General features: G+C 71.3%; 50 protein-coding genes (1 of these 50 running past the window's edge). 11 read left to right on the top strand and 39 right to left on the bottom strand.

All coding sequences use genetic code 11. The features are described from left to right. The 9 genes from lepB (AB0E94_RS09140) to proS form a co-directional block, all read right to left on the bottom strand. Positions 1–36, bottom strand: partial view of a signal peptidase I gene (gene lepB / locus AB0E94_RS09140; RefSeq protein WP_360324241.1) — the beginning only. 624 nt of this gene lie to the left of the window's left edge; 36 of the gene's 660 nt are visible here — the first part of the coding sequence; the start codon lies at positions 34–36; its stop codon lies off the left edge, out of view. Then, the gene (gene lepB, locus AB0E94_RS09135) at positions 33–923 is read right to left on the bottom strand and encodes a signal peptidase I (protein WP_360324239.1); all 891 of its coding nucleotides are present in this window, start codon (positions 921–923) and stop codon (positions 33–35) included. The genes lepB (AB0E94_RS09140) and lepB (AB0E94_RS09135) overlap by 4 nt, the downstream gene beginning before the upstream one ends. Positions 924–1088: 165 nt before the next feature. Further along, on the bottom strand, positions 1089–1445 hold the full coding sequence (rplS, locus tag AB0E94_RS09130; RefSeq protein ID WP_317790532.1) for a 50S ribosomal protein L19: 357 nt from the start codon (positions 1443–1445) through the stop codon (positions 1089–1091). A 119-nt stretch (positions 1446–1564) separates the two neighbouring features. Next, positions 1565–2329, bottom strand: a complete 765-nt coding sequence (gene trmD / locus AB0E94_RS09125) for a tRNA (guanosine(37)-N1)-methyltransferase TrmD (RefSeq protein WP_360324236.1) — start codon at positions 2327–2329, stop codon at positions 1565–1567. Between the two features lie 10 nt (positions 2330–2339). Beyond that, a complete protein-coding gene (gene rimM / locus AB0E94_RS09120; RefSeq protein WP_360324552.1) occupies positions 2340–2906 on the bottom strand; it encodes a ribosome maturation factor RimM in 567 nt (188 codons plus the stop codon). A gap of 6 nt (positions 2907–2912) precedes the next feature. Beyond that, complete coding sequence (locus tag AB0E94_RS09115; RefSeq protein WP_023561857.1) at positions 2913–3170, bottom strand: RNA-binding protein; 258 nt, start codon at positions 3168–3170, stop codon at positions 2913–2915. Beyond that, positions 3148–3609 (bottom strand): 30S ribosomal protein S16, encoded by a 462-nt coding sequence (gene rpsP / locus AB0E94_RS09110; RefSeq protein WP_360324234.1) that lies wholly within the window; start codon positions 3607–3609, stop codon positions 3148–3150. The genes AB0E94_RS09115 and rpsP overlap by 23 nt, the downstream gene beginning before the upstream one ends. A gap of 133 nt (positions 3610–3742) precedes the next feature. Beyond that, a complete protein-coding gene (locus AB0E94_RS09105; protein ID WP_360324232.1) occupies positions 3743–4423 on the bottom strand; it encodes a DUF402 domain-containing protein in 681 nt (226 codons plus the stop codon). 2 nt (positions 4424–4425) lie between these two features. Continuing rightward, complete coding sequence (gene proS, locus AB0E94_RS09100) at positions 4426–5832, bottom strand: proline--tRNA ligase (protein WP_360324230.1); 1407 nt, start codon at positions 5830–5832, stop codon at positions 4426–4428. 83 nt (positions 5833–5915) lie between these two features. Between proS and AB0E94_RS09095 the strand changes: the two genes are divergently transcribed. Then, the gene (locus AB0E94_RS09095; RefSeq protein WP_360324228.1) at positions 5916–6416 is read left to right on the top strand and encodes a sigma-70 family RNA polymerase sigma factor; all 501 of its coding nucleotides are present in this window, start codon (positions 5916–5918) and stop codon (positions 6414–6416) included. Beyond that, on the top strand, positions 6406–7905 hold the full coding sequence (locus tag AB0E94_RS09090; protein ID WP_360324226.1) for a PQQ-binding-like beta-propeller repeat protein: 1500 nt from the start codon (positions 6406–6408) through the stop codon (positions 7903–7905). Before AB0E94_RS09095 ends, AB0E94_RS09090 begins: the two co-directional genes overlap by 11 nt. Before the next feature lie 18 nt (positions 7906–7923). Here AB0E94_RS09090 and AB0E94_RS09085 read toward each other — a convergent pair whose 3' ends face one another. The 4 genes from AB0E94_RS09085 to AB0E94_RS09070 form a co-directional block, all read right to left on the bottom strand. Continuing rightward, positions 7924–9000 carry an amidohydrolase family protein gene (locus tag AB0E94_RS09085; protein ID WP_360324224.1) on the bottom strand — a complete coding sequence of 359 codons (1077 nt, stop codon included), beginning with the start codon at positions 8998–9000 and terminating at the stop codon, positions 7924–7926. 18 nt (positions 9001–9018) lie between these two features. Next, a complete protein-coding gene (locus tag AB0E94_RS09080; RefSeq protein ID WP_360324222.1) occupies positions 9019–9603 on the bottom strand; it encodes a Uma2 family endonuclease in 585 nt (194 codons plus the stop codon). An 86-nt stretch (positions 9604–9689) separates the two neighbouring features. Further along, entirely contained in the window at positions 9690–11246 is a 1557-nt protein-coding gene (ffh, locus tag AB0E94_RS09075; protein ID WP_360324220.1) for a signal recognition particle protein, read from the bottom strand. 64 nt (positions 11247–11310) lie between these two features. After that, positions 11311–11529, bottom strand: coding sequence for a hypothetical protein (locus AB0E94_RS09070; protein ID WP_093619993.1), 219 nt, complete (start codon positions 11527–11529; stop codon positions 11311–11313). Positions 11530–11779: 250 nt separating this feature from the next. On the opposite strand from AB0E94_RS09070, the gene AB0E94_RS09065 reads away from it, so the two are divergent. Together AB0E94_RS09065 and AB0E94_RS09060 are read left to right on the top strand one after the other, a co-directional pair. Beyond that, positions 11780–13537 carry a stealth family protein gene (locus AB0E94_RS09065; RefSeq protein ID WP_360324218.1) on the top strand — a complete coding sequence of 586 codons (1758 nt, stop codon included), beginning with the start codon at positions 11780–11782 and terminating at the stop codon, positions 13535–13537. A gap of 23 nt (positions 13538–13560) precedes the next feature. Further along, positions 13561–14823: a nucleotide sugar dehydrogenase gene (locus AB0E94_RS09060; RefSeq protein ID WP_360324216.1), complete on the top strand. Its 1263-nt coding sequence runs from the start codon at positions 13561–13563 to the stop codon at positions 14821–14823. A gap of 1130 nt (positions 14824–15953) precedes the next feature. Here AB0E94_RS09060 and AB0E94_RS09055 read toward each other — a convergent pair. The 5 genes from AB0E94_RS09055 to AB0E94_RS09035 are packed head-to-tail and all read right to left on the bottom strand — an operon-like array spanning position 15954 to position 21614. Next, a complete protein-coding gene (locus AB0E94_RS09055) occupies positions 15954–16337 on the bottom strand; it encodes a GtrA family protein (RefSeq protein WP_360324214.1) in 384 nt (127 codons plus the stop codon). After that, a complete protein-coding gene (locus AB0E94_RS09050; RefSeq protein ID WP_360324212.1) occupies positions 16324–17280 on the bottom strand; it encodes a glycosyltransferase family 2 protein in 957 nt (318 codons plus the stop codon). The genes AB0E94_RS09055 and AB0E94_RS09050 overlap by 14 nt, the downstream gene beginning before the upstream one ends. Further along, a complete protein-coding gene (locus AB0E94_RS09045; protein WP_360324211.1) occupies positions 17277–18848 on the bottom strand; it encodes a hypothetical protein in 1572 nt (523 codons plus the stop codon). Before AB0E94_RS09045 ends, AB0E94_RS09050 begins: the two co-directional genes overlap by 4 nt. Next, positions 18845–19465: a hypothetical protein gene (locus AB0E94_RS09040; protein WP_360324209.1), complete on the bottom strand. Its 621-nt coding sequence runs from the start codon at positions 19463–19465 to the stop codon at positions 18845–18847. The genes AB0E94_RS09045 and AB0E94_RS09040 overlap by 4 nt, the downstream gene beginning before the upstream one ends. A gap of 10 nt (positions 19466–19475) precedes the next feature. Next, positions 19476–21614, bottom strand: a complete 2139-nt coding sequence (locus AB0E94_RS09035) for a glycosyltransferase (RefSeq protein ID WP_360324208.1) — start codon at positions 21612–21614, stop codon at positions 19476–19478. A 103-nt stretch (positions 21615–21717) separates the two neighbouring features. On the opposite strand from AB0E94_RS09035, the gene AB0E94_RS09030 reads away from it, so the two are divergent. Together AB0E94_RS09030 and AB0E94_RS09025 are read left to right on the top strand one after the other, a co-directional pair. Then, entirely contained in the window at positions 21718–24177 is a 2460-nt protein-coding gene (locus AB0E94_RS09030) for a glycosyltransferase family A protein (protein ID WP_360324207.1), read from the top strand. A gap of 529 nt (positions 24178–24706) precedes the next feature. Beyond that, positions 24707–25171 carry a CAP domain-containing protein gene (locus AB0E94_RS09025; RefSeq protein ID WP_360324205.1) on the top strand — a complete coding sequence of 155 codons (465 nt, stop codon included), beginning with the start codon at positions 24707–24709 and terminating at the stop codon, positions 25169–25171. Between the two features lie 214 nt (positions 25172–25385). On the opposite strand, the gene AB0E94_RS09020 is transcribed toward AB0E94_RS09025, so the two are convergent. The 8 genes from AB0E94_RS09020 to ftsY all read right to left on the bottom strand — a co-directional run bounded on the left by AB0E94_RS09020 (position 25386) and on the right by ftsY (position 37178). Beyond that, positions 25386–27362: an acyltransferase family protein gene (locus tag AB0E94_RS09020; protein WP_360324203.1), complete on the bottom strand. Its 1977-nt coding sequence runs from the start codon at positions 27360–27362 to the stop codon at positions 25386–25388. Beyond that, positions 27362–28396, bottom strand: a complete 1035-nt coding sequence (locus AB0E94_RS09015) for a class I SAM-dependent methyltransferase (protein WP_360324201.1) — start codon at positions 28394–28396, stop codon at positions 27362–27364. Before AB0E94_RS09015 ends, AB0E94_RS09020 begins: the two co-directional genes overlap by 1 nt. Before the next feature lie 56 nt (positions 28397–28452). Further along, positions 28453–30837: a glycosyltransferase gene (locus AB0E94_RS09010; protein WP_360324199.1), complete on the bottom strand. Its 2385-nt coding sequence runs from the start codon at positions 30835–30837 to the stop codon at positions 28453–28455. A 65-nt stretch (positions 30838–30902) separates the two neighbouring features. Beyond that, positions 30903–33173: a [protein-PII] uridylyltransferase gene (locus AB0E94_RS09005; protein WP_360324197.1), complete on the bottom strand. Its 2271-nt coding sequence runs from the start codon at positions 33171–33173 to the stop codon at positions 30903–30905. A 4-nt stretch (positions 33174–33177) separates the two neighbouring features. Further along, the gene (locus tag AB0E94_RS09000; RefSeq protein ID WP_170153773.1) at positions 33178–33516 is read right to left on the bottom strand and encodes a P-II family nitrogen regulator; all 339 of its coding nucleotides are present in this window, start codon (positions 33514–33516) and stop codon (positions 33178–33180) included. Between the two features lie 33 nt (positions 33517–33549). Beyond that, positions 33550–34935 carry an ammonium transporter gene (locus AB0E94_RS08995; protein ID WP_360324195.1) on the bottom strand — a complete coding sequence of 462 codons (1386 nt, stop codon included), beginning with the start codon at positions 34933–34935 and terminating at the stop codon, positions 33550–33552. A 238-nt stretch (positions 34936–35173) separates the two neighbouring features. Further along, positions 35174–35971, bottom strand: a complete 798-nt coding sequence (locus AB0E94_RS08990; protein ID WP_317790508.1) for an aminoglycoside phosphotransferase family protein — start codon at positions 35969–35971, stop codon at positions 35174–35176. 37 nt (positions 35972–36008) lie between these two features. Further along, positions 36009–37178 carry a signal recognition particle-docking protein FtsY gene (gene ftsY, locus AB0E94_RS08985; protein ID WP_360324193.1) on the bottom strand — a complete coding sequence of 390 codons (1170 nt, stop codon included), beginning with the start codon at positions 37176–37178 and terminating at the stop codon, positions 36009–36011. Positions 37179–37297: 119 nt separating this feature from the next. Here ftsY and AB0E94_RS08980 point away from each other — a divergent pair, with 119 nt between their 5' ends. Next, the gene (locus AB0E94_RS08980; RefSeq protein WP_360324191.1) at positions 37298–38977 is read left to right on the top strand and encodes an alkaline phosphatase D family protein; all 1680 of its coding nucleotides are present in this window, start codon (positions 37298–37300) and stop codon (positions 38975–38977) included. A gap of 50 nt (positions 38978–39027) precedes the next feature. On the opposite strand, the gene AB0E94_RS08975 is transcribed toward AB0E94_RS08980, so the two are convergent. The 4 genes from AB0E94_RS08975 to AB0E94_RS08960 all read right to left on the bottom strand — a co-directional run bounded on the left by AB0E94_RS08975 (position 39028) and on the right by AB0E94_RS08960 (position 44380). Continuing rightward, the gene (locus AB0E94_RS08975; protein ID WP_360324189.1) at positions 39028–39684 is read right to left on the bottom strand and encodes a hypothetical protein; all 657 of its coding nucleotides are present in this window, start codon (positions 39682–39684) and stop codon (positions 39028–39030) included. Between the two features lie 95 nt (positions 39685–39779). Beyond that, on the bottom strand, positions 39780–40394 hold the full coding sequence (locus AB0E94_RS08970) for an HAD-IA family hydrolase (protein WP_360324187.1): 615 nt from the start codon (positions 40392–40394) through the stop codon (positions 39780–39782). Between the two features lie 8 nt (positions 40395–40402). Next, positions 40403–43984, bottom strand: coding sequence for a chromosome segregation protein SMC (gene smc / locus AB0E94_RS08965; RefSeq protein ID WP_360324185.1), 3582 nt, complete (start codon positions 43982–43984; stop codon positions 40403–40405). A 201-nt stretch (positions 43985–44185) separates the two neighbouring features. Further along, positions 44186–44380 (bottom strand): hypothetical protein, encoded by a 195-nt coding sequence (locus AB0E94_RS08960; RefSeq protein WP_043532705.1) that lies wholly within the window; start codon positions 44378–44380, stop codon positions 44186–44188. Positions 44381–45117: 737 nt separating this feature from the next. Here AB0E94_RS08960 and AB0E94_RS08955 point away from each other — a divergent pair. Genes AB0E94_RS08955 through AB0E94_RS08945 form a run of 3 tightly spaced genes read left to right on the top strand, consistent with a single transcriptional unit; the run spans position 45118 to position 49894 of the window. After that, complete coding sequence (locus tag AB0E94_RS08955) at positions 45118–46641, top strand: DUF3492 domain-containing protein (RefSeq protein ID WP_360324183.1); 1524 nt, start codon at positions 45118–45120, stop codon at positions 46639–46641. Further along, positions 46638–49343, top strand: coding sequence for a hypothetical protein (locus AB0E94_RS08950; RefSeq protein ID WP_360324181.1), 2706 nt, complete (start codon positions 46638–46640; stop codon positions 49341–49343). The genes AB0E94_RS08955 and AB0E94_RS08950 overlap by 4 nt, the downstream gene beginning before the upstream one ends. Beyond that, positions 49340–49894 (top strand): spherulation-specific family 4 protein, encoded by a 555-nt coding sequence (locus AB0E94_RS08945; RefSeq protein WP_360324179.1) that lies wholly within the window; start codon positions 49340–49342, stop codon positions 49892–49894. Before AB0E94_RS08950 ends, AB0E94_RS08945 begins: the two co-directional genes overlap by 4 nt. A 232-nt stretch (positions 49895–50126) precedes the next feature. Here AB0E94_RS08945 and mutM read toward each other — a convergent pair whose 3' ends face one another. The 9 genes from mutM to rsmD form a co-directional block, all read right to left on the bottom strand. After that, positions 50127–50975: a bifunctional DNA-formamidopyrimidine glycosylase/DNA-(apurinic or apyrimidinic site) lyase gene (gene mutM, locus AB0E94_RS08940; RefSeq protein WP_360324177.1), complete on the bottom strand. Its 849-nt coding sequence runs from the start codon at positions 50973–50975 to the stop codon at positions 50127–50129. A gap of 11 nt (positions 50976–50986) precedes the next feature. Beyond that, positions 50987–52150 carry a mannosyltransferase family protein gene (locus tag AB0E94_RS08935; RefSeq protein ID WP_360324175.1) on the bottom strand — a complete coding sequence of 388 codons (1164 nt, stop codon included), beginning with the start codon at positions 52148–52150 and terminating at the stop codon, positions 50987–50989. Further along, on the bottom strand, positions 52147–52872 hold the full coding sequence (rnc, locus tag AB0E94_RS08930) for a ribonuclease III (protein WP_360324173.1): 726 nt from the start codon (positions 52870–52872) through the stop codon (positions 52147–52149). Before rnc ends, AB0E94_RS08935 begins: the two co-directional genes overlap by 4 nt. After that, entirely contained in the window at positions 52869–53831 is a 963-nt protein-coding gene (locus tag AB0E94_RS08925; RefSeq protein ID WP_360324550.1) for a phosphate acyltransferase PlsX, read from the bottom strand. The genes rnc and AB0E94_RS08925 overlap by 4 nt, the downstream gene beginning before the upstream one ends. 36 nt (positions 53832–53867) lie before the next feature. Then, positions 53868–54041, bottom strand: a complete 174-nt coding sequence (rpmF, locus tag AB0E94_RS08920; protein ID WP_106316358.1) for a 50S ribosomal protein L32 — start codon at positions 54039–54041, stop codon at positions 53868–53870. Positions 54042–54046: 5 nt separating this feature from the next. Beyond that, complete coding sequence (locus tag AB0E94_RS08915) at positions 54047–54610, bottom strand: DUF177 domain-containing protein (protein ID WP_360324171.1); 564 nt, start codon at positions 54608–54610, stop codon at positions 54047–54049. A gap of 75 nt (positions 54611–54685) precedes the next feature. After that, positions 54686–55183: a hypothetical protein gene (locus AB0E94_RS08910; protein ID WP_093622215.1), complete on the bottom strand. Its 498-nt coding sequence runs from the start codon at positions 55181–55183 to the stop codon at positions 54686–54688. Between the two features lie 65 nt (positions 55184–55248). Further along, positions 55249–55728 (bottom strand): pantetheine-phosphate adenylyltransferase, encoded by a 480-nt coding sequence (gene coaD, locus AB0E94_RS08905; protein ID WP_317790494.1) that lies wholly within the window; start codon positions 55726–55728, stop codon positions 55249–55251. Next, entirely contained in the window at positions 55725–56288 is a 564-nt protein-coding gene (gene rsmD / locus AB0E94_RS08900) for a 16S rRNA (guanine(966)-N(2))-methyltransferase RsmD (RefSeq protein ID WP_360324168.1), read from the bottom strand. Before rsmD ends, coaD begins: the two co-directional genes overlap by 4 nt. 310 nt (positions 56289–56598) lie before the next feature. Between rsmD and AB0E94_RS08895 the strand changes: the two genes are divergently transcribed. After that, positions 56599–57564 (top strand): LPXTG cell wall anchor domain-containing protein, encoded by a 966-nt coding sequence (locus AB0E94_RS08895; protein ID WP_360324166.1) that lies wholly within the window; start codon positions 56599–56601, stop codon positions 57562–57564. Positions 57565–57671 lie beyond the last annotated feature (107 nt).

The raw sequence follows: 57671 nt of genomic DNA, 5'->3' as shown, positions 1-57671 counted from the left end.
GGAGCCCTGGCGCTTTTCGGTCTGCTCGTCAATCACGCTCGGAGCCTACGTCGTCTGGTCCATAACGACATGCCGGAACGCGCGGATAAAACCACACCGAACAGAAGGGGGAGCACGTTTGTGGCGACAACCGGCCGCTCCTCCCGCACCGGGATCGGATGCGCCGCGGCCGCCGACGGGTACTGCTCGGCGAACTGCCGCCAGACGTCCGGCACGTCGAGGCTGGTGAACCGCTCACTGGGCCAGACGACCACGAAGGCCCGGCCGATCACGTTCTCGATGGGCACCGGCCCCTGGCAACGGGCGTCCTGGGAGACCGAGCGATGGTCACCCATCACGAACATCTGCCCCTCGGGAACCGTCACCTCGTTGAACCGCCGGCTGGTGCACTGGCCCGCGATCGGCGGCTGGCTCAGATCGGAGTTGAAACCCTCGGCGATGTACGCCTCGTCGATGCCCACCCCGTTGACGGTGATCCGCCCGCCGGAGTCACAGCAGGCGACCTTGTCACCCGGAAGCCCGATCACCCGTTTGATGAAGTCACGCTCACCGGGGCGGCTGACCCCGACCAGGTCGCCGACGGTCCGGCCTAGCTTGGCGAGGAAGGTGTTGCTGACCTCCTCGGTCACCTCGGGCGCCCAGTCGTCGGTCCCGCGGAACACCACGACCTCGCCGCGCAGCGGGTCACGCATGTCGTAGACGACCTTGTTGACCAGCACCCGGTCCTTGATCAACAGGGTGTTCTCCATCGACCCCGAGGGGATGTAGAACGCCTGGACCAGGAAGGTCCGGATCAGCACCGCCAGACAGAACGCCACGACCAGTAGCAACGGAAGTTCCTGCCAGAGAGGCATCTCCTTCCGTACCACGCCGCGCCGGCGTCGTGCCGGCCGATAGCCTTCCATCGGATCCACGCTTCGCATCTCCCGCCGCCTACCGGCCGAACCGCCCCCGGATACAGCACTACCGCCCGAGTTTCCCGGCTAGGGAAGGTTACGGGCGGTAGGACTGGAATGGTTCACCTACAGCGCGTCCGGCACGGGCGCAAGCTTAATCCGCCGCGACCCGTCCCGGAAACACCGCGGAGATCAGACGGTCTGCTTCTCCCGCAGCTCCTTGATCTTCGCCTTCTTACCGCGCAGCTCACGCAGGTAGTAGAGCTTGGCGCGACGGACGTCACCACGGGTGATGACCTCGATCCGGTCGATCGCCGGGCTGTTGAACGGGTAGGTCCGCTCGACACCGACGCCGAAGCTGATCTTGCGGATCTTGAAGGTCTCCCGCAGGCCGGAGCCGTGGCGGGCGATCACGACGCCCTGGAAGACCTGGACACGGGACCGGTTACCTTCGACGACCCGGGCGTGCACCTTGAGCGTGTCACCGGCACGGAAGTCCGGAATGTCGGTGCGCCGCGACTGGGCGTCAAGAGCGTCCAGCGTGTTCATCGCTGCATCCTCGTACTAGAGCGCACCGGAAGTCGGCACGCGAATGGGCATTCTGATCCCCCACCACTCCAAGGGATCCTCGTGCTCAGCTCACGGTGTGGGTGAGCACGGCAACCTCATTACTTTGCCACACCCGGACCCGGGAGCTGTAATCCGGCCTCGGCGATGGCCTTCCGGTCCTTCTTATCGAGGGACTCCGGCGGATACGCGGCGTACATGTCGGGGCGGCGGTCGGCGGTGCGCAGCAGGCTCTGCTCACGCCGCCAGCGGGCGATCCGGCCGTGGTCACCGGAACGCAGCACGTCCGGCACCTCACGATCGCGCCACGACTGCGGCTTGGTGTAGACCGGCGCCTCCAGCAGGCCCGCCGCGTGCGACTCCTCGGTCAGCGAATCGGCGTTGCCGAGCACACCGGGCAGCAACCGGGTGATCGCCTCCATGATCACGATGACCGCGACCTCGCCGCCGAAGAGCACGTAGTCGCCGAGCGACACCTCGTACACCGGCATCCGGTCCGCCGCGTCGTCGATCACCCGCTGGTCGATGCCCTCATAACGGCCACAGGCGAAGACCAGGTGGTCCAGCCCGGCGAGCCGGTGGGCGTCGGCCTGAGTGAAGGGTTTCCCGACCGGCGACGGTACGACCAGAGCCGCCCCCGGCGACGCGACGGCGTCCAGTGCCTCACCCCAGGGTTCGGGGCGCATCACCATGCCAGGACCGCCGCCGTACGGGCTGTCGTCCACCGTCCGGTGCACGTCGTAGGTCCACTTACGCAGATCGTGCACGGTGAGGTCGAGGGTCCCGGTGGTCCGCGCCTTCCCGATCAGTGACAGATCGAGAGGCGCGAAGTAATCCGGGAAGATCGAGACGATGTCGACCTTCACAGGAGAGCCTTCACAGATCCAGGAGGCCTTCCGGGAGATCGACGACGATCCGGCCACCGCGCACGTCCACGGTCGGGACGATCGCCGTGACGAACGGGATCAGAGCCGTCCCGCCGCCCTTCTTGGCGAGCACGATCAGATCCGAGGAGGGCGCGTGCTCGATCCGCTGCACGGTGCCGTGCTCGGTGCCGTCCGCGGACTCCACGCGCAACCCGACCAGCTGGTGGTCGTGGAACTCCTCCGGATCCTCCGGCGGCGCCACATCGGCGCTGTCCACCTGGAGGAAGACGCCTTTCAGCGCCTCGGCCACGTTGCGGTCGTGGATGCCCTCGAAGACGGCGATGCCGCGGCCCTGATGCCAGCGGATCGACTCGAGGACCAGCTCTTTGGGAACTTCGAAACGAGCACCGGACGCGGGAACGGCCGCCGGGCCGGCGCTCACCCGGCGGTCCCTGGGGACCTCCGTGATGAACACCGACCCGGCGGTGAAGCGTTCCTCGGGCTCGTCGGTCCGCACGACCACCGAGACCTCGCCCCGGATGCCGTGCGGTTTACCGATCTGGCCGACGACGAGCAGCATCGATCAGTACGCGTCGACGATGTCGACCCGGATGCCACGACCGCCGATCGAGCCGATCACCTGACGCAGGGCCTTGGCCGTACGCCCGCCGCGCCCGATGACCGTTCCCAGGTCCTCCGGGTGCACACGAACCTCGAGCCGCTTGCCACGACGCGAGTCGACCAGACGAACCCGGACGTCGTCCGGGTTGTCGACGATGCCCTTGACGAGGTGCTCCAGCGCGGGCCGGAGCGCCCCGTCAGTTCGCGTCGGCGCCGGCACCGGCCGGGTCCTCAGCCGTCTCGGCGACAGGCTCGGCGGCGGCCTCGGCGGGCTTCGACGCCTTCTTCGGGGTGGTGGCCGGCTTGGTGTCGGTCAGACCCGCGGCAGCCTTGGCCTCGGCCTCGTAGACCTCGGACTTGCTCTGCTTGCTCGGCGCGACCAGCAGCGGAGCCGGGGCGGGCAGACCCTTGAACTTCTGCCAGTCGCCGGTCTTCTCCAGGATGCGCTGCACCGGCTCGGACGGCTGGGCGCCGACGGACAGCCAGTACTGAACGCGCTCGGACTTCACCTCGATGACCGAGGGGTGTTCCTTCGGCTGGTAGATGCCGATGTACTCGATGGCGCGACCGTCACGCTTGGTGCGCGAGTCGGCGACGACGATGCGGTACTGCGGGTTGCGGATCTTGCCCATCCGCAGGAGCCGGATCTTAACGGCCACGGTTTATTCGCTCCTGATGACTGCGTGGTTGAGCCGAACGGAACCCACGTGGGGATTGCGGGACCGATGTCTCATGGACTGGCATCGCGATCAGGGGTTAGAGGGCGCCTGTCGCATGCCGGATACCAACAACTCATTCTGCCAGACGAGCAGGCGACTCTCCCAACCGGGCCACCACCGGCCGGTCCCAGCCCGGCGGCAGCTCGGCCGGGGTGGGCCAGGACGGATCGGGACGGAAATCGGTCCACGTGCCGTCGAAGGGGAACTCCCCCGCCTCGATGCGCGCGATCACCCGCCGGCCCTCGGCCCAGACCGCCGCCTCGTCCGGCACCCAGTACAGCTCCGGGAAGGCCAGCCGCTCGGCGAAGTCGTCCTCGTCCTTCCACTGCCACACCCGGTCCGGGCCGGCGACGATGTCCAGGTCCTGGTCGATCACGTCGATCCCGGCGACCGGGCCGTCGTCCCAGCGGGCCGCGGTCTCCTCCAGGTTCACGTAATACCTGGTGAAAGTGCCCTCGTCGTCTCGGAAGAACCACACCGAGTGATTGACCCCGGGTGGGAAGAACCGCAGCACACCAGGGCCACGCCACTGCGTGATCCGGCACTCCCGCGGGGCCGCCATCCAGTCCGGGAACGCCAGCTCCCTGGGGAAACGGCCGTCGAGAGTCGTCTCGACGGCGATCGTCGAGCCGCGGGCCACCCAGATGAGCAGCCCGCGGTCGTCGTCGGAGATCACCCGGCCCGGATGCACGAAGGCGATCCGGCCGTGATGGGTGTCGCGATGGAGGATCAGCCGACCCGGTTCGAAGCGCACGCTCAGTACGAACGACCCAGGTAGGCGATCAGGTCCGGCTCCTCGTCCGACTCCGGCATCGAACCGTCCTCACGGGTGAGGCAGCGAACCGTGATCGCCTTGCCGTTCGCCTCCTTCTCACCCGCCTCGCCGACCGCCGACCACGGCACCCGGGCGAACCCGGTCTGCGACGCCTCGATCGCCTCGGCCAGCGTCTTCACCTCGACCGTGCGCTCCTCACGGAACGCCAGAGCGTCGTCGTAGAGGCGCTGCTGGTCGGCCTTGAGCGCGGCCACCACCGCGTTCGCCACCTCGGCCAGCGCGATCGGCGACTTGGTGCCGTCGATCCGGCGGGCCACCACGGCGTTGCCGTTCGCCAGGTCACGCGGGCCGACCTCGATCCGGATCGGGATGCCCTGCAGCTCCGCGTCCACCGCGCGACGGCCGAAGGGGATGTCCGCGCGGTCGTCGAGCTTCACCCGTACACCCGCGGCTTTGAGGTCTTTGACCAGCTGTGCCGCCGCCTCGGCGACGCCCTCGCCCGCCTTGACCACCATGACCTGGACCTGGACCGGCGCGAGGCGCGGCGGAAGCCGCAGGCCGTTGTCGTCGCCGTGCACCATGATCAGGCCGCCGAGCATCCGGGTCGACGTGCCCCACGACGTGGTCCAGGCGTGCTCGACGGTCCGCTCGGCCGACGAGTAGGTGATGTCGAACGCCTTCGCGAAGTTCTGCCCGAGCTCGTGCGAGGTGCCCATCTGGAGCGCCTTGCCGTCGCCCATCATGGCCTCGACGGTCATCGTGTTGGTGGCGCCGGCGAACCGCTCGCCCTTGGTCTTGCGGCCCGGGATGACCGGGATGGCCAGCATCTCCGTCATGAACGCCTCATAGACGTTCTTGTGGATGTCACGCGCGTGCTCGCGGGCGTCGGCCTCGGTGGCGTGCGCGGTGTGGCCCTCCTGCCAGAGGAACTCGGTGGTGCGCAGGAAGGTGCGCGGGCGCAGCTCCCACCGGACCACGTTGGCCCACTGGTTGAGCAGGAGAGGCAGATCACGGTACGAGTCGACCCACTTGGCCATGAACTCGCCGATCACGGTCTCGCTGGTGGGGCGCACGACCAGCGGCTCGGCCAGCTCCTTGCCACCGGCGTGGGTGACCACGGCCAGCTCCGGCGAGAAGCCCTCGACGTGGTCGGCCTCGCGGCGCAGATAGTTCTCCGGGATGAAGAGCGGGAAATACGCGTTCTGAACGCCCTGCTCCTTGATGCGGGCGTCCATGTCGCCCTGCATCCGCTCCCAGATCGCGTAACCGACCGGCCGGATCACCATCGTGCCGCGCACCGGGCCGTTGTCGGCGAGCTGCGCCTTGGCGATGAGGTCCTGGTACCAGCGGGGGAAGTCCTCCGCACGGGGAGTGAGCACGCGAGCCATGAGGAAACATCGTAGTCGCGTCCCCACTGCAACCAGGCGGGTGGGCATCCCGTGTCCCTCATCGGAGAAAGACGGGGTGACGGATGGACTTCGATGACTTCTACCGGGACACCGCCCGGCGGCTGGCCCGGTACGCCTACGGGCTCACCGGCGACCCGGTGGAGGCGCAGGACCTGGTCCAGGAGGCGTATGCGCGCGCCTGGCAACGATGGCGGCGCCTGTCCGGGTACGACGACCCGGAAGCCTGGCTGCGGCTGGTGGTGAACCGGCTGTCCGCGGACCGGTGGCGGCGGCTCGGCATCCGCCGGGCACGGGCCGCCGCCGAGCCGCCGCCACCCACCGTCAGCCCGCCGTCCGAAGATCTGGTGCTGCTGGTCCGGGCGATGCGCGACCTGCCGGAGAAGGTACGGCGGGCGCTCGCCCTGCACTACCTGCTGGACCGGTCGATCGCCGACATCGCCACCGAGACCGGCGCCACCCCGAACACCGTCAAGTCCTGGCTGTTCCGCGGGCGCACCCTGCTCGCGGCGGCCCTCGAGGACACCGCCACCCGGCCGAAGGAAGGAGCCCGCCGTGCCCGCTGACCTGGACGAACTGTTCACCGCGCTGAGCCGGCAGGCCGACGCGATCCCACTCGCCGGTGTCGAGCAGGCCCGGCAGCGTGGGCGGCAGCGCCGTACCCGGGGCCGGGCCGTCCTGGCCGCCGCCGCGGTGGTGCTGGTCATCGCGGGGACCGGGCTGGCCGTCAACCGGCCACACCCGGAACCCGAACCGCTGCTGCCGGCCACCAACCCGGCCCGGCTCCGCGGGATGGCGCCGGTCGGGGAGCCGCTGCGGATCGCCGACGGCCGGATCTGGAACAACACCCGGATCGCCGGGGACCGGGTGATCGGTTTCTCCGCCGACGGCAACGGCGGGCACGAGACCGTCGCCCTCGACGCTCGGACCGGGGCGGTTCTCTGGCGGATCACCGGCACGGACAGCTACTACCGGGGTGTCGCCACCACACCCGAGGCGGTGATGCTGCTGCGGGAACTGCCGGAGGACCCCGAAGGGGACATCAAGGCCCCGGCCGGCCGGATCCTCGAAATCCACGACCCGGCCACCGGGGCGAAGAAGTGGGAGCTGCCGCACGCCAGCTTCGACCAGTTCGTCCTGCATGTCGACGTGCTGGTCCGGCTGGTCGAGGAGACCACCGCAATCGAGGGCTACGACCTGGTCAGCGGCCGGAAACTGTGGACCGTGCCGGCGGGCGTCGTTCCGCCCGCCGGCGATGCGGTCATCGCTCCGCCGCCGCGGCTGATCAGCGGCATGCGGGTCGAGGCCGACGGCGGTAGCGGCGCCGACGGGCACACCTTCGCCCTCGCCGCGCCGGACGTGGCCGATGCCGTTCCGTTCACCGACGACCGGCTGGTCGACATGAACCGGGCGGGGCGGATCACGATCCGCGACATCCGGACCGGCAAGGTGCAATCGACAGCCCAGGGGCACCCGAACGCCGAACAACTGACCGCTTACGAGGGGACGATCTACACCGAGACACGGGTCGGCAACGCGTTCGCCATCACCGCACCGGCGACCGTCATCTACCAGAGCCGGGAACCGTGGAGCTACGACAGGTACTTTCCCTGCGGTCCCGGCCGTGTCTGCGTCCCGGAGAGCCGGGCGATCACAGAGGAGCGGCAGGAGGCCCGGATCCTCATGATCGACGCGAAGACCGGAACCGTGCTCCGGACTACCGGGGCGGTGCCGCGGTACGGCGACAACTCGGTCCGGCTCGGGCACATCCTGACCAGCGGCACCGGCGAGAAGGCGACCACTCTCTACGACGAGAACGGCCAGGCCCGCTACTCCGATTTCGGGGTCGGCGGGTTCGTCGACGACGGCAACGCGCTGAGCATGACCCAGAACGCCGGGGACCGGAGCTACAAGGTCCGCGGCGTCTCCAACATCGACTTCCAGAAGGTCGAACTCGGCGAGATCCCGGAGATCTCCGGGCGCTGCGACTGGGACGAGAAGATCCTCACCTGCCCCACCGGCCAAGAGCTGTGGATCTGGCGCTTCAACCGTTGATCATTTGAGGACGGCTGATCATTTGATGACGGCGCCCCGCAGCACGATGCGGCTGGGCGCCCGCACCACCCGCAGGTCGGCACGTGGGTCGGCCTCGTAGACCACCAGGTCGGCGAGGCCGCCCTCGACCAGGCCGGGGAAACCCAGCCAGTCGCGGGCCCGCCACGACGCGGCGGCCAGCACGTCGGCCGCCGGGATGCCCGCCTCGTGCAGGTAGAGCATCTCCTCGGCGGCCAGGCCGTGCCGGATGCCGCCGCCCGCGTCGGTGCCGATGTAGATCGGGACACCCGCCTCGTGGGCGGCGAGCACCACCGACGGGAACCGATCGCGCAGCGCGACCATGTGATCGGCGTAACCGTCGAACTTGCCGCGCGCGGAGTCGGCGATCTTCCCGAACGTCCGAATGTTGATCATCGTGGGCACCAGCGCCGTCCCGCGGCGGGCCATCTCGTCGATCAGATCGAGGGTGAGCCCGGTGCCGTGCTCCACCGAGTCGACGCCGGCCCTCACCATGATCTCCACGCCCTCCTCGGAGAACGTGTGCACCGCGGCCCGGGCGCCCGACGCGTGGGCGGCCTCGACTGCGGCGGCCATGGTCGCGGCGTCCCAGCTCGGGGCCAGGTCACCGACGCTGCGGTCGATCCAGTCGCCGACCAGCTTCACCCAGCCGGTGCCGGCTTTCGCCTGCGCGGTGACCGCCGCGGCGACCTCATCGGCGGCCACTTCGACACCGATGTCCCGCAGATAGCGGCGAGGGGCGGCGACGTGACGCCCGGCGCGGGCCAGGCGGGGCACACCCGGTTCGTCATCCAATTCGGGGTACGGAAAAGGCGAACCCGCATCACGCAGCGCCAGAACACCCGCGTCACGGTCGATGACGGCCAGCTCACGGGCCTGGTCGAGACTCTCGATCGGCTTCGCCCCGAAGGCGATGCCGAGGTGGCAGTGCGCGTCGACGAGCCCCGGAACGACGAACCCGCCGTCACTGATCGTCTCGGCCCCGGCCACCGGCTCGTAGGTGACCCTGTCCCCCACCAGCCACAGATCCCGAACCTCATCGTCCGGCAGAACCGTCCCGCGCACATGAAACGCCATGCCGTAAGTCCTACCGGATCAAGCCTCATCCCGTGCAGCGAGGTATTTGTCACGCAGCGCGGTCAGCGCCGGCAGATCGATCGTGATGGGATATGGCACCTCGGTGGTGAAAATCTTGTCAGTGCTGGTGACACGCTCATATGGGCCGTCTTCGGAACGCTGGAGGATGCTCATCACTACATCGCCGTCAAACGTCGGATCGACAATCCAGTAGTTCTCAACGCCAGCGGCGGCGTAGATCTCGGTCTTCGCATGCATGTCCCGGAAATGCGACGTCGGCGAGATGATCTCGATGACGAGCATCGCGCCGTCGACAGGCACAGGTGATCGCATCGCATATCGCATGTGCGTCACGACCACATCGGGACGCGGCTCATTGCGACGATCAATCTCGAGCGACAGATCGGGCACAGGTTCATAGCCGGGTGGACAGTTGGGCCGCAGCATGAGGACCAGCTCAACGCCAAGGATCTGATGGAAATAGGTGGGGGACGGCAAGATCAGCCTTCCGTCGATCAACTCATATTTGAGATCCGACGGAAGGCTGGCCAGGTCATCGACGGTCCAGTCCTGCTTGTCAGGCAACTGAAGGGCAGCGGTCACGAGCTCCTCCTCGCTAGGATCGCCACCCACGCTACTAGCCTCCTGACAGTTAGCGCAATACAACTTGAACAGTGACTAGTCCAAGATCAGCGGTTGTCGTCCTTCGGCTTGCTCAGCTTGTTGAAGTCGAGCTTCGGCAACTTGAATCCCGGCGGCACACCCTGGCCCCCACCGAGTGCCCCCGGGTCGAGCCCCGGCGGCAGCTGCGGCATGCCACCCGGGAACCCGGCCGGCATCCCACCGGGACGCCCGCCGACCCGCGGCCGGCCGCCACCCTTGCCCGGCTTGCGCTTGTTCTTCGAGCTCTTGGTCGCGCTGCGCCGCGAGCCCGGCAGACCCATCATGCCGGTCATCTGCTTCATCATCTTCTGCGCGTCGGTGAAGCGGTTGAGCAGCTGGTTGACGTCCATGACAGTGACGCCGGAGCCGTTGGCGATACGCAGCCGCCGCGAGCCGTTGATGATCTTCGGGTTGGTGCGCTCACCCGGGGTCATCGAGCGGATGATCGCGGTGACCCGGTCGAAGTGGCTGTCGTCGAGCTCGTCGAGCTGCCCCTTGAGCTGGCCCATGCCGGGCATCATGCCGATGATGTTGGCGATCGGGCCCATCCGCCGGACCGCGATCAGCTGGTCCAGGAAGTCCTCCAGCGTGAACTGCTCGCCACCGAGCAGCTTGCTGGCCATCTTCTCCTTCTGGTCCTCGTCGAAGGCCTGCTCGGCCTGCTCGATGAGGGTCAGGAGGTCGCCCATGTCGAGGATCCGGCCGGCCATCCGGTCGGGGTGGAAGACGTCGAAGTCCTCCAGTTTCTCGCCCGTCGACGCGAAGAGGATGGGCTGGCCGGTGACGTGCCGGACGGAGAGCGCGGCGCCACCGCGGGCGTCACCGTCGAGCTTGGAGAGCACCACACCGGTGATGCCCACCCCGTCGCGGAACGCCTCGGCGGTGCGCACCGCGTCCTGGCCGACCATGGCGTCGATGACGAAGATGACCTCGTCCGGGTCGACCGCGGCCCGGATGTCGGCGGCCTGCTGCATCATCTCCGCGTCGATGCCGAGACGGCCGGCGGTGTCGACGATGACGATGTCCTTCGCCGTCCGCTTCGCGTGCTCGATCGAGTCGCGCGCGACCTGGACCGGGTCACCGACGCCGTTGCCCGGCTGTGGGGCGTAGACGTCCACCCCGGCCCGCTGGGCGAGCACCTGGAGCTGGTTGACGGCGTTGGGGCGCTGGAGGTCACAGGCGACCAGCAGCGGCTGGTGCCCCTGGTTCTTCAGCCAGCGGGACAGCTTGCCGGCCAGCGTCGTCTTACCGGAGCCCTGGAGACCGGCCAGCATGATCACGGTCGGCGGCTGCTTGGCGAACTGCAGCCGCCGGCCCTCGCCACCGAGGATCTGGATGAGCTCCTCGTTGACGATCTTGATGATCTGCTGGGCCGGGTTGAGCGCCTGCGAGACCTCGGCGCCCCGGGCCCGCTCACGCAGGCTGGCGATGAACGCCTTGACCACGGGCAGCGCGACATCCGCCTCCAGCAGCGCGAGACGGATCTCGCGTGCGGTGGCGTCGATGTCGGCATCAGTGAGCTTGCCCTTGCCGCGGAGCTTGCCGAAGATCCCGGAGAGGCGGTCACTCAAAGTGTCAAACACGGTGCGACTTCCCGTTGGTCTGAATGGTCACGTCGACCGCAAGCCTAGCCGTATCGCCGGTCCCTCACCGGTTCCGCATGCGGTAGGTCCGCGCGGCCGCCTCGATACGCCGCTGAGTGCGGGTGCCGGGGGCGAGCGAGCGCTTCGCCGCCGCGTAGAGGACGGCGCCGCCGCCGATCACCAGAGCGCCGAGGAACAGATACCAGAGCAGCGGCCCGAGCAGCCAGCTGGCCACCCAGCCCACCGCGACGAGCCCCACCACGAACGCGATCGCCTTACCCATCGCCGGCCTCCCGCCGTCGTCTGACATCACCTCTTCCACCATGCCTTTCCGGCGCAACGGCCCGCATCGGCCGAGACCCCCATCCGTTCCCCCTAGGGGTGATGTCGGCACGATGCGCCGCGCCTGTCGCACCAAAGCCGTATAACGCACTTAAAGGGAATATAGACCGCAACTTCGCTCTGATCCTGAACGTTGAACCCTCGCGAACCACTCGCACACCTCGACGGATGAGCGGCGAAAGGACGACGGCGTGGCCCTGCGACAGGTCCTGCGGCTGGCCCCCTGGCCGGTCCGCCGGCGGATCTTCGAGACGGTCGAGGCACGAGTCCTGCCCCGGGTCGCACCGGAACGGCGGCTGCGGGTGGCCCGCACCTTCATGCCGCTGGCGACCGCCCGGGTCCGTGGCGCCGGTGGGGCCACGCTGCGCGTACGCACGAAGGCCGGGGTCCTGACCGCCCGCGCCGACCCGGCCGCCGCCCCCGCCGAGGTCCGCCGGAGCAACCTGGACCGGGTCGGCAAGGCGCTCGACGAAGCCGGCGTCGACTGGTTCCGGGTGCCGGTCCGGGCAGCCGGCCGTACCGCAGTGGCGGTCCGCGCCGCCGACCGGGCGGAGGCCCTCGCCGCGCTCCGCCGGCACGTCGCCGACGACCGTGGATCACTGCGGGTGACCCGGCCCGGCCGCCGGCGGAAGTCCCCCCAGGTGGTGTCGGTGTGCTGGCCGGTCACCGACCCGGGCGGCAGCCTGCTGCTCGGGCACGACGTGGCCTGCGAGGTCGAGTTCTGGACCGCACGGGACGGCCGGCTGGTGTCGCCGCGGCGCAACCCGGTGGCCGACTCGATCCCGGCCGGCGAACCGGTCACGGTCGCCCCGGAAGCGGTGTTCGGGTCGTTCAGCGCGCCCGGTGACACGACCGGCTACCGCACCCGCCGGATCTTCACCTCGGTCGACCCGGACCGGGTCGACTTCCCGATCGACGTGGTCTACACCTGGGTCGACGGCGACGACCCGGAGTGGCAGCGGCGCAAGACCCGGGCGCTGGCCGACAACCCGTGGGTGGGCGAGGTCAGCACGCAGGCCGCCAACGACTCACGGTTCGCCAGCCGGGACGAGCTGCGCTACTCCCTGCGCGCCCTGCACTGCTTCGCGCCCTGGGTGCGCCGGGTCTTCCTGGTCACCGACGACCAGGCGCCGGCCTGGCTGGACCGGTCCCACCCGCGGCTCACCGTGGTGTCGCACCGGGAGATCTTCGGCGATACCGGGCGGCTGCCGACGTTCAACTCGCAGGCCATCGAGTCGCGGCTGCACCGGATCCCGGGCCTCGCCGAGCACTTCCTCTACCTCAACGACGACGTGATCCTGGGCCGGCCGGTCACCCCCGAGATGTTCTTCACCCCGGGCGGGCTGACCAAGTTCTTCGCCTCGGCGGCCCGGGTCGACACGGCGCCCCGCGGGCCCGCCGACCGGCCCGCCGACTCGGCCGCCAAGAACAACAGGCGGCTCATCCAGGAGACGTTCGGCCGGATGCTGACCCGCAAGATGATGCACACCCCGCACCCGTCGCGGCGCAGCGTCATCGCCGAGATCGAGGCGCGGTTCGGCGAGCAGGTGACGGCCACCGCCGGGCACCAGTTCCGGCACCCCGACGACATCTCGCTGCTGTCGTCGCTCCAGCAGTACTACGCGTACCTCACCGGGAAGGCCGCGCCGGGCCGGATCCGCTACCTCTACACCGATCTGTCCGAGCCGGTGACGCCGTTCCGGCTGGCGCGGCTGCTGCGCAACCGGGACGTCGACGCGTTCTGCCTCAACGACGTGGACGTGCACAGCGCCGCCGTCGCCGATCAGGAGGCCCTGGTCGCCGAGTTCCTGCCGGCCTATCTGCCGTTCACGTCCCCGTTCGAACTACAGCACCGGAACGTCCGCACCATCGCGGCGCCCCGGCAGCCGAGCCCCGGCCGGGACGACCGGCCGGTCCCCCCGGGTGTGGCGCTTCCGCCCGTCGCCTGACCGTTTGTGAGAAGGAGACTCCCTTGAGCTACGACGTCGTCATCCTCGGCCTCGGGTATGTCGGGCTGCCACTGGCGCAGCAGGCGATCCGGGCCGGCATGTCGGTCCTCGGCTTCGACATCGACCAGACCGTGGTGCGGGCGCTCGCCGACGGCCGCTCGCACGTGGACGACCTGAGCGACACCGATGTGGAGAAGATGCTGGCCGGCGGTTTCCTGCCGACCTCCGACGAGAGCCTGATCGGGCAGGCCCGGACCGCGGTCATCTGCGTGCCCACGCCGCTCTCCGAGGGCGACGGGCCGGACCTGCGGGCCGTCCTCGGCGCCACCTCCGCGATCGGCCGCAACCTGCGGCCCGGCATGCTGGTCGTACTGGAGTCGACGACCTACCCGGGCACCACCGACGAGGAGGTCCGGCCCCGGCTCGAACAGCTCTCCGGGCTCACCGCCGGCATCGACTTCCACCTGGCGTTCTCACCCGAGCGGATCGACCCGGGCAACGCGGTGTACGGCGCGCACAACACCCCGAAGGTGGTCGGCGGCTACACCCCGGCGTGCACCGACCGGGCCGAGGCGTTCTACGGCCGGTTCGTCGAGACGGTGGTGCGGACCCGCTCGACCCGGGAGGCGGAGACCGCGAAACTGCTCGAGAACACCTACCGTCACGTCAACATCGCGCTGGTCAACGAGATGGCCCGGTTCTGCCACGAGCTCGACATCGACCTGTGGGACGTGATCCACGCGGCGTCCACGAAGCCGTTCGGTTTCCAGGCGTTCTACCCCGGCCCGGGCGTCGGCGGGCACTGCATCCCGATCGACCCGAACTACCTGTCGCACAACGTCCGCAGCAAGCTCGGCTACCCGTTCCGGTTCGTCGAGCTGGCCCAGGAGATCAACACGACGATGCCGGCCTACGTGGCTCGCCGCGCCCAGAACCTGCTCAACGCCGACGGCCACGCGGTCCGTGGCGCGACCGTCCTGCTGCTCGGCATCACCTACAAGGCCAACATCGCCGACCAGCGCGAGTCCCCGGCCGCCCCGCTGGCCCGCCAGCTGGCCGCCCTCGGCGCCACCGTCGCCTACCACGACCCGCACGTCACCACCTGGGAACTCGACGGCGTCCCGGTCTCCCGCACCGACGATCTGGAGGGCGCGGCCGCCTCCGCCGACCTGGTGATCCTGGTCCAGAACCACCGCGAATACGACCCGGACCAGCTGGCCCGGATCGCGAAGCGCTTCTTCGACACCCGGGGCGTCACCACGACCCGCGAGGCCCACCGCCTCTGACCCGGATTCCGTCACGGCCAGGGCGTCCCTCACCGCCCAGCCACCCCCTTTTCCGGTACGGCCACTCAGGAACCGTGGCTACCACGCAAGCACTCCCCAGTTCCCGACCGAACCGCGCCCGCCGGGCTGAATGCGACGGTCACCACCCCACTCCTCCCACACCCACCTCCGCCCCACCCCGCCCCCGTCACAGCCCCACCCCGCCTCGTCGCAGCCCCACCCCGCTCGTCACAGCTCCGCGCCGCCTCGTCGCAGCCCCACCCCACCTCGTCGCAACTCCGCCCCGCCCCGCGCGGATCTTGCACGAATGTGCACCTCGGCGCCGGTCACGCAGGCGAATAAGACACCGACCCGAGGCCAGGAATGTCGCATACGCGAAGAATTCGCTCTCGGCCAGCCTCGCCGATCTTGCACGGTTATCCCCGCTGGCGGCGATCTTGCACGTTTATTCACGTCTGGGCATGGTTTGTCATGCAAGGTCTACTGCGCGTGGGAGACCTTGCAGCTTTCTTCTCGCCGGGACCCGGAAAGACCTGCAAGATCGGCGCGAGCATGAAAACTCGTGCAAGATCCGCGGCCGACGAGGCGTTGCAGGCAAAGGCCTTGCCGACGAAGGCGTTGCCGACGAGGAGATGTCTCATCCGCTTGAGGGCTGCCCTTCTCAAGCTGAGGTGGCTGCGCAGAAGACTCCCCGGCATGGGGAAGCGTGCAAGATCGCCAGCACAGTCTGGTTCGTGCGCGGAAATACACGCCCCGACCGGGAGAACCGTGCAAGATCGCGGAGAATCAAGGGAACCAGGAGAGCCGGAGAGCCGGAGAGCCGGAGAGCCGGGAGCCGGGAGCCGGGAGCCGGGAGCCGGGAGCCGGGAGCCGGGAGCCGGGAGCCGGGAGCCGGGAGCCGGGAGCCGGGAGCCGGGAGCCGGGAGAATTGTGCAAGATCTACGCGCGGTGGCGGGTCTCTCGGGGAACGGGGGCGCCGGGAGGCTTCACGCGCCGATCTCCTGGACTTGGCAGGTCAGGAGAGCGTCCCGCTGTACCACCGCATTCAGCCCGGCGGGCGCGCTGGAGGCCGGGAGTGGGCAGCCACCTCGCGGGGACAGCCACGGTTGCTCTTCGTGGCCGTACCAAATTCAAATGAACGTCCACCGTGAGTTGAGCAGGTAGTTCAGCCCCGGGATGAGCATGATCGCAACCGCCTGGACCAGCGGATACGAGGCGCCGGCCAGCGACGTCCCCACCCAGAGGATCGCCGTGTTGAGGCCGAAGGCCGCAGCCGTGACGGTGAGGAACCGCGGCCCGGTGACGGTGTGTGCGGCGCCGGAGCGGAAGACCCACGCCCGCTGCAACAGGTAGGAGACGGCGATGCTGGCGGCGAAGCCGGCGGTCGAGGCCGGCACCGGCGGAAGCCCGAGCAGCACCGAGGCGGCCAGACCGACGGTGAAATGGGTGAGTGCGCTGAGGACGCCACTCACCCCGTAACGGGCGATCCGCACGGCGGTGTCAGCGTTCGGCACGCTGTTCGACCACCCAGCGTTCCGGGACGGTGGATTCGGCGCGTTCCTGGAGCAGGTAGCGGGGACGGCCGCGGACCTCCTCGTGGATGCGTGCCAGGTATTCGCCGATGACGCCCAGGCCGATGAGGACGAACGTCCCGGTCACCAGCAGCAACAGGATGACCGTGGTGAAGCCGGCCACCGAGCCGCCGCTCATCCAACGGACCAGCGTCTGGATGCCGAGGACGACGGCGAACGCGGCGAACCCGAAGCCGGCGAGCGTCACCATGTGCAACGGCGCCGAGGTGAACGACGTCAGGCCGTTGACCGCGAGGCGGCACAGGCCGCGCACGGTCCAGCGGGACGCGCCGCCCTCCCGATGGTCGATGTCGATCTCGACGGTGGCCCGGGTGAAGCCGATCCAGCTGCTGGTGCCGCGGAAGAACGACGAGTGTTCGGGCATCCGCCGCAGCGCGTCGACGGCGGGGCGGCCGAGCAGCCGGAAGTCGGTGGCGTCGACCAGGTCGACGCCGGTGAACCTGGTGAACGTGCGGTTGAACAGCCGGGAGCCGAGCCGGTTGCCGAGCCGCTGGCCGGTCCGGTTGCGTTTGACCGCCTCGACCACCTGGGCGCCCTCCTGCCAGCGCCGGACCATCGCCGGGATGGCCGACGGTGGATGCTGGAGGTCCGAGTCGATGATCACGACGGCGTCGCCGGCGGCGTGGTCCAGGCCGGCCAGCAGGGCGGCCTCCTTGCCGAAGTTGCGGGACAGCCGCAGGCCGCGGACCCGTGGGTCGACCAGGGCCTGCCTGGCGATCCGGCTCCACGAGTCGTCGGCCGAGCCGTCGTCGACGAGGATCAGCTCGTAGTCGAGGGAGGCGGCTTCGAGGACCTCACCGAGCCGTTCCACGAACCTGTCGACGCCCGGTCCCTCGTTGTAGATCGGCGCGATCACCGAGATCATCCGATCACCGCCCGGTCGCAGAACGGCACGCCGGCCAGGGTGCGGGCGGCCAGGTCCAGCGAGTCGGTGTAGCGCTCCTGGAGGAACGGTTTGTGCCGGTTGGTGAGAAGTGCCTCGTCGAGCAGCGCGCAGCGGCGGACGTTGCCGGCTTTCGACCGTTCGAAGCCGCCCATCGCGGCGGCGATCCGGTTGTCCAGCTGGGCGGTCTTCAGGGTGGCGGTGGCGCCGGCGTAGGCCCGGTTGGCGGTCGCCGAGACCGTGCCGCACAGCACCAGCGCCACCAGCGCACCGACAGCGGCCCGGCGTCCGGCGAGCAGCAGCAGCGACACGGCGAGCAGCATCCCGCCGGGAACGGTCAGCGCCGAGTCGCGCCAGCCCTGCTCCCACAGTTGCGCGCCGCTCATCGCGGCGCGGACGGCCACGCTGAGCGTGGCCAGCAGGGCGCCGCAGGCGATGATCACGACGGCGAGGGCGGCGAGGCCGGTCAGAGCCCGGCGGTCCGGGCGTGCGGCTTCTTTCAAGATCACGTGGGTACGGACCGCGAGCGCCGCCAGCAGCACGACCGCCACGACCGGAACCACACCACGCCACCAGTCCCCGGATGCGGCGTCGGTCGCGGCCCGCCACTGCAACGGCGGCAGCCAGGCGGTCATCCGGACCGGCAGCAGCAGGATCGTGCGGGCGTCGACGATCAGGTCCGACCCCTGGTAGCAGCCGCCGTCGGCGCAGAACCCGCGGATGATCCACCGGACCGTGGCGAAGACCGGCAGGAACCCGGCCCAGAGCAGCCCGGCGAACCGCGCCCCGGGTGAGCCGATCAGCTGCCGGGGGCTCATCCCGAGCACGAACCGGCCCCGGAGCAGCACCGCGGCGGTGGCCAGCGGGACGGCGAAGTAGGCGGGCTCGTTGAAGATCGCCAGAGCGGCCCCGGCGGTCACCGCGAGCACCCCGTTCCACCAGCGGAGCCGGTCGAGCCGGCAGGCCGCGGCGGCGATCAGCAGGACCACGGCGGCGGTGCTGAAGTAGAGGCCGCCGAAGAGGATGACGGTGCTGTCCTGGCCGGCCGCGACGAAGCCGGCGCCCACCGCGTACGGCAGCAGCAACGACACCACCGACGGGGTGCCGCCGAGCAGCCGGCCGCGGTTCAGCACGCTCTCGGCGAGGACCACGACGGCCAGGGTGAGCGCGATCGCGGCGAGGATCGAGACGGCCCGCAGCATCACCGTGGCCGGCAGGCCGAGCTGCTGCATGCCGGTGAAGGCGGCCAGGTCGAGGCTCTTCTCCAGCATCCGCCCGAGCGGCCGGAAGTTGCCGAGCCGCAGGTAGGCGTCGCCGCTGGCGATGGTGTGCGAGACGATCGCGGCCGGGTCGTCGCGGAACAGCCCGCCGTGCCAGTAGACGTTGAACCGGTGGTCGCGGGACGGCGCGACGGCGAGCAGCGGGGTCAGCACGATCGCCGGGACGAGCACACAGCGCCGGGCGACGTGGCCCCACAGCCGCGGGTTCTCCGGCCGCTCCGGCGTCTCGGGTGACCGAGCCGCCGGGATCGTCACCGTTTGAGCGGTCATGACTGCTGCAACGACGTGCGGCCCGGCGGGGTTGTGTCCAGCATCTCCGGCAGTGTCGGCGGCCGGTCCGGGTCGACGAACACCACACCTGTCGCGTCGTGCTCGGCGAACAGCCGGGACAGCCGTTCGGAGAGCAGCACGTCCCACGGGTGGTCCGGGCGGTGCCGCTCCCAGGTGGCCCGGTCCGGCAGGTACTCCAGGATCAGCCCGGACCGGCGCAGCAGCGAGAACTCCGGGTCGTCGGTGAGGATCACGGCCCGGTGGTCCGGTTCGACCAGCACCCGGCGGCGGACCGTCTGGGTGAACTCGCGGAGCCGGTCCAGGTCCAGGCCGATCGCCACGTACAGACGGGCCTGGAGCGGGCGCTTGACCGTCTTGCGGCGCTGCGTCGCCGGGACCCGGCGCATCCGGCGCATCAGCCGCAGCGGGTCCCGGGCCAGGGTCACCAGGCCACGGCCCAGCCGGTACGACCCACTGCCGCGCAACCGCCGGGCCGTCTCCCGCTCCTCGTCGCGTTCCCCGGTCAGCCCGTCGCAGCGGGTCCGCCAGGCATCCCGCTCCTGCTCGATCGTGCGCAGCCGTACGACCAGGGACTGCATGTCGCCTTCGTCGGACATCACGTCCTCCTCACGTGAGCGCGGTCAGCCAGTCCGCCGCGTCGGCGGCGCCGTTGCCGGGGGCCACCTCGGCGCAGCGGCGGCGCAGCGCGTCGCGGACGTCGGCCCGCACCGCCCGGGCCAGGACCCGGTCCAGGTCGTCACCGTCCGGGTCCTCGACGATCAGCGCCGCGCCGGCGGCCGCGGCGAACCTGGCCCGGCTGATCTGGTCGTCCAGGGCGGTCTCCCGGTTCGGCACGAACACCGAGGGGATCCCGAAGGCGATCAGCTCATGGAACGAGTTGTAACCCGACGCGCTCACCACCAGGTCGAATCCGCGCAGGTATCGACTGATCGGGTAGACCCGGACCACGTGCGCGCCGGCCACCGGCGGCATCGGATCGGTGGCGATCGCCGACTCGGCCAGCACCACCTGGAACCCGGCCCCTCGCAGGTGGCGGGCGATCCGGGCGGCCGGTGACGAGATGTCGTTGATGTTGCCGGCGCCCAGTTGCAGCAGGGCGGCCGGACGGCCCGGCACGAGGTCCAGGGCGGCGCGGGCCTCCTCGGCCGTGACCAGTTCGGCAGCGTCCAGATAGGTGATCGGCCGGACCGGGAACACCCCGTCCCGGTCACCGACGGTCGGGCCCTCGTCAGCGGCCGCGGCGAACTCGCCGGGCTCCAGGACGTGCTGGAACGCCGATCGGCGCTCGATCCACTCGGCGCCGGTGTCGCGCCGCCACATCGGCCGGCGTACCCACACCCAGGTGACCCCGGGCCGCGACCGGGTGGCCGCGACGATGCCGTCGTGCGGGACGCTGTCCACCGCCACCACGGCCGGGCGGTGCAGGTCGATCAGGTGCTCCAGGCGGCTGCGCAGCAGCTCGGTCCAGGAGCTCCGGGGCAGGCCGAGCACGCTGCGGGACGGGATGTACTCGGTGAGGAAACCCTCCCGGTGGGCGACCATCGCGCCGTGCGACTGGGTGGCCAGCACGGTGCGGGTGCCCTCAGGCAGCCGGCGGCCGATCGCCATCAGCCGGGACAGATGCCCCAGACCGACGCCGTTGTCGCTGACCAGCAGCACACCCTTCGGCGGTACCGGCCGGGGCGCCGGCAGGGCCGGGGGCGGCGGGGCGTCCGGGCGGATCCCGCGGGCGGCCAGCCGGGCCAGGTGAGACGGGTAGCCGTACCTGGTCTCGATGAACTCCCGGCCGTGCAGGGACACCGCCCGATATCTGTCGCGGTCCGCGTGCAGCTCGCGGACCAACGGCAACACGCCGGCCGGAGTGGTGTAGAGCGCCGCGTCGGCGAAGATCGGCCGGAAGTGCTCGCCGACGATCACCGGCACCCCGGCCGCCATCGCCTCCATGATCGTGCGGCCGAACGCCTCGATCAGATCCGGATCGTGGAAGTAGACGAAAAAGTCCAGCCCGTGCAGGAAGTCGGCCGGCTCGACCGTGCCGAACTCGATGACCTCCCAGTTCGGTGGCGTCCGGCCGAGCCGTTCGACGGCCAGCTCACCGCCGCCGAGCACCCGCACCCGCACGTCCGGGGCGTCCGGGTACGCCTGGAGCAGCTCCTCCCGGGTCCGTGGCCACTTCACCGGGTCGGGCCGGCCGTGCCGCCCGATCACCGGCGGACCGCTGCGGGCCGGGCGCTCCCGCCACCACTCGGAACCGTCGATGATCTCGTGCCAGTCGATCGCGGTCAGGGTCGCGCCCGGCTCGGCGCGGAGCACCTCGGCGCGTACCTGCGGGCTGATCGGCGCCCACTCGATGCCGGCCCCGAACAAGTTCTCCACCCGCTGCCGGACCGCCGCGAAGTCGTAGTAGCGGGCCGGATCGCCGGCGTCGCCGGGCGCCTGGTTCAGGACCATCACGGCCCGCCCGGCCCGCACCGCCGGCCGGGCCGCCGGGTCCTCGGTGAAGATCCGCGGCTGCCGGACCACCAGCAGCTTCGCGGCGACCTGCTCGCCCTCGGCGGCCAGGTACGCCGAACCGTCCCGGATCAGAGCGGTGATCAGCGGATGGAACGGGCGGTCCCGCTTCAGATGCGGCGAGCGCACGTGCACGAGCACCGTGGTCAGGCCGGCCCGGGCCTGGGCACGGACCTCCGCGGCGATGCTGGCCGACGTGCCGCCCGGATAGCGGAAGTCCGAGAGGATCGCCACGTCGTGAACGGTCGCCGTCATGGTCAGGTCAACGAACCGTGCACACCCGGCGTCACGCACCCCGGCCCCGGCGCGTTGATCCTCGCGACAGTCGAGGGGGGCCATGCGCAGGCAGCACACCACACCGGACGCGTACGGGACGGACCTGCTGGAACACCATTGGCGGAACCTGACCGCGGTCGCGCCGTCCGGTCCCGCCACGGCCGCCCTGCACACCCGGTCGGCCGGGGCCCGTACCCTGCTGGCCTGGGCCGCGGCCCGCCGTCCGGCCGACGAGCTGATCGCCGGCGCCCGGGAGGGCCGGCTGTTCCCGGACGCCGACGCGTGGGCGCTCGGTGAGCTCGCCCGCGTCGTCACCCTGCAGAACCTGCACCCCGGCGACCGGGCCGACGGGCTGGCCCTGTTCGACTCGCTGCTGCGCACCTTCGGCCCGGCCGGGGTCGCGCCCGTGCACCAGGGGCTGCACGCGCAGATCGCGTTCGCCGCGGGTGACCCGGTCCGGGTCGCAAAACTGCTCGCCGACTACCCGTCGGTGCCGGAGCCGATCCGCGCCGCCCTGGCCGTGGACATGGCCACCAAGGACGAGTGGCCGGCCCGGTTCGCCGAACTCTTCCCCGCCCCCGGCCTGACCCTGGTGCCCGCCGACGTGACCGGGTTCGACCGGATCCGGTCCGCCCCGGCGCCCCGGCACGGCTCGCCGCACCGGATCACCACGATCGTCACCACCTACCAGCCCGGACCGGGGCTCGTCACCGCGGTCCGCTCGCTCGTCGCGCAGAGCTGGACCAACCACGAGATCCTGGTCGTCGACGACGGCTCCGGCCCCGGCTACGAATCCGCCCTGGAACAGGCGGCCGCACTCGATCCCCGGGTACGGGTCGTCCGGATCCCGGCCAACGGCGGCACCTACCGGGCCCGCAACGCCGGCCTCGACATCGCCAGCGGCGACCTCGTCACGTTCCAGGACTCCGACGACTGGTCGCACCCGCTCCGGCTGGAACGGCAGGCCGCCCCGCTGATCGCCGACCCCGCGATCGTCGCCACCACGTCGGTGGCCGTCCGGGTCACCGAGGACCTGGTGGTCACCCGGCCCGGGTTCAGCGAGTTCCGGTCGTACAACCTGTCGTCGCTGATGATCCGCCGGGAGACCGCCCTCGACCGGCTCGGCTACCTCGACCCGGTCCGCAAGGGCGCCGACGCCGAATATGTGGAACGGGCCCGGGCGGTCTTCGGGCGGCCCGCGGTCCGGCACCTCGGCGGCGAGCCACTCGCCCTGATCCGGCTCACCGCCGGGTCACTGTCCGGCTCGGACATCGGGCCCGGCTGGATGCATCCGGCGCGGCACGCGTACCTCTCGGCGTTCCAGGCCTGGCACACCCGGGTCGCGGCCGGCAACGATCCGGCGGTACGCCCACGCACGCCCCGGGACCGGCCGTTCGCCGCGCCGCGCGGCCTGGCCGGTGACGCCGGACTGCGCCGCGCCTCGTACGACGTGATCCTCGCCGGCGACTGGAACAGCCACGGCGACATCGCCTGGCCGGTCGCCGAACGCCTCCGCGCCCTCACCGGAGCCGGCCGTGCCGTCGCCGTCCTGCACCTGAACACGCTCGCCAGCGTCGCCGGCAAACCGGCCCGGCTCGACCCCGCCCTCCAGCAGATGATCAACACGGGGGTGATCGACCAGGTGGTCCTCACCGACGACGTGCACGCCCGCCTGGTCCTCGTGCACGATCCGGAACTGCTCGGCTTCGCCCCCGGCGTCACCTCGGGCATCCGCGCCGCCCGGGTCGTCGTCGCCGCCGACCCGGCCTGGATCCCCGCCGCCGCACACTGCGCCGCCGAGTCCCGTCGCCTGTTCGGCGTCGAACCGCGCTGGGCGCCCGCCGACGCCGTCGCCCGCGACGATCTCGCCGGCGGCCCGCTCGGCGGCCGGCTCACCACAGCCGACCTGCCCGGAACCGTCAACCCACGGCGCTGGCGCCTGCATCGCGCCGGGCCACGCGCGGACCGTCCGGTGATCGGCCGCATCTGCGCCGGCGGCCCGGCCGAATGGCAGCGCCTGCGGGCGGCCACTTCAACGGCTCTGGACGTACGCGTCCTGGACCGCAACGAGCCCGCGGCGGCCGTTCCGCACGGCTGGCTCGTCTACCGCCCGTCCGACCTGGACACCCGCGGTTTCCTGCACCAGCTCGACTTCTACCTGCACCTGCCGGTCGGCGAACGGCTCCCGGCCACCTGCCCCGAGGTCCTGATCGCGATGGCGGCCGGCTGCATCCCGGTCCTCCCACCCCGGCACGCGGCGGTGTTCGGCACGGCAGCCGTCTACGCCGAACCGGACGAGGTCACGGCAGTCGTCACCGAACTGCACAGCGACCCGGCGGCGCTGCACGCCCAGAGTTCACGCGGCCTGGCCTTCGTCCACGAGAACCACGCGCACACCCGATACGCCGCCGCGGTCGACGACTTCCTGACCCCACCGGCGCCGACCGGCGAGGCCATCACCGGCGAGATCATCGCCGCGTCCGGCCACGTGCTCCCCCCACTACCCGCCGCCGGCTACTGACCGCCCCGCCCGGCCAGCCGTCGCTCAGCCCTCCCAAACCACCCGCAATACCGTCCTGAGTGACGGCCGAGACCGTCAGCCGTCGCTGACACGCCTCAAACGTGCCGCGAGACCTGGCTGAGCGACGGCTGACGGTCCGGATCTCCGCAAGGCTGCGGCAATCCGGCACGCGACAGGCGTACGGGCAAGGTCCCGCCCACCAGCCGTCGCCCACCACGGACATCCGGCGCGCCTTCCCGCGCTGCGCGACGGCCGAGCCCACCAGCCGTCGCTGGCCGCGGAAAAGCCGCACGCAATCCCGCGGTCAGCGACGGCCGAGCCCGCCGGCCGTCGCGCAGCGCGGGAATGCGGTGCGGATTCCCGCGGCCAGCGACGGCTGGCGGTCTGTGGCGGCGGGACCGGCAGCAACCCGATGGCGACGGGAGGGCACCCGTTCCGCATTCGAGTGGGCTGCGGGCGGGCCGAAGAGAACGGTGAGCCCGGCGGTGCAGCCGGGCGCCGTACTCCGGAAGGGTCTCTCTTGCGCTCGATGTTCCGCCGCCTCGCCCTGGCCGCCATCGCTCCCGCCGCCGCCGTGATGTTCTTCGCGTCGCCGGCCCAGGCAGCGACGCCGGTGACGACGATGCAGGCCGACATCGCCAAGCTGACGAACGCGCAGCGCACGTCGCACGGCTGCGGCGCCGTCACGGTCGACTCGAAGATCACCAAGGCGGCCCGCGCCCACAGTGTCTGGATGGCGAAGACCGGCACGTTCAGCCACTCCGGGTCGGGCGGGTCGAACTTCTCGGCGCGGCTCAAGGCGGCCGGCTACAAGAAGCCGGGCGGCGAGAACATCGCGTGGGGCTACCGGTCGGCGAACGAGGTGGTCCAGGCCTGGATGAAGAGCCCGGGACACCGCGCCAACATCCTGAACTGCAAGTTCAAGACGGTCGGAGTGGGCGCCGCCTACTCGGCGAACGGGACCACCTACTTCACGCAGGACTTCGGCTTCTGAACGTAGACGACTCCGGTCCCCTCGGAAATTGAGGGGAGACCGGCAGGCACGGGCCGGAACCCCCTCCCGGCCCTGCGCGGTGCCCCCGCACCGCGCAATGCGCGCCCCCGCCGTCACCCCACGGCGGGGGCGCGCTCTTTTCCCCGATCCGGTTGCTTTGCGACACGACCTGTCCCGCCGAACTCAACAAGATCGGCAAGGGAAGGGGGAAGCGCTACGTGAGGTGGGGTTCGAGCAGGGGGGCCAGCAGGCGGGCGTACGCCTCCGTCAGGTGGTTGCTGTCCCGGTAGATGAGGGTGTCGCCGACGATCAGGGGGCACCGGGTCGTGCACAGCCAGGGGACCGGGTCGATCACCGGCACACCGGAGGCCACCGAGATGGCTCGCTGCTGGGAGCGCCATCGGGGTTCGGGCAGGACGTCGGCCCGGGGGACGGCGCAGCGGGAGACGGCTGTCGGGTTGGTGCTCAGGCAGTCGGCCGGGGCGACCGTGAGGAACGGCGTGTCGGCGATCATCCGGACCTGCCCGGCGAAACGCTTCAGGGTGCTCAGGGTGCGGACCCAGCCGGTCTGCCAGACGGCGTCCGGATCGGCCGGCCGCCCGTTGAGCACCTGCCGGTAGTTGACGCTTGACGACACCACCAGCAGCGCCGGGCGCAGTCTGCTGATCCGGCCCACCACCTGGGTACGCCAAGCGTCGCATTCGAGGTAACGAGCCTGTGCCCGGCGTTCGTCGAGGGCGATCTGGGCGGGACTGCACGAGCTGCGGGTGAAGCTGTAGAGCCGCCACCCGTTCTTGCGGGCCAGCGTCTCCATGGTGGGGAACCACTGGAGGGCGTGCGAGTCACCGAAGAGGACCACGGTCCGCCGGCCGGTGGTGTAGGAGCAGTCGGTCTTCGGACGGAACGGCCCGGTGAGCCCGACGTGGCAGCCGTCGAGCTGGGGTGCGAGCCGCTGCCGGGCCGCGCCGTCGAAGGTCGGCCGGAGGTTGCGGGGCAGGTCGGTGGCGGTGACTCCGGCGGTGAGCAGCCGGGTGAGGGCGACAGCCGGGTCGGGGGCGGTGGTGATGGCCTTCCCGGCGTCCGGCGCGACGCCGCGCGCGGGGATCTCCGGCGGGTGGAGGATGCCGAAACCGGCCAGAGCGGCGGCGGTGACGGAGAGGCCGAGGCCGAGGAGCAGACCTCGCCCGGGACGTACGGTCCACACGCGATGATGCCGCACCGGATTCTCCAGCAGGTGATGGCTGACGACGGCGAGCCCCAGCGCGGCAATGGCGACCGTGATCCGGGCGGCCGGGCCGGCCGGGGCGAGGAGCAGGAGCGGCCAGTGCCAGAGGTACCAGCCGTACGACATGCGGCCCAGCCAGCGCATCGGCCCGGCATGCAGGAGCCGGTTGCCACCGGCCGCGATGACCGCGACGGCACCGAGGACCGGCAGCAGGGCCGCGGTACCGGGGAACCGGGTCGTCTCGTCGAAGAGGGCCGCCGCCGTGCCGATCGCGGCCAGCCCGGCCCAGCCGAGCCAGGGCCGGCGCCTGGTCACGACCAGGGCGAGCAGCGCTCCGGCGCCGAGTTCCCAGGCCCGGCCGGCGGTGCCGAAGTAGGAGGTGGTGTGCAGGCTCCAGGCGAACGACCCGAGCGTGACCGCCACCATCAGCACCGGCCCGAACCGGCCGCGGGCCACCAGCAGTGGCCACAGCAGATAGAACTGCTCCTCCACGGCGAGCGACCAGAAATGCTGGAACGGCGACGGCGACGGGTCACCGAAGTAGTCGGTCCCGGCGGTGTCCAGGCGCACGTTCATCGTGTAGGTGGCCGCGGCCACGGCGTCCCCGGCCCAGGTGGCGAACCGCACGGGTGGCGCCAGGTACCAGGCGCCGGCCAGGGTCGCCAGGATCACCAGGGTGGCGAGCGGCAGCAGCCGGACCGCCCGCCGCGCGTAGAACCGGGCCAGCCGGATCCGCCCGGTCTTCGCGTGCTCGCGGCGGAGCAGCCCGGTGATCAGGAAGCCGGAGATCACGAAGAAGACGTCGACCCCGATGAACCCGCCGGCCAGTCCCGGCACCCCGGCGTGGGCCAGAACGACGAGCAGCACCGCGACGGCCCGCAGCCCCTCGATGTCGGCCCGGTGGGCGGGCGGCGCCGTGCCTCTGCGAAGCCGAGGCGGAGCGACCGCCAGCGGGGTGGCGGTCATCAGACGCGGGCGGCAGCCATCGCCGGCGGCCTGGTGAACGCCAGCACCGCGTGCCGGCCGAGCAGTTCGCCCTCCCGGGTCAGCCCGGTGAACCGTTCGGTCCAGGCGGTCATGGCGGCCTGCTCGTCGGCGCGCCCGGCGTCGTCGAACACGATGGTGGCGCGATCCGCGAGCCGCTTCTCGATCATGTGCATGGCCGGGTAGCGGGCGTCCGCCCCGGTGGCCGCGGGCGGTCCGTCGATCAGGACGAAGTCGATGTCGTGCAGGTCGGCGAGCGCTTCCGGGTCGTACCACGGGTAGTCGCGCCCGTCGATGGCGGCCGGCGTGAGCGGCGCGTCCCGTACCACCGCGATGCCGGAAAGGCCGTGGGCCGCGAGCGCGGCGCGGGTCCGCGCCGCGTAACCACCGTCATGGTCGAGGGAGACCAGGCGGCCGCCGGCCTTCTCCAGGGCGTAGGCGATCCACACCGACGACGTGCCGCTGCCGAGTTCCAGGACCAGACGGGGCTGGCGGGTACGGATCAGGTGCAGCAGTTCGAGCAGGTCGGTCGGGTTGAGCGCGAAGTCGCCCGAGGACGGCATCGGGGCCCGCGGCGTGAAGCCCTGGAACAACTGCACGGTGGCCTCGAACTCGCGAGGCAGGCCGAGCACCTGGGCGGAGCCGGCTTTGCGGTCGGTGACCAGCTTGACCCGGGCGATGGCCTCGGCCAGTTCGAGGTGCCGGTCACCGGCGGTGAGGCGTTCCCGCTCGACCGCGGCGACCAGGCGGCGCTGCATCTCCTCGACGGTGGTCCGCAGGTCGCGCTGGGCGGCGAGGCCGGCTTTCTGCACCCGGGCGAGCCGCCGGAACAGCAGCATCAGCCCGGCCAGGATGATGGCGCCGAGCAGGGCCAGCAGGGCGGTGGCGATCCCGGTCCGGCCGGTGAGCGCGGTGGCCGCGGCGCCGGCGCAGACGACTCCGGCGGCCGCCGTCACCACGACCTGCGGGCCGGTGAGACGCGGCAGCCGTCGACGGATGCGGCTCAGTTTGCTCATGCGGAAGCTCCTCGTGATGCAGTTCCGACGGGTCAACGGGACCGGGACCGGCCCCGTTACGGCAGGCGCTGGACAGGGGCGGGCTGGCCCACCGGGGCCGCGGGGAGGAGCGCGGCGATCCGGCTGGTGAACGTCGAGGGGCGATATCCGCGTTCGACCGCGGCCCGGGCCAGTGCGCTCTGTGCCGCGTACCGGGCCGGGTCGTCGCGGAACCGGCGGACCAGCGACGGCGCCTCGTCGGGCGTACACGGCACGGCGGCGTCCCCGAACGCGGCGGCGAGCCGCTCCGGAACGAGGACGACGCAGCCCGTCGCGGCCGCCTCCAGGGCCGGCCGGGAGATCAGCTCGGCCGTCTGCTCCGGGGGGAAGTGCAGGTAGAAGTCGAGCTGCGCGGTGAAGGTCCGCGGGTCCAGGTCGGACGGCTCGTAGACCAGCCAGTGCGCGGGCAGGCCGGGCGGCCGGCGCGGGGTCTCCGGCAGCCGGATGCGCACGTCGGCGTCGGTGCAGCGGCGGGGCACGTCGAGGGCGGCGGCCAGGTCGCCGGGCCACTCGCCGGCGTCGCAGAGGTCCACGCCGACGACGGCCGGGCCGCGGGGCAACGGCCGGGCGACGTCCAGCGGTTCGGCGACGGTGGGCAGATCAGCGTCTGCGGGCAACCAGGTCGGCGGCGCCCCGAACAGGCGCGCCGCCGCATCGGACACCGCCGCCACGGTGTAACGCCGGTCACTGCCGTCCAGGCGGGCCGGGGCCCGGTCCGCGATGATCAGCACCCGCCCGGCACGAAGTGAACAACCGTCCTCGGGAGCGAACTGGAGCACCTCGGGCTGCCGGACCAGCAGCACCCCTGCGGTGACCTGATCGGTCTCCAAAACCTGCTCGAGCTGTCCCGAATTGATCAGCTGCTGGACCCCCGCGCTGAGCGACCGCCGCTGCCGGTGCACCGACCGCAGCGACTCCAGGTGCAGGATCGCCACCGAATGCCCGGCCTCGCGCAGCGCCCGGATCTCGGCGAGCGCCGACCGCTGGGTGCCGGTGAGGAACCGCCAGTCGGCGGCCACCACCACGTCGAACCGGCGCGCCGGAGCGGCGCCGCTGAGGTGGGCGGGCGCCACGAACGGACGATCGGCCGGGCCGCGGTGCAGTGGCCGGGTGGTGGCGTGCCAGCAGCGGTACGCCGACATGTACGCGGTCCGCGCCGGGTGCATCCAGTAGGCACGGATCTCCGACCGGGACAGGGAGCCCTCGGAGAGCCTGATCAGTGCCAGTGGTTTCGCGACCCGGCGTACCGAATCGGAGCCGAAGGCGGTCTGGATCCGCTCCAGGAACTCGGAGTCGGCCGCCTTGCGCACCGGATCGAACCAGCCGATCCGCCCGACCACGGCTTCCCGCCGGAAGAGCAGCGACGACACGTTGACCCGGCCGCGCCGGATGCCGGGCCGGGTCATCACCAGCTGGTCGGTGACGCTGATCCCCTCCGACGTGCTGGCCACCACGGCCGGGTCGGTGAGCAGCGGCCGGACCTGCAGCTCGACGCGACGCGGATGCGACCAGTCGTCGGAGTCCTGGAACGTCACGAAGTCGCCGCGGGCCGCCTCCAGCCCGGCGTTGCGGGCCGCGTAGGTGCCGCCGTTGCCGGGCATCCGGATCAGCCGGACCCGCGGGTCGAGGTCCTCGGCGGCGGCCAGGACCGCGTCGTGCTCCGGCGGCGACGCGTCGTCCACCACGATGATCTCCAGGTCCGGCCAGGACTGGGCGGCGATCGAGCGGACCGCGGTGAGCAGCCCCTCCCCCGGCCGGTACGCGGTGACGACCACCGAGACACGTTCGCCCGCGGTCTGGACGGGATGCCCGGCGGAACCGGTGAGCCTGTCGAACGGCGTCTTCTCCGGGGCGGCGGCCAGCAGTGGCCCCGGCGCCGGGAAGAGCGCCCCGAACCGGGCCAGCCAGGCCTCCACCTCGGCGGATCCACCGGCGTACGGGTTGGCCAGATCGATCTCCAGCGACTCACGGGCCGCCGCCGGAACCCGCCGGTACGCCCCGAGCAGCTGCCGCGCGTTGGCCGGCCCCTGCCACGCGTAGACGAGCTGGACGTGCAGCGCCTGATGGGCCGCCGGCAGGGCGCGGGCGCCGCGGGCGGTACGGATCAGCGCGTACAGGGCGAGCGCGTCGTCCCGGTCGCCCGGCAGCTCGTCCTGGAGGGCGATGGTCTGGGCCAGCCCGGCCAGCAGCGCCGGGTCGACCGGCCGCCGGATCCGGCGGGTGTCGCCCTTACGGGCCGCCTCCAGCACCTCGTCCAGGCCGATCCCGGCGGCTCGGGCCAGCACCCTGCGGGCGGCCACCGAGCGGTTGCGCATCGCCGTGTTGGGCAGCGACACCTCCGCCCCGGCGCCGGCGAGGGCGACGTGATCGTCCAGCAACGCGACCGGCTGCGCCTCAGCCATCTACTCTCCGTCCGTACCCGATTTGTGTCCTTTCGGATCAACGCGGGCGCGGCGGCGGAGTGACGCTAGACGGCGGCCAGGACGGCCGCCTCGACCTGCTTCCGCTCGTCGGCCGAAGCCCAGGCTCCGACCAGGTAGAACGCATCGACGACGTCGCTGCCGAGGGTGGAGATGCGGGCCGCGCGGATCTCCGCGCCGGCTTCGTCGAGGGCGTGTGTCACGCGGTAGAGCAGGCCCGGCGAGTCGGCGGCACGCAACTCCAGCACCACCGCGTCGGTGGCCACGTCACGCTGCCACACCACCCGCGGCGAGGCGGTCCCGCCGCGCGCGCTCATCGCGCGGGCGCGGACCCGCTGGGTCACCGAGACATCGCCGGCGCCGACTCTGCGCAGGTCGGCGGCGAGAGCGACGGGATCGTACGGCGACCCGTACCGCGGCGAGGTGGAGAACTCGACGATGGCCCGCCCGTCCACGGTGATCGTGTCGGCGGCGACCACGTCGAGCCGGTGCATGGCCAGGCACGCGGCCACCCCGGCGAGCAGCCCGCGCCGATCGGCGGCGGCCACCGCCACCCGGTCGCCGTCCAGGTGCACCACCGGCAGGGCGCCGTCGAGGAGCTCCGGGTCGGGTTCGGGCGGCTCGGGCAGGGCGCCGGTGTCGAGCGCGGTGTCCACCTTGTCGACCAGGTCGGCCATCAGCCGGCCCTTCCAGTCCGACCAGGCGGCCGGGCCGGTGGCCAGCGAGTCGGCGCGAGCCAGCGCGTGCAGCAGGTGCAGCGTATGGGTGTCGCCGACCTTCTCGGCCACGGTGGAGATCGTCTTCGGGTCGCTCAGGTCACGGCGGGTCGCCACGTCCGGCAGCAGCAGGTGCAGCAGGACCATCTTCTCGACGGTGGCGACGTCGGCCGGGCGCAGGCCGATCCGGGTGGCGATGTCGGCCGCGATCGGGGCGCCGACGATGCTGTGGTCGCCGGGCAGCCCCTTGCCGACGTCGTGCAGGAAGGCGCCGATCAGCAGCAGGTCGGGGCGGTCCACCTCGCGGGCGAAGGCGGTGGCCTCATAGGCGGCCTGCACCAGGTGCCGGTCGAGGGTGTACCGGTGGATCGGGTGGTGCTGCGGGAGGCTGCGCATCCGGGCCCACTCGGGCAGCCACGCGTCGATCAGGCCGTACCTGTCGCAGGTCTCCCAGGTGGGCAGCAGGCCGGGGCCGGAGCCGAGAAGCGAGACCAGCGCGGCCCGGGCAGCGGCCGGCCAGGGCGACGGCAGCGGCGGGCAGAAGGCGGCGAGCCATTCGCAGGTGGCGCGGGCGATCGGCAGCTGGGTGATGGCGGCCGCGGCCGCGACCCGCAGCGACAGGCTGGGGTCCGGGACCGGGCCGATCGCGGTGCGGGCCAGCACCAGCTCGCCGTCCTGTTCGACGACGTCGCGGGCGACCGGGCGGCGGCTCGACGGGGTGGACGGCCCGCCGCGACGGCGTCCGCCGCGCAGGCGGTCGATGGCCCGCCAGGCGTCGTCGACGGCATGGGCGACGGTACGGGCGTCGCCCGCCACCCGTCGCAGCAGATTGTCCGGGTCGTCGATGTCGAGCAGGTCGGCGACCGCCTTGCGCTCCTGGGCCACGAGCCGGTCGACGCGGCGGCCGACGGCGAGGTGCAGGGCGTCGCGGGTGTCGAGCAGGCGCAGCGTGGCGGCCCGGACGGCGGGGCGCATGGTGTCGGCGATCCCGGCGCGACCGATGCCGCGCAGCAGGGTCACGTCACGCAGCCCGCCGGAGGCCTCCTTGAGGTCGCCCTCAAGCAGGAAGGCCAGCTCACCGTGCTGGGTCCACCGACTGGTGGTGAGCTCGCGCAGCTGCGGCATCATCCGGACCGCGGTGCGCCGCCACTGGTCGGAGACGGCGGCGATCACCTCGGCGGAGAGGCCGGCGTCGCCGGCCAGATGCCTGGCGTCGAGCAGGCCGAGGGCCACTTTCACGTCGTCGTGGGCGACGGACAGAGCTTCCGGGAGGGTACGCACGGAGTGGTCCAGCCCGAGGCGGGCGTCCCAGATCGGGTACCAGAGCGAGGAGGCGATCCGGTCGATCCCGGCGGTGCCGTTGTGCACCAGCACCAGGTCGAGGTCGCTGTAGGGGGCGCAGTCGCGCCGGCCGAGCCCGCCGACCGCGATCAGGCTGACGCCCGGCAGGTGGGACGGGAAGAGCTGTTTGAGCCAAAGGTCGAGCGCCGCCGCCCGCTCGTCACGGGCGGCGGCGCCGATGTGGTCCTTCAGTTCGTCGAGTGAGCCGCCCGCTGCCGGACGTGCGGGCGGGGCCGGCGGCTCACTCAACGGGTTCGTCATCGGATCAGAGGGCGTCGAGGCCGCGCTCGCCGGTGCGGACCCGGACGACCTCGTCGATCGAGGTCACCCAGACCTTCCCATCGCCGATCTTGCCGGTCCGCGAGGCGGTGACGATGGCGTCGACGATCTTCTCGACGTCGATCTCGTCGGTCAGCACCTCGACCTTGATCTTCGGCAGGAACTCCACCGTGTACTCGGCGCCCCGGTACACCTCGGTGTGGCCCTTCTGCCGGCCGTAGCCCTGCACCTCGCTGACGGTGAGCCCGGCGACGCCCAGAGCGTGCAGAGCCTCCTTCACCGCGTCGAGCTGGTACGGCTTGATGACCGCGGTCACCAGCTTCATGCTCAGTCCTTCCATTGCAGCCATCGGGGGAATCTAGCTGGTGACCTTCTGGCTGACGGAAGCCTTGCCGTCAGCGTCCACGGTTTCCTTGGTGCCGATACCGGCCAGGGCGAACGCGCCGCCCCCGCCCGCCCCGGAGGCCGGGGTGAAGTCGTAGCCGGTCTCGCCGTGCGCCGAGATGTCGATGCCGCCGACCTCGGCCTCGTCGCTGACCCGGCCCAGCTTGATCGCCTTGAGGATGAAGGCCAGGATCGCCGCGACGATGAAGGAGTAGACCGTGACGAGGGCGCTCGCCTCGAACTGGCGGAGCAGCTGGGTGGCGCCGCCGCCGTAGAAGAGGCCGTTGCTGGCGTTGAGGATCTTCTCGTCGGTGATGCCGGCGTTGACCGAGTCGGTGGCGAAGAAGCCGATCGCCAGAGAGCCGATCCAGCCGCCGACGAAGTGGACGCCCACCACGTCGAGCGAGTCGTCGTAGCCCAGCTTGTACTTCAGGCCGACGGCCAGGGCGCAGAGCACACCGGCGACCAGGCCGATGATGACGGCCGGGACCGGCTCGACGAAACCACAGGCCGGGGTGATGGCGACCAGACCGGCGACCGCGCCGGAGGAGGCGCCGACCAGGGTCGGCTTGCGGTCCCGGATCCACTCGACGGCGACCCAGCCGACGAGCGCGGCGCCGGTGGCAACCTGGGTGTTGATGAAGGCGATGACGGTGGTGCCGTCGACGGTCAGCTCGGAGCCGGCGTTGAAGCCGAACCAGCCGAACCACAGCAGGCCGGCGCCGAGAGCGACGAACGGCACGTTGTGCGGCCGCATGTTGTCCTTCGGCCAGCCGATCCGCTTGCCGAGGACCAGGACCAGCGCGAGCGCCGCGGCGCCGGCGTTGATGTGGACCGCGGTACCACCGGCGAAGTCGAGCGCCCGGATCGTGGTGCCGATGAAGCCGCCACCCCAGACCATGTGCGCGACCGGGATGTAGACCAGGGTGAACCAGCCGACCGCGAAGAGGACCCAGCCGCCGAACTTCAGGCGGTCCGAGATCGCGCCGCTGATCAGCGCGACCGTGATGATCGCGAACATCATCTGGAAGACGAGGAAGGCGTACGTCGGGATGCCGGTGTTGGCCCCGAAGAACAGCCACTCCTCGGTGATCTTGGCAGCGTCGGCGCCGAGGTAGTCGAAGTTACCGATGATGTTCTGCAGGCCGGAGCTCTCGTTGACCCCGAAGGCGAGGCTGAAGCCGTAGAGGATCCACAGAACGCTGATGAGCCCCAGGCAGGAGAAACTCATCATCATCATGTTCAGAACGCCCTTGGACCGGTTGAGGCCACCGTAGAACAGCGCCAGACCCGGTGTCATGAGCAAAACGAGCGCAGACGACAGGAGCAACCAGGCGGTATTGCCGGTGTTGATCTCCACGCTGCCTCCTCTCGGAATGAAGGTGTCCTCTCACACCGGACCTGGGGCAACGCCGCCTGTCGGCCGGTTCGGCGCGAAGCTTTCCGGCCTGCTGTTTCGAGCACGGTCTTCGCGCGATTTCCGAGACGTCACGCGTTGTTTCCGACGTGTGAAGAAAACCTCACAGTCCGCAGGGATACTGGCCCTGAGCTGCCACGATATCGCCGTTTTCGCCCCGATCGCAGCGCTTTGAGCTAGGTCAGCGCAGCGCGTACTCGAGGGTGTGGCGCTCGTAGTCCAGCAGGCGCAGATCGCGCATCGGCCGGCGCAGATGGCCCTTGTGCACGATCCGGACGAACGCCGGATCGCCCGCCGCCGCCATCCGCCGGATGCCCTCGACATGGTCGACGATCCGCTTGCGGATGGTCCGCACCAGCCGGTGCCGGTCCCGCGGGATCAACCCGTACGCATCCGCGAACAGGCGCAGACGACGAGGCCGGTTCGGCCGCTTCCATCCGAGGGTGTAGGAATCCCGGTCACTGAACAACGGAACCCAGGTCCATGCCGCGTAGGCCACGTCGTAAAGCCGTGAGCCGGGTGACGCCAGATCGAAATCGATCAGCGCCAGGGTGCCGTCCGGCCGCCAGACCACGTTGTGCGGGGCGGCGTCGTGATGACAGATCACCTCGGTGTCCGGCGGGGGCGGGCCGAACGAACGCCAGACCGCGCCCGGCGGCGGGACGAAACCATACTGCGCGTCGTGGAACATCCGCAGCATCGTCCCGACGGTGACCAGGGCCTCCTCGGTCACCCAGTGCGGGGCCAGCGGATACTCGCCGCACTCCCCGTCCAGATAGGAGAGGACCTCACGGCCCTTCTCGTCCATCCCGAGGGCGTGTGGCGAGCCGGTGAACCCGACCCGCTCCAGGTGCAGCAGGAGAGCGTGCACGGCGGGCGTCCACGGCCCCGCGTTGCGCCGGACCGTGTCGCCGATCCGGGAGACCGTAGAGACGTTGCCACCGTGCAGCGGTATCTCGCGCAGCGGCTCCTGCGTCACTCAGGGCCTCCCGGGTATGTACGGCACACCCGCGAGCCTACGCGTCCCCGTCGACAAGAGCCTCGACGAAGGCCTTCGGCTCGAACGGGGCCAGGTCGTCCGGGCCCTCGCCGAGGCCGACCAGCTTGACCGGGATCCCGAGTTTGCGCTGCACCGCGATGACGATGCCGCCCTTGGCCGTGCCGTCCAGCTTGGTCAGCACCACTCCCGTGACGTCCACCACCTCGGTGAACACCCGGGCCTGCTCCAGACCGTTCTGCCCGGTCGTCGCGTCGAGCACGAGCAGGGTCTCGTCGACCGGGCCGTGTTTCTCCACCACCCGCTTGACCTTGCCCAGCTCGTCCATCAGGCCGACCTTGTTCTGCAGGCGGCCGGCGGTGTCGATCAGCACGGTGTCCACGGACGTGTCGATACCCCGTTTCACCGCGTCGAACGCCACGCTGGCCGGGTCTCCCCCTTCCGGGCCACGGACCGTCTCGGCGCCGACCCGCTCACCCCAGGTCTGGATCTGGTCGGCCGCGGCGGCCCGGAACGTGTCGGCTGCCCCGAAGAGCACGCTGCCGCCGTCACCGATCAGCACCCGGCCGATCTTGCCGCAGGTGGTGGTCTTGCCGGCGCCGTTGACGCCGACGACCAGGACCACGGCCGGCCGGCCGTCGTGCGGCGCGGTCCGCAGGCTCCGGTCCAGGCCCGGCTCCAGAGCCGCCACCAGCTCCTCGACGAGCTGCTCGCGGACCTCGGCCACGGTCCGGGTGCCGAGGACCCGGACCCGCTCACGCAGCCGCTCGACGATCACCTGGGTCGCCTCGATGCCGACGTCGGCGGAGATCAGGCTCTCCTCGATCTCCTCCCAGTCCTCCTCCTCGAGGTGGTCCCGGGAGAGAACGCTGAGCAGGCCCCGGCCGAGCACGCTCTGCGACCGGGCCAGCCGGGCCCGCAGCCGGACCAGACGGCCGGCGGACGGCTCCGGCTTCTCGATGACCGGTTTCTCTTCGACAACCGGCGGCGCCTCGACAACCGGCTCCTCCACCGCGACCGGCGGCGAAGGCTGCTCGATGAGCGGCGGAATCTCCTCCTCGGCCGGCGGCACCGTGGGCACGGTGGGCGGCGGCGGGAGATCGCGGCGCCGCATCCTCGGCACCACCAGCCCGACCGCTCCCACGATCAGGACGACGAGCAGGATCACTGCGGCGACCACGTATTCCATGCCCGAATCCTGACAGATGAGCCGTCCGGCCGTGGCGGAGGCCGGACGGCTGGCGATTCCGGGCCGGATTGACGGAGGATGGGACGCCCCTTGAACCCCCCGTGGAGGGATCCCATCCGGTGACCGCTCAACTTCTCGTCGGACCGGTGCTGCGCCGAGTCGACGGCGACCGCGCGACCCTGTGGCTGGAGACGAGTTCGCCGGCGCAGGCGCGGGTCGAGGTGGACGGCGCGGGCGCCGGGTCTGCCAAGACCTTCTCGGCGTACGGCCACCACTACGCGATGATCACGGTCGACGGCCTGGCCCCCGATTCGGCGAACCCGTACCGGCTGTTCCTGGACGACCGGCAGGTCTGGCCGGAGGCCGGCTCGGAGTATCCGCCGCCGGTGATCCGCACCCGGTCCGCCGACGACGCCGCCCAGCCGGTCAGCCTGATCTTCGGCTCCTGCCGGAAGGGCACCCCGCAGGTGAGCGGGCGCTGGCTGCCGCCGGACGCGCTGGACGCGTTCTCCAGGCGGCTGATGACCGATCCGGAGACCCGCCCCGACCTGCTGGTGCTGCTCGGCGACCAGGTGTATGCCGACGAGACCTCCCCCAAGGTGCGCCGTTTCCTGCGCAGCCGCCGGAGCAACGGTCACGACGGCCCGGCCGACCAGGTGGTGGCCTTCGAGGAGTACACGAAGCTGTACCTGGAGTCGTGGCGTGACCCGGAGGTGCGGTGGCTCTTCTCCACCGTGCCGAGTGTGATGATCTTCGACGATCACGAGCTGATCGACGACTGGAACACGTCCGCCTCCTGGCGTTCCGACATGGCCGCCCAGTCGTGGTGGCGGGAGCGGATCTCCGGCGGCCTCGCCTCCTACTGGATCTATCAGCACCTGGGCAACCTGAGCCCGGACGAGCTGGCCGCCGACCCGCTGTTCCGGAAGGTGACCGAGGCCGAGGACGCCACCGATCTGCTGCGCGAGTTCGGGCTGCGGGTGGACGAGCCGTCGTCCGCGGAGAACACCGATGTGCCGTACCAGTGGAGTTTCGCCCTGGACATCGGCCGGACCCGGCTGGTCGTGCTGGACAACCGCTGCAACCGGGTGCTGACGCCGGGCGCCCGGGCGATGCTGCCGGCCGCCGAGTGGAACTGGTTCGTCAACCGGGCCCACGGCGACTACGACCATCTGGTGGTCGGCTCGTCGCTGCCGTGGCTGATGCCGCCCGCCATCCACTATCTGGAGGCGTGGAACGAGCGGATCTCCGAGTCGCACCGGCCCCGGTCGGCGGCGTTCGGCGAGAAGGTGCGGCGGACCTTCGATCTGGAGCACTGGGCCGCGTTCGGCAAGTCGTTCGCGGCTCTGGGCGAGTTGTTCCGGCGGCTCGGCGAGGGCGGGCCGGAGGCTCCCGGACATCGGGTGGGCGCCGGTGGGGCGTACCGTGCGCCGGCCTCGATCAGCGTGCTCTCCGGTGACGTTCATCACTCGTATGTGGCGCGGGCCGACTTCGGTCATGCCATGGCGACCCCGGTCTACCAGTTGACCTGCTCGCCGATCCACAACGAGGTGCCGCTGCCGCTGCGGCCGCTGATGCGGGTGGCGTGGTGGCCGGGGGTGGTCCAGTCGGTGCGCGCGCTCGCGCTGACCATGTCGGTGCGCAAGCCGTCGCTGCGGTGGAAGAAGCTGGCCGGGCCGTACTTCGGCAACGCGGTCGGCACGCTGCGGCTGGACGGCGCGGTCGCCAGCGCCCGGATCGAGGGCACCACCAAGGACGGCAACCTGCACGATGTCGTCGCGGTCGACTACCACCCCTGAAACGGGAACCGGCCCCGGCGCGATCGCCGGGGCCGGTGACACCTGCTACTTCAGTCGCCGAGGTGCGGCAGAGTGGACTTGCCCTTGTCCTGCACGGTGAAGGCGCTCATCGCGTCACCCTCGCCGCTCTCCTGGACGACCACCTTGCCATTCGACGTGCCGGTCAGCGCGTAGAGACCGTTGACCTCGATGTAGAGGCCCTTGCCCCCGGCTGCCTTCGGGAACGTGAAGATCTGGTCCTTCTTACCGGCGTCGCAAGCGGCGATCTTCAACTGGAGCGGCGTGGTCTCGCCGGCCTTGTGCACCTGAAGGCACCACGGCTCGCCACCTTCGATCATCCGGGCGGTCTGCATCAGATATTTCGTCGAGCCCGGTGCGAGCGGTGTGGTCACGAACAGGGAGCGGTCTCCAGGGTCACCGGTGACAGCGGCGACGCCGTCGGCGCCCACAGTCACCGTCAGGCCGGCACCGTTGACGAAGGCGAACTCCCGCTCGCCCTTGATGGTCGCGCTCGCCATGCCGGTCGTCTTGGTCGTCGTGGGCGTGGCCGACGCCGCCGGAGCCGAGGCCGAAGCGGCGGTGCTGGCGGCGGTGGTGGTCGGCGCTGCGGCGGGTGTGTCCGTCTTCTGTGTGGATGCGCACGCCGTCAGGCCCGCGACGAGCGCGCATCCGCCGGCGAACACGGCGATCCTGGTCACAGCAGACATATCAATCCCCTTCAGACAAAGCGTGCCTCACTGGCACGACCCATATCCTCAGGGGAGGACCACACCCGGTCAGCTCACGGACACGGCACGTGGCATCAAACCGGTAGATCGAGAACCTTGCGCAGATATGGTACGTGTTCCGGCCCCGCCCACCGGTATCCGGAGAGCCCCGCCGACCGCGCGCCACGGACCACCCGATCGTCGTCGTCGACGAAGAGCACGTGCTTGGGCAGCACCCCGAGCAGCTCACAGGCCTGCTGGAAATACTCCGGGGCCGGCTTGTGCACCTTCAGCTCCCACGAGCTGAGCACCAGGTCGACCTCGCCGGTGAGCCCGAGCGCGTCCAGGTCGGGGCGCAGCCGGTCGGTGGCGTTGGTGGCGATCGCGACCTTGCGCCCGCCGGCCCGCACCTCACGGACGAAGGCGAGCACCTCGGGGTCGACCTCGCCGCGGTAGGACTGCCACTCGGCGACCGCGGCGGCGGCCCGCTCCGGCTCCAGCGGCAGCCGGTCGGCGACCAGCTTCATCCACTCGGCGTCGGTGATCTCGCCGGCCATCGCGGGCCGGTAGATGTCCCACGACATCGCCGTCTCCAGCAGCGAGGCGGGCTTGAGGCCGTACCCGATCTCGACGGCGATCATCGGAGCCGGGTCCCAGCGGCGCAGCACGCCGTCCAGGTCGATCATCAGGGCCTGGGCGCGGTCGCGCATATACGTCTCTACTCCTCCGGGTCGCGCGCGAGGCGCTGGCTGATCACCTGGGTGACGCCGGCACGCATCGTGACGCCGTACAGGGCGTCCGCGACCTCCATCGTCCGTTTCTGGTGCGTGATGATGAGCAGCTGGCTCTTCTCCCGCAGTTGCTGGAAGAGGGTAATCAACCGGCCCAGGTTGACGTCGTCGAGGGCCGCCTCCACCTCGTCCATGATGTAGAAGGGCGAGGGCCGGGCCCGGAAGATGGCGCAGAGCATGGCCACCGCGGTGAGCGAGCGTTCCCCACCGGACAGCAGCGACAGCCGCTTGATCTTCTTGCCCGGCGGGCGGGCCTCCACCTCGACGCCGGTGGTGAGCATGTCCTCCGGGTCGGTGAGGATCAGCCGGCCCTCACCACCGGGGAAGAGCACCTGGAAGACCTGCTGGAACTCACGCGCGGTGTCCTCGAACGCCGACGTGAAGACCTCCAGGATCCGGTCGTCGACGTCCTTGACCACGGTGAGCAGGTCCCGGCGGGTGGCCTTCAGATCTTCCAGCTGGTCGGAGAGGAACTTGTAGCGCTCCTCCAGCGCGGCGAACTCCTCCAGCGCGAGCGGGTTGACCTTGCCGAGCAGGGTCAGGTCACGCTCCGCCTTGTTGGCCCGCTTCTCCTGGGTGGGCCGGTGGAACGGGGCCGGCTGCGGCTCGGGCTTGCCGTCCTTCTCGGCCTGGGCCACCTCGGCCTGGGTCGGCGGCACCGGCTGATCCGGGCCGTACTCGCTGATCAGCGTCTCGACGTCGAGCGAGAAGTCCTCGGCGGCCTTCGCCTCCAGCTGCTCGATGCGCATCCGCTGCTCGGCACGGGCCATCTCGTCGCGGTGCACCTCGCTGGTGAGCCGCTCCAGCTCGGCCACCAGGCGCTTGGCGTGTGCCCGTACCTCCTGGAGCTCGGCCTCCCGGCTGGTCCGCTCGCTGGCGATCCGGTCGCGGCGGTCGGCCGCGGCGGCCAGCGAGACGGCGACATGTTCCAGGGCGGCGGCCGCGCCGTGCGCGACCGCGCGGGCGATCTCGGCGCCGCGGGCACGTGCCGCGCGCCTAGCGGCGGCCCGTTCCCGGGCCTGCCGCTCCTGGTTGGCCTGGCGCATCAGCGAATCGGCGCGGCCGGCGATGGAGGAGACACGTTCCTCAGCGGTACGGACCGCGAGTCGCACCTCCATCTCGTTCTGCCGGGACTGGGGCACCAGCGCGGCCAGCCGGTCACGTTCCTCGGTGGACGGCTCCTCGTCGAGCGGGGTGTCCTCGGCCAGCCGCAGCCGTTCCTCCAGCTCGGCGACGCGCATCAGATCGGCCTCGCGGGCGGCCTCGGCCTTCTGCCGGGAGGCGCCGAGCCGCTCGCTCTCCGCCTTGGCGGACCGGGCGGCAGCGCCGAGCTCGGCCAGCCGGCGGGCGGCCGCGTTGCGTTCGCCCTCGGCGGCCCGCTTGGCCTGCGCGGCCACCGCGACCGCCTGCTTGAGTTCGGCGACCTCGGCCCGTGCCTCGCCGAGTTGCTCCTTGACCTCGGCGATGGTCTCCTCGGCGACGGCCCGTTTCGCCTTCGCCTCGTCGACCGCGGCCTGGACCTCGATGTAACTGGTGGCCTTGGCCGAGCCGCCGGCCGCCAGGTAGGCGCCGAGCAGGTCGCCGTCCGGCGTCACCGCGCGCAACTCGCTGTTCGCCGCGACCAGGGCGGCCGCCGCAGCCAGGTCGGGGACGAGCACCACATCGCGCAGCGCCCGGTTGACCGCGGGCCGGATCTGCTCCGGGCAGTCGACCACCTCGGGCGCCCAGACCGCGCCCTCCGGCAGGCTCGGGCGCAGGTTCGCGAGCGAACCCTGCATGCCGGGCCCGGCGGATCCGGCGACCATCAGGTCGGCGCGGCCGGCGTCGGCGATCTTGAGGGTACGCATCGCCTCGATCGCCTCGTCCACGCCGGACAGGGCGACCGCGTCGGCCAGACCGCCCAGGGCCGCGGCGAGCGCCACCTCGTGTCCGGGGCGCACACTCAGCATCGACGCGAGGCTGCCCAGCAGACCGGGCACCTGACCGGCCCGGGCCAGCAGCGCCCCGGCGCCGTCCTTGCGCTTGAGGCCCATGGCCAGCGCTTCCTCGCGGGCCTTCCAGCTCGCCGCGTCCTTCTCGGCGGCCCGCTCGGTGTCGCTCAGCTCACGGACCACCGCGGCGGCCCGGTCGTGGGCGGCCACCGCCTCGTCGTGGCGCGCGTCGAGGTCGGCGTTGTCCCGGTCGGCCTCGGTCGACTCGGCCGACACCAGGTCGACCTCGCCCTGCGCGGCCTCGGCCCGCATCAGCGCGTCCTCGTGGGCGATCGCCAGGCGCTCGATCTCCTCGGCGGCGCTGGTGGTCCGGGCGCGGGCCGCGTTCACGTTGCCGGTGAGCTTGGCCAGGCCCTCGCGGCGGTCGGCGATCGCCTTGGCGGCGGCCCGCAGCTCGCCCTCGGCCGCGGCCAGCTGGCGTTCCTGGTCCTGCCGGTGCTCGACCGCCTCGGCCAGGCGCATCTGGTCCTCGGTGAGGGCCTCGCGCAGCTCCTCCTCCTGCTCGCGGACCCGCTCGGCCTCGGCCTCCAGCATCTCCGGGTCGCGGCCGGGACGCTCGTCGTCGGGCGTGGCGGCCAGGTGCCGCAGCCGCTCGGTGGCCAGCTGCTCGGTCGACCGGAACCGCTCCTGCAGGGTGGACAGCTTGTACCAGGAGTCCTGCGCGGCCTGGAGCAGCGGCGCGTCCTCGGCGTGCGCGAACTCCAGGTCGGCCAGCATCCGCTGGACCTCGCGGTTCTCCTCCTCGACCTGGCCGCGGCGCTCGCGCATCGCCGACTCGTCGGCGATCTCCCGGTCCAGGGTGGTGCGCAGCGTGTGCAGGTCGTCGGCGAGCAGCCGGAGCCGGGAGTCACGCAGGTCGGACTGGATGCCGGCGGCCCGGCGGGCCACCTCGGCCTGCCGGCCGAGCGGCTTCAGCTGCCGCCGCAGCTCGGTGGTCAGGTCGCCGAGCCGATTGAGGTTGACCCCCATGGCGTCCAGCTTGCGGATCGCCTTTTCCTTGCGTTTGCGATGTTTGAGTACGCCCGCCGCCTCCTCGATGAACGAGCGGCGGTCCTCGGGTTTCGCGTGCAGCATGGCGTCGAGCCGGCCCTGGCCGACGATGATGTGCATCTCCCGGCCGATGCCGGAGTCGCTCAGCAGCTCCTGGATGTCGAGCAGACGGCACGAGTTGCCGTTGATCTCGTACTCGCTGGCCCCGTCCCGGAACATCCGGCGGGTGATCGACACCTCGGTGTAGTCGATCGGCAGAGCGCCGTCGTTGTTGTCGATCGTGAGGGTCACCTCGGCCCGGCCCAGTGGGGCCCGGCCGGCCGTACCGGCGAAGATGACGTCCTCCATCTTTCCGCCGCGCAGCGCCTTGGCGCCCTGCTCGCCGAGAACCCAGGCGATGGCGTCGACGACGTTGGACTTGCCGGAGCCGTTCGGCCCCACCACGCAGGTGATGCCGGGCTCCAGCCGCAACGTGGTGGCGGAGGCAAAGGATTTGAAACCCTTGACCGTCAGGCTCTTGAGGTGCACGGATCTCCGAAGTGTCGTCTGCTGTTCGTCTGCTGGGTGGCAGGCTACCCGCCGATCGCCGCTGACACAGGAATCACGTGGTGAGAAAAAGCTGCGCGCCGCCACGGGAGTGGAGGCGCGCGTTTTCTGTGGTGCGTCTGGTGTGCGAGGGGATTTCGATGCCGGATGGCTACCCCGCAGTACCGCCCGGCATCAGGGGGCTCAGGTCAGAGCGGGCTCGGTCAGCCGCGCGAACTCGTCTGCCTCCGCGGCCGCCGCCGCGAGACGGTCGTTCTCCGCCTGAAGACGGGTGACCTCGAACTCCAGGGACTGGACCCGGGAGCGCAGTCGGGTGACCTCGTCGAGGAGGCGCCGGTCGGGCGCCGCACCTACGTGGCCAAAGAGGGCCTTCGCCATCGTGACTCCTTGTGACGCGCTGCGTCGATTTTGGGTGGTGCGCTGTCTTTTATCGCTGCCGGAAATGCCGGCCAGCGTGGCGCCTTTCTCACGCACCCGAGCGGTTCAGTGCGCAGTGAACCTCATGCGAACCGACACACCACATGCTCACGGGCACGCGTGAGCGCAGAATCCCGCCAGTGAAACTGCGGGGCTCTTTATGGTGCAAGAACTCAGACCACGGCAAAACCGAGGCATGAGTGGGCGCGACTGGCGACAACTCCATAGTCCGCCGATACCCACCCTCCGTCAAGCCGGGGCAGTGCCGGTTACGCGCGCAACTCAAGTGAATCACGCCACCAAGGCACCTCGCGGCGACGATATGGGTATCCCACCAGGTCTTATACATCTTTCGCGGGCATGTCGATCTCGTCAAGACCGGTCCGTTTTCGCAAGATCCGACGCACTCGGGCACGGTCGTCCCGTTCCGTCCCATCGGCTGCCCCGAGGGGCCACACGGAGGGTTCTGGAGGCACGACCCCGGGTCACCGGGGAGCCGTCCGGCGGCGGCAGCACAGGAGATCGACGGATCTGCGGAGCACGAGCGGCGCCGGTCACCGGCAAACCGGGCCGCACGTCGTGGCCTTTCGGGCAAAAACGGGCAAAGGCGGCTGACAAATAGGGCTAAATGGGACGTAATTCTGTCGCCTAGCCGACATGCTCCGGCAACTTCACCGGGTTGTGTCGTTGCCTCCAGCGTGAATCCGACCCCGTCGCGCGAGCGCATCTGCTTGCTCACCGGCGGCGGGTACCCGTACCGGCGGGACGCCCTCGGCGGATGGTGCCGGACCCTCGTCGAGGGACTGCGCCGGTTCCGCTTCGAGTTGCTGACCGTCACGGACCGTGAACTGCCGTCCGCACCCGCGTACCCGCTCCCGTTCAATGTCGGCTCCGCGCACGCCGTCGCGCTGGGCCGGGGCCAGGGCCGTGCCGAACGACGGCGCGGCCCGGCGCCCGACGGCGCCGCCGAAGCCGCCGCTCTGCTCTGCCGTGGCCTGCTCGGCGACGAGACACCCGTCACCGCGCTGTTCGCCGACGGGCTCCGCCGCGTCAGCGGACTCTGCCCGCCCGGCGCCGACACCGACCCGCTGGCCGCGCTCCCGCTGACCGACGCGCTCCAGGAGGCGTGGCGGCAACGGCAGGCCCACGCCGCCGACGGCACCCCACTGCCGCGGCTCAGCGTGCGCGACGCCCGGGCCGCGGCCACCCTGCTCCGGCACGCCATGCGGGCGATCACCGTGCCGGTGCCCGAGGTCGAGCTGGTGCACTGCGTCGGCGGCACCACCCCGCTGCTGGCCGCGCTCGCCGCACACTGGCGCACCGGGACGCCGTTGCTGCTCACCGAGGCGCGGGCCGCCGTACCCAGGCAGCGGCCCGCCGAGGAACGGCTCTCGCCGAGCGTCCGCGCCGTGCTGCGCCGGTTCCGGACCGCCGTCGCCCGCACCGGCTACACCGAGGCCGAACTGATCGCGCCGCTCAGCACCTACCATCACGGGTGGGCCCTCGGGCACGGCGCCGAACCCACCCGGCTCGTCCAGGTGCCGGCCGGTGTCGACCCCCGCGAGTACCCGGGCGTCGCCGAACTGTCCGAGACCCCCGCCGTGGTCTGGGCCGGCAGCGGTGGACCGGACAGCGGCCTCGCCCTCGTGCTGGAAGCCTTCACCGAGGTCGCGGCGGCCGTTCCCGGGGTGGTGCTGCACCTCGTCGGGGTCACCGCCGCCCACGAGGAACACTGCGCCGAACAGATCGAACGGACCGGGCTCGGCCGGACGGTACGACTGCACCCGCTGCCCGCCGACCCCCGCGACAGGTACACCGTCGGACAGGTCGTCGCCCATGTGCCGGGGCCCGCCGATCCGCCGTACCGGCTGGTCGAAGCCATGATGTCCGGCCGGGCCGTGGTCGGCGTCGACATCGGGCCGGCCGGCGAGACGCTCGGTGACACCGGGATCCTCGTCCCCGCCGGTGACCCGTCCGAACTCGCCATCGCCATCGTCGGCCTGCTCCGCGCCCCCGGGCGGCGGCGGGCCCTCGGCGACGCGGCCCGCCAGCGCGCCCTCAGCCACTTCACCGTCGACCGGGTCGTCCGGGTGTACGGCGCGCTCTACACCGACCTGGCCGCGCCACCCCCGGCGACGGCCTTCGAACTGGCGCTCACCGTTCCCGCGCCCCGGAACACCACGCCGGCGACCGTGCGCTGGCTCACTCGGGAGACCTCATGACGATCACGCCGCGTGGCACGGGCGGGACCGCCACCACACGCACCGCCCGCAACCGCAACCGCAGGCGGCAGCAGAACGCCGCCGGCGAACCCCGGCACGCCGCACCCGGCCAGCCCGAACTCGCCCCGCCCCGGCGGCGGGGCGGCCGGCACGCCGCCGAGGATCCACTGCTGCCGGACGCCGCCGACGCACCAGACCCCGCCGCTGCGGCGGACTTCGACAGCGCCACTGACGTCGCCGATTCGGCGGACGTCTCCAGTGCGGTGGATCTCTCCGGTTCTGCGGACTTCTCCGATTCGGCGGGGTTCTCCGATTCGGCGGGGTTCTCCGGTCGGGCGGGCCTCTCCCGGGTGTCGGAGGCCTCTGGTGCGGCGATCGACGATGTCGAGTTCCCAGCGCCGGCCTGGGACCCGTGGGCGACCAGCACAAGACTTGCTCTGCCTTCGGCCCACGACGACGCATCGGGTGACGACACCGAATCCCCCGGCTGGGACCCGTGGGCGACCAGCACAAGACTTGCTCTGCCGCCGGCCCATGACGACGCATCGGGTGACGATGTCGAATCCCCCGGCTGGGACCCGTGGGCAACCACGATCCGGCAGACCCTGCCGGCGGCCGGCGGCGACGAACCGTTCGACGAATCGGGCGGCAAAGCCGAATCCCCGGCCTGGAACCCGTGGGCGACCAGCACACGACCAGCCCGGCCGGCATCGGACCGCGGCGACGGCCCGCTCGACGTGCCGGATGCGGCGGGCCATCGGGGCTTCTGGGCCGCGCCCGAGGATCGGGAGCCGGGAGCCGAGTGGGACGCCGATACCGACAAACCACCCGCGATGAGCTGGGTCGGTGATTCCGGAACAGCCACCGCGTCGATGGCCGGACGGTCCGGAACCAGGAACGCGGCGGCAGGTGGCTGGGCCGGCCCGGACGACGCCGGGGGCGGCTGGGCCGGAGGTGCCGGGGCGGATCGCCACGGCTGGGCGGACGCCACCGGGAGCTGGGTCCGGACCGACGGAGTCGTCCGTGAGGACACTGATGGCAGGGCTGCGTCGGCCGGGTGGGCCGATGAGCCCACCGGTTGGAGCGACGCCGGCCGAGCCCATCCGAGCAGCTGGACCGACCACACCGGCATGACCGCCCTGCCCACCGCCTCCCGCGCCGGGACCGGGACCGACCGGCGGACCGGCGGGGATGGCGGGCACGACTTCGCCGACACCGGGATCTGGCCGCGCACGGTGACCGACTGGACCGATGCGTCCGGCGGCTGGGGAGACTCCGGCGGCTGGGGAGAGCGGGCCGATGCAGACGTCGAACGGCTCTGGCTCGAACTCGGCGCAGCCGACGACCCCGATGCGCCGCCGGAGGACGGGGATGCCTCGCCCGCCGATGGGGAGAGGCGTGGGCCGTACCGCACCGGCCGGCGGCATATCGGCCGCTGGTCGCACGCGCGGCGGACTCGGAGCGCCTATCTGAGCGCCGCACTCGTCCGCTGCGGCGTCTACCTCGGCGCGCTGAGCGTCGCGGTCGCCGCCGCCGAACCGCTCGGGCGGGTCGCGTGGCCGGTACCGGCCGTGATGGTGCTGCTCGGGTGGACCGCCGCACAGGCCCTGACCAGCATGGGAGTGACAGTCGCCAGGCGTGGCGGGCCGAGTGCCGCGGCGCGGACCGTCGGGGCCGGGTTCGCGGCGGTCATCGGGGTCTGGTGCGCGCTCGTCTGGGTCGCGCCGGACGCCCTCCTCGGCCCGGACCGGCTGCTCGCCGCCACCGCCGGCATCGGCGGACTGGTCACCCTCGCAACAGTCACCGCCGCCCTCGTCACCAGAGCGGAGAGCGCGGTCGCCGGATGGTACGTGCCCTGCTGGCTGCTCGCCGCCGCCGCGATGGCCGACGCCGCCGGAGTTCCCGAAGCCGGCCTCGTCCCGGTCCAGACGCTGCTGCCGGCGGCGATGGTGGCGGTCGCGATCCGCGCGTTCCAGCCCGCGCTGCTCCCGGCGTCGGCGGACCGTGCCGCCCGCCGCACCGCCAGCCGGGGCTCGCGCCTCACCGCCTCCACGGCCGGCGGATCGCGGATCGCCGGTTGTGCCGGGCGCGGGTCACGGCTCACCGCGGCGGATCGACGGCGGGCCGTCGCCTACCTGATCATCGGGGCTGCTCAGGCGTTCTCGGTGATCCTGCTGTGGCGCGGTGGCCCGGCCGTCATGCCGCTGCCGGCCGCGTTGCCGCTGCTCGTCGCGGTACCGCTGCTCGAAGGGCTGATCGGCTGGCACACCGACCGGATCGACGCCGGCCTGGACGCGGCCGTCACGCCCGCGGAATACGACAGGCACGTACGCAACGTCACCATCATCACGCTGGCCGGGCTGCTACCGCCGCTCGCCGCCGGTTGTGGGCTGCTGGTCGCCGCGTACCGGCTGCCGTACGGCTTCTCGGTCGTGCCCGGCGCCCGTGACGCGGTTCTGGCGCTCGCCGCCGCCACCCTGCTCGGCGGGGTGTTCGCGGTCACCTTCCTGCTGGCCGCCCGCACCAGGCACGGGATCGCCGCGGCTCTCGCCGTCATCCCGCCGCTGGCCGCGGCGGTGCTCGCCCTGTTCGCCTCGCCGTCCGGGCTCCTGCCCGCGGCTGTCGCGGTCCTCGCCGCCACCCATCTGGCCGGACTGCTCATCGTCGCCCTGACCGCCGCCGACCTACGGAGGACGCCGTGAAAACCCTGTTCCCACCGTACGCCCATCCGTCGCCCGAGCTGGAACTGGACGCCGACACCTGGATCGTCCGCGAACATCCCGGCGACCGCCGCACCCTGCACCAGTCGCTCGGGCGGATCGACCTCGACTGGGGCAGCCGTTCCCTGGCCGACGTCCTGGCCGACGTCGACGCCTGGCGCGCCGACGGGGTGGAGGGGCTGTTCCTCGACCGGGCGCCGGCCGGCTCCGGAGGGGTGGGCCCGGTCGCGCTGACCGTGCGCCTGGCCGCCCGGCGCGGTCTGCATCGGGTGGTGCTCAACCCGGGGGTGCCGACCCATCCGCTCTACCGGGATCTGGGTGTACGGATCTGCACCTTCGAGGGACCGTGGTCGGCGTATCAGAGCTGGGACGGCGACGGGGTGCGACCCGGGGACGGCCACATCGTGTACGGGGTCCCCGCCCCGCTTCTCACCGCCGCCCGCCGTCTGATGGGCCGCCGCGGAGCCGGTTTCGGCCTGGCCACCGACGCCGCCCCGCAGGTGACCGCGGCCCCCGCCGGCACCCCCGGCTGACCCCCGCCGGCTCTCACCGCGGTCAAGAAGCGTGCAAGACAGCGGTGGGAGCCGGCCACGAAAACCGGCTGGTCCACACCGCTGTCTTGGACGGGCTGAGACAACGGTGGAAGCCGGCCGGGACCACCGCATACGCCCGGCGGTCGCGCTGTCGGCCGGGACCACCGCCTGCGTCGCGTGGTAGGTGTGGCAGGGGTGGGTTGCGGCCGGGGGCGGCCGACGGCGTACCGAATCAGGGTTTGCGGGGTTTGGGTTGGCAGCGAGGACAGCTGAAGCTGGACCGGTTCATGAACTGCTCGCGCCGGATGATCGCACCGCAACGGTGGCAGGGCTCGTTCTCGCGGCCGTAGGCGTTGAGGGACCTGTCGAAGTAGCCGCTCTCGCCGTTGACGTTGACATACAGCTCGTCGAAGCTGGTGCCGCCGGCGACGATGGCCTCGCCGAGGACGTCGCGGACGTGACCGAGCAGCCGGGCCACGGCCGGGCGGGTGAGCTGGTCGGTGGGCCGCGTGCCGTGCAGCTTGGCCCGCCAGAGGGCCTCGTCGGCGTAGATGTTGCCGACCCCGGAGATCAGGGTCTGGTCGAGCAGGGCCCGTTTGACCTCGGTGTGCCGGCCGCGCATCCGGGCGTTGAACGCCGCGTCGTCGAAGAGCGGGTCCATCGGGTCGCGGGCGATGTGCGAGATCTCGTCGGGGAGTTCGGCGCCGCCCTCGGAGACCGACAGGCCGCCGAACGTGCGCTGGTCGACGAACCGCAACTGCGGGCCGCCGTCGGTGAAGGTGAACCGGATCCGCAGGTGTTTCTCGTCCTCGGCCTCGGTCGGCTGCATCAGCAGCTGGCCGGACATGCCGAGGTGGCCGATGATGGCGTCGCCGGAGTCCAGCGGCAGCCACAGGTATTTGCCGCGGCGGGAGACGTCCAGCACGGTACGCCCGGCGAGCACCGCCGCGAAGTGGGCGTCACCGGGCACGTGCCGCCGGATCGCGCGTGGGTGCAGCACCTCGGCGGTGGCGATGGTGCGGCCGGTCACCCACTTCGCCAGGCCCATGCGGACGGTCTCGACCTCGGGAAGCTCGGGCACTTCAACGTCCTTTACAAGGTGTACGGCCAGACGGTTACCAGGTAGGCGCCGTACCAGAGACCGAACAGCGCCCAGGCGGTGATCGACAGGACCGCGACCCGGGGGCGGGCGCGGGCGGCCGCCACTACGGCGGGCAGCAGCGTCAACAGTACGGGCAGCAGCAGCCGCGGTTTGGAGTGGTAGAACCCGGCCTGCCCGTAGACGAGGATCATCGCGACCACGCCGTAGACGGCCAGCGGCAGCCACGGTTTCTGGGCCAGCGCCACCCCGGCCGCGGCGAGCGCCGCCAGCAGGATCAGCGCGACGCTCATCGGGATCCAGCCGTCACCGGTCCGCAGGGTGGTCCAGAGGAACTGGGCGGTGCTGGAACCGTAGTCGAACGAGGTGCCCCAGCCGGCTGTCTGGATCTTGAACCAGGCGGTGAGGTCACCGACCCGGTAGGCGACCCAGCCGAGGTAGGCCGGCACCCCGGCGAGAGCGACCGCGGCCGCCGTGAGCGGCTTCCACTTCGGCTGGTCGTCGTTCTTCAGGGCGAGCAGCGCGGCCACCGCGAGAGCGAGCGCGGCGGCGGCGCCGGTCGGCCGGCTCAGCGCGGTGAGCAGGCCGAGCAGCCCGGCCGCCCACCAGATCCGCCGGTGCGCGGCGACGAACATGCCGGCGACCAGGGCGATGTAGAGACTTTCCGAGTACGCCATGGACAGCACCACGGACGCCGGGGCCGAGCAGCAGATGGCGACCAGGGCCCAGCCGGCCCGTTTGCCGTAGAGCGACGAGCCGAGCAGGTGCAGGGCGATCGCGGCGCAGACCGAGGCGAGCCAGGCCACGGTGAGGGCGGCCGCGCTCGGGTCGATGCCGATGGCGGCGCCGGCCCGGATCAGCATCGGGTAGACCGGGAAGAACGCGAGCTCGTTGCCTTCGAGCTGGCCGGTCGCGCTGTAGGTGTAGCCCTCCGGGTAGCCGTCCATGGCGACCCGCAGGAACCATCCGGCGTCCCAGATCAGCAGCCGTTCCCAGAGCGAGCGGGGCTCGGCGACGCCGCCGTTCAGCCACCAGATCATGATCAGCTGGCCGATCCGGGTCAGGGCCAGGATGCCGACCGCGGCGCCGATGCCGCGCAGCTCGCCGGCCCGCTCCCAGAGATCCTCCTTCGTGGGCTGCTCCACGACGGTGGTCACGAGTCGGTCTTCTCGGACTGCTCCGTCAACGTCCGCCACGCTGCCGCGGCGGCCCGCTGCTCGGCCTGCTTCTTGCTGCGGCCCTCGGAGCCGCCGTAGCGCTCACCGGCCACCACCACCCAGGCGGTGAACGTCTTCGCGTGGTCCGGGCCGGAGTCCTCGATCTCGTAGTCCGGCACACCCAGGCCGAGCGCCGCGGTCAGCTCCTGGAGGCTGGTCTTCCAGTCCAGCGCGGCCCCCCGGCCGGCCGACTCGGCCATCAGCGGGTCGAACAGCCGGTGGATCACCTCGCCGGCGATCTCCAGCCCGTGCTCCAGGTAGATCGCGCCGAGCAGGGCCTCCAGCGTGTCGGCCAGGATGCTGGCCTTGTCCCGCCCGCCGGTGGTCTCCTCGCCCTTGCCGAGCAGCAGGTGCGGGCCGAGACCCTCCGGGCCCAGGCCGCGCGCCACGTCGGCCAGCGCGTGCATGTTGACCACGCTGGCCCGCAGCTTGGCGAGCTGGCCCTCGGGCAGGTCCGGGTGGTTGTGGAACAGCGCGGACGTGATCACCACGCCGAGCACCGAGTCGCCGAGGAACTCCAGGCGCTCGTTGGTCGGCAGGCCACCGTTCTCGTACGCGTACGAGCGGTGGGTCAGCGCGCGTTCCAGCAGCTCCGGCTTGAACGGGACACCGAACGCCTCCTCCAGCGGTTCAGTGGAGGGGCGACGACGCTTGTCAATCATGCGATACCTCGCTGAGCGCTAAGAAGATCGGCGATCGCCGCGACCGAGTTGCGGCGGTGCAGGTCGGCCGCGAGCGCGATGCCCGCGGCGAGATCCGGGCCGGTGGCCGCGCCATGGCAGACGACGACCGTGCCGGAGACCCCGAGCAGCAGCGCCGCCCGGGCCGGTGGATCGGTGTTCCGGGAGGGCGGGCCGGATAGCGCGTACGCCGTTTCCAGCCCTTTGAGCAGTACGTTTCCCGTGAAACCGTCGGTCACCACGACATCGGCGGCACGGCCCAGCACGATGTCACCGCCCTCGACCAGACCGGCGTACCGGGCGCCGCCCGGCAACGGCAGGTCGACCAGCTGGGCGGGCAGGGCACGGCGCAGGCGGTCACCCTTGCCGGGCTCGGTGCCGATGGTCAGCAGCCCGACGCGGGGCGTCGGCATTCTCAGGACGACCGAGGCGTACGCGGCGCCGAGGCGGGCGTGCCACGCGAGGGTCTCCTCGTCGGGGTCGACCGAGGAACCGACGTCGAGCAGGACGAGACGGCCGGCCGCGGTCGGCAGCACGGCGGTCAGGGCGGGTCGGCGGACGCCGGGCCAGCGGCCCAGCTCGCGGGCGGCGGAGAGAACCGTGGCCCGGGTGTCGCCGGCCGAGACGAGGGCGTCGGCGCGGCCCTCGGCGACTGTGTGAATCGCGGCACTCACGGCATCGGCCGGGGCGGCGACTGTGGTGATCCGGCGGCGGTCGCCCGGTTTCAGGGCGGCCAGAACCGCGTCGGCGGCATCGGCCGGGCCGACGAGCGTCAGCTGAAGGGCCGGGTCTGCCTTGCAAGCACGCAGAGCGCCGTCAACCACGACGGCGGGAGCCTGGTCCCCGCCGAGGAGGTCGACGGCGATCCGCGCGGTGCCCGGCTCCCCGACAGTGCGCTGTCCAGGAGCCGTGGCACCGGTGGCTCGCCACCGCTCGGGCACGACCCGCCCGATGATCGGGCGCGTCACGCGGCGTCGTCAGACCTCGAGGACCTGGCGGCCGTTGTAGGTGCCGCAGACCGGGCAGGCGGCGTGCGGCAGCTTCGGCGACTTGCACTGGGAGCAGGCCGCGGTAACCACCGCGGTCGCCTTCCAGTTCGCCCGGCGCGAGCGGGTGTTGCTGCGCGACATCTTGCGCTTGGGGACGGCCACGGTTCCTACTCCTTGTTGTTTGACAGGTTGCGCAAAGCGGCCCAGCGGGCGTCGACCTGCTCGTGGCTGTGGTCAGCCGGCAGATCGTCGAAGTGCACCCCGCAGTCGGGGCACAACCCTGGGCAGTCCGGGCGGCAGAGCGGATTGGTCGGCAGCATCAGGACGATCGCGTCCCGAATCGCCGGCTCCAGGTCCAGCAGGTCGCCCTGCATCCGGCCGACCTCGTCCTCGTCGGTGGTCTCCTCGGTGGTGCTGTCCGCGTAGGCGAACAACTCCGCGACCGAGACCTCGAACGACTTGTCGATCTCGTTGAGGCAACGCCCGCACTCGCCGGTGAGCGAGCCGGTGGCGGTGCCGCTGACATAGACCCCCTCGGAGACCGACGTCATGCTCATGTCGAGCGTGAGGTCGGAGCCCTCAGGGACCGAGATCAGCTCCAGGCCGAGGTCTGCCGGGGCCGGCACCACCCGATTCAGGGCACGCGTCGCACCAGGCTGCCGCGGCAGTTTCGTCGTGTCGACGACCAGCGGTTGCCTGGGGTCCAGGTGGCTCTGTGGTGACTTGGGCATCGTGATTCCTCAGCCATGGTAGGCCGACCGAAAACATTACCTGAGCTTGTAGGACGTCGTCGAATCGACCCCGGGTCAGAACGGGAGCGGCCGCTCGGCATCCTCACCCTGGAAGGTGCCGATCTCGCGCAGCGCATGCATCTTGTCACGCCCACGCTCGATGGATGCCAGCGCCCGGGTCAGGAACTGCTCGAAGTTGGCCAGCGCGGTGTCGACGTAGTCGTCGACCTCCTCACGCAGCCGCTGCGCCTCGGTCCGTGCCTCGGCGATGATCCGGGCGCCCTCGTGCTCGGCCGAGACCGTGATCTCGTTCACCGAGACCAGGCGGGCGTGCTCGCTCTCGCCCTCGCTGACGATCCGGTCGGCCTCACGCCGGCCGGCGTCGACGATCCGGTCCCGCTCGTCCAGGACGGCAGCCGCCTTGCGCAGCTCCGAGGGCAACTCGGCGCGCAGCTCCTCGAGCCGCTCGATCATCTCGCCGCGGTCGAACATGAAGTTCGTCCGGGACATCGGCACGGAGCGCGCGTCCTGGACCAGCTCGATGAGCTCGTCGATGCGGTCGAGCGGATCCACCGGTGCCTCACTCCTGTCGTCGAACCGCCACCCAGCGTGGTGCGATCACGTTACTGCCCCGGCGGCTAATTCTGCTTCAACCGGCCCACCAGGCGAGCCAGCACATTGTCCGGCAGGTACGACGAGGCGTCGCCACCCCACTTGACCACGTCCTTGACCAGGCTGGAGGACAGGAACGAGTAGAGCGGGTTGGTCGGCATGAACAATGTCTCCACACCGGAGAGCCCGATGTTCATCTGCGCCATCTGCAACTCGTAGTCGAAGTCGCTGACCGCCCGCAGGCCCTTGACCACGACCGCGGCGCCCTGCGCCCGGCAGAAGTCGACCAGCAGGCCGTGGAAGGACGCGACCCGCACGTTGCCGTACTCGGCCGTCGCCTCGCGGAGCATCTCCAGCCGCTCCTCGATGGTGAACAGCCCGGTCTTCGACTGGTTGATGAGGACACCGATGATGACCTCGTCGAACAGCCGGCTGGCCCGTCCGATGATGTCGAGGTGCCCGTTGGTGACCGGGTCGAAGGAGCCTGGACACACCGCTCGTCTCATGATCGGCGACCGTACCAAAGCGTGGTCTCGCCATAACGCCGGGTACGGTCGCCGACGAGACCGTCCACCCAGCTCAGCGGCTCGCCACGGGTGGATCGCTCGAAAATCACCACGGCGTCCGGCGCCAGCCAGCCGTTGGCCACGAGCTCCTGCTGCAACGTGGTGATCTCGTCGTCACCCAGCGCGTACGGCGGGTCGGCGAACACCACGTCGTACGGCCCGCCGGACGGCGGGTCACCCAGCGCCTGAAGCACCTTGCCGGTGACCAGTTTGGCCGCCGGGCCGACGCGGAGAGCGACGATGTTGTCACGGATCGCCCGCGCCGCCTTGCTGTCCGACTCGATCAGGAGCGCGTGCGCAGCGCCCCGGGAGAGCGCCTCGAGTCCTATCGCGCCGGACCCGGCGTACAGGTCAGCGAACCGCGTGTCCGACAAATCGGTCATGGTGTCCAGCGTGCTGAAAAAGGCCTCCCGGACACGGTCCGATGTGGGCCTGGTGTGCGCGCCCGGCGGCGCCGACAGCCGCCGGCCGCCGTGTGCGCCCGCGATAATCCTTGTCATCACAGGGGACGCTACTTCACCAGCCCCGAAGGGCCATGATGGCGTGAACTTTTCCCTCCCAGCGGGCACTGCGGGCGACGGTACGGTTCCGTTCGGTACAACGAAGATCTCGAATCTGCAACAACAGCATTAGCGGACGCTGAGACGTTTCTTTGATCTCGGGAAATGACTATCGTCGGGCGACGTTGCGGTGGCGTTCTATCGTCCCCGCCGATGACGCGGGGAGGCGTCGTCGCAGATTCGCTCAATCCACCAGCGACTGCTGTTGTCTCCTCGCGCGCTCCTCACTACCCCCTACACAGGAGATGGCGTGAACGTGTCCAAGTCCCCGCTCCGCCGGGTGTCCGCCCTCGCCGCCGGGTCCCTCATCGGTCTCGCCGGCGTCGCGGTGTTCGCAACCCCGGCGTTCGCCCACCACAGCAACATCTCGGGCGTCGCCAACTGTGTGGACGGCAACTGGGTCGTCGACTGGACGGTCAACGCCATCGGCGGCGACTACCCCGGCCAGATGGCCACCTTCACGACGGTCGACATCGCCCCGGCCGGCACCACGCTGAGCAACCCGAGCCTGGCCATCGGCGGCGAGCCGATCCCGGCCGGTGTGCCGATCACCGCCAAGCAGATCGTCCCCGGCGACGCCAAGGGCGCCTCGGTGAGCCTGGTTGCCAAGTGGACCAACCCGGACTACTTCGACGGCCGCGTGACCACGGGCAACGTCGACTTCGAGGGCGAGTGCAAGCCGGGCACGCCGACCGACGAGCCGAGCACCCCCACGGACGAGCCCAGCACCCCGACCGACGAGCCCAGCACCCCGACGGACGAGCCGAGCACCCCGTCGGAGGAGCCCAGCAAGCCGCCGACGCTGGAAGACGTCCCGGCCGAGCCGACCTACGAGGTCACCTGCGACACGATGGAGATCGGCGCGGACAACCGCGAGAACGCCACCCCGATCACCATCGAGTACGAGACCAGCAAGGGCGAGAAGCGCACGCTGGTCGTCAAGCCGGGTGAGTCGAAGGCCGAGAAGTTCAGCGCCACCGAGGGCTTCTCCGTCAAGGTGACCTACACCGTCGAGTACAAGGGCACGACCTTCACCAGCACCCTCGAGATCCCGTTCGAGGCGCCGGCCGAGGGCTGCGACGACGGTGAGGGTGGCGGCCTGCCCGTCACCGGTGCCGCCGCTGGTGGCGTCGCCGCCGGTGCCGCCGGCCTGCTGGCCATCGGTGGCGCGCTGTTCTTCGTCGCTCGCCGCCGCAAGGTGAAGTTCACCGCCTGATCAAGGCTCAGCACCACATAACAACAGCAACAACCGGGGGGGGGGGGGGGCGGTGTTTGGGGGGCCCCCCCCCCGGAACCCCCCCCATGGTAGGGGGAGATTAAAGT

It is taken from the genome of Actinoplanes sp. NPDC026670 (assembly GCF_040638175.1).
Taxonomy (GTDB): Bacteria; Actinomycetota; Actinomycetes; order Mycobacteriales; family Micromonosporaceae; genus Actinoplanes.
Note: the sequence above shows the minus strand (reverse complement) of the source record. Positions and strands in the feature narration are given on the sequence as shown.

Bases quoted from the DNA above. Each gene is read 5' to 3' on its own strand.
- proS (WP_360324230.1), bottom strand. From the start codon at position 5,832: ATGGCTCGCGTGCTCACTCCCCGTGCGGAGGACTTCCCCCGCTGGTAC.
- AB0E94_RS09070 (WP_093619993.1), bottom strand. From the start codon at position 11,529: ATGGGTAAGGCGATCGCGTTCGTGGTGGGGCTCGTCGCGGTGGGCTGG.
- rplS (WP_317790532.1), bottom strand. From the start codon at position 1,445: ATGAACACGCTGGACGCTCTTGACGCCCAGTCGCGGCGCACCGACATT.
- AB0E94_RS09025 (WP_360324205.1), top strand. From the start codon at position 24,707: ATGTTCCGCCGCCTCGCCCTGGCCGCCATCGCTCCCGCCGCCGCCGTG.
- AB0E94_RS08915 (WP_360324171.1), bottom strand. From the start codon at position 54,610: ATGCCCAAGTCACCACAGAGCCACCTGGACCCCAGGCAACCGCTGGTC.
- AB0E94_RS09085 (WP_360324224.1), bottom strand. From the start codon at position 9,000: ATGGCGTTTCATGTGCGCGGGACGGTTCTGCCGGACGATGAGGTTCGG.
- AB0E94_RS09050 (WP_360324212.1), bottom strand. From the start codon at position 17,280: ATGATCTCGGTGATCGCGCCGATCTACAACGAGGGACCGGGCGTCGAC.
- AB0E94_RS08970 (WP_360324187.1), bottom strand. From the start codon at position 40,394: ATGCGCGACCGCGCCCAGGCCCTGATGATCGACCTGGACGGCGTGCTG.
- coaD (WP_317790494.1), bottom strand. From the start codon at position 55,728: ATGAGACGAGCGGTGTGTCCAGGCTCCTTCGACCCGGTCACCAACGGG.
- lepB (WP_360324239.1), bottom strand. From the start codon at position 923: ATGCGAAGCGTGGATCCGATGGAAGGCTATCGGCCGGCACGACGCCGG.
- AB0E94_RS08960 (WP_043532705.1), bottom strand. From the start codon at position 44,380: ATGGCGAAGGCCCTCTTTGGCCACGTAGGTGCGGCGCCCGACCGGCGC.
- AB0E94_RS09045 (WP_360324211.1), bottom strand. From the start codon at position 18,848: ATGACCGCTCAAACGGTGACGATCCCGGCGGCTCGGTCACCCGAGACG.
- rsmD (WP_360324168.1), bottom strand. From the start codon at position 56,288: ATGACAAGGATTATCGCGGGCGCACACGGCGGCCGGCGGCTGTCGGCG.
- AB0E94_RS09015 (WP_360324201.1), bottom strand. From the start codon at position 28,396: ATGAGCAAACTGAGCCGCATCCGTCGACGGCTGCCGCGTCTCACCGGC.
- AB0E94_RS09095 (WP_360324228.1), top strand. From the start codon at position 5,916: ATGGACTTCGATGACTTCTACCGGGACACCGCCCGGCGGCTGGCCCGG.
- rnc (WP_360324173.1), bottom strand. From the start codon at position 52,872: ATGATTGACAAGCGTCGTCGCCCCTCCACTGAACCGCTGGAGGAGGCG.
- AB0E94_RS09030 (WP_360324207.1), top strand. From the start codon at position 21,718: ATGCGCAGGCAGCACACCACACCGGACGCGTACGGGACGGACCTGCTG.
- AB0E94_RS09010 (WP_360324199.1), bottom strand. From the start codon at position 30,837: ATGGCTGAGGCGCAGCCGGTCGCGTTGCTGGACGATCACGTCGCCCTC.
- AB0E94_RS09005 (WP_360324197.1), bottom strand. From the start codon at position 33,173: ATGACGAACCCGTTGAGTGAGCCGCCGGCCCCGCCCGCACGTCCGGCA.
- AB0E94_RS09000 (WP_170153773.1), bottom strand. From the start codon at position 33,516: ATGAAGCTGGTGACCGCGGTCATCAAGCCGTACCAGCTCGACGCGGTG.
- ftsY (WP_360324193.1), bottom strand. From the start codon at position 37,178: ATGGAATACGTGGTCGCCGCAGTGATCCTGCTCGTCGTCCTGATCGTG.
- AB0E94_RS09040 (WP_360324209.1), bottom strand. From the start codon at position 19,465: ATGTCCGACGAAGGCGACATGCAGTCCCTGGTCGTACGGCTGCGCACG.
- AB0E94_RS08975 (WP_360324189.1), bottom strand. From the start codon at position 39,684: ATGTCTGCTGTGACCAGGATCGCCGTGTTCGCCGGCGGATGCGCGCTC.
- AB0E94_RS08950 (WP_360324181.1), top strand. From the start codon at position 46,638: ATGACGATCACGCCGCGTGGCACGGGCGGGACCGCCACCACACGCACC.
- AB0E94_RS09020 (WP_360324203.1), bottom strand. From the start codon at position 27,362: ATGACCGCCACCCCGCTGGCGGTCGCTCCGCCTCGGCTTCGCAGAGGC.